Source organism: Bifidobacterium sp. ESL0745, from assembly GCF_029433335.1.
Classification (GTDB): domain Bacteria; phylum Actinomycetota; class Actinomycetes; order Actinomycetales; family Bifidobacteriaceae; genus Bifidobacterium.
The window spans coordinates 115,344-173,014 of record NZ_JAQTHX010000002.1 but is presented as its reverse complement, the minus strand read 5'-3'; the positions used below and the strand labels follow the sequence as shown (position 1 = coordinate 173,014).

Below are 57,671 nucleotides of genomic sequence, written 5' to 3'. Positions count from 1 at the left end.
TTTGACCAGTGAATTGACCACGGAGGTCACTGCGGCGCCCATAACCACGCCGACGGCCATGTCGATCATGTTGCCGCGCGAGATGAATTTCTTGAACCCTTTGAACATGGCGCCTCTCTTCGTGTCGTATTACTTCTATTTTACCGGTTTCAGGCCATAACACCATACACAAAGCGGCCTGTTTCGCCCAGTGAAGGCCTTGTGCCCGCTTTGCCATTACGTTAGAGATCGTTCTATCAGTATCGACATATTCGAGAAATCCGAGATCTTTTCCATATGTTGCGGAACCGATTGCTGAAACTCGCTATCTTGGAACAAAAATACTACGTCGTTCTGCTACCATCATGCGCCATTATTTATGTTTCCGTTTCGTTAACGACACGAAAAAATATCCGCTTTTTTTGAACCAGCCCTTTCACCAAACCGTACAGATTCTTACAATAAAAACCGCAATATTCACTCAACAATGGAGTATCAATGCTGACCAATGACTATGTCAAGCGCGTCTATGCGCAGGTCGAAAAGCGCGACGGCGACCAGCCGGAGTTCCTGCAGGCCGTACGCGAGGTCTTTGAGACTTTGGAGCCGGTTGTCGAAAAACATCCGGAATACGAGAAGAACGGCATCCTTGAGCGCTTGGTCGAGCCTGAGCGCGCCATCAAGTTCCGCGTCGCCTGGGTCGACGATGAGGGCAAGGTGCAGGTCAACCGCGGCTACCGCATCCAGTTCAACTCCGCCATCGGACCTTACAAGGGCGGCCTTCGCCTGCATCCCACCGTCACCGAATCCGTCATCAAGTTCCTTGGCTTCGAGCAGACCCTGAAAAACTCCCTGACCGGCCTGCCGATGGGCGGCGCCAAGGGCGGTTCCGACTTTGACCCGCGCGGCCGCAGCGACGGCGAAGTCATGCGCTTCTGTCAGGCCTTCATGACCGAGCTGCAGCGCCACATCGGCCAGTTCACTGACGTTCCCGCCGGCGACATCAACGTGGGCGCGCGCGAGATCGGCTACATGTTCGGCCAGTACAAGCGCATCCGCAACGAGTATTCCGGCGTTTTGACCGGCAAGGGCCTTGAGTTCGGTGGCTCGCTCGCCCGCACCGAAGCCACCGGTTACGGCCTCTGCTACTACACGCAAGCTGCGCTACGCACGCTTAAAAACGATTCGTTCGAAGGCAAGACCGTCGTCATCTCCGGCTCCGGCAACGTCGCCATTTTCGCCATCGAAAAGGCGCAGGAACTCGGCGCGAAGGTCGTCACCTGCTCCGATTCCAACGGCTATGTCTACGACCCCAACGGCATCAAGCTCGACGTGGTCAAGGACATCAAGCTCGGCCACCGCGGCCGCATCAAGGAATACGCCGAGCGCGTGCCGAGCGCCGAATACCATGAAGGCAGCAAGGGCGTCTGGACGGTTCCTTGCGACATCGCGCTGCCCTGCGCCACCCAGAACGAGGTCGACGGCGAATCCGCGGCCACACTCGTGAAGAACGGCTGCAAGGTCGTCTGCGAAGGCGCGAATATGCCTTCCACTCCTGAAGCGATTTCGACGTACCAGAAGGCCGGTCTGCTCTACGGACCCGCCAAGGCTTCCAACGCCGGCGGTGTCGCCGTTTCCGGCCTCGAAATGAGCCAGAATTCGTATCGTCTTTCCTGGACCTTCGAGGAAGTCGACAACAAGCTCAAGGACATCATGGAGAACATCGTCGCCAACTCCCTGGCCGCCGCCAAGGAATACGGCCACGAGGGCGATCTGATGCTCGGCGCCAACGCCGCCGGCTTCGTCAAGGTCGCCAACGCCATGGTCGCCCAAGGCGTTTGCTGAGTTTGTCACTTATCAGTCTGACCTGATAATAAAAAGCCCGTTGCTGAATGTTGTTCTGAACTGCACCCGTTTTGTTGGACGTTGTTTATTACGGCATGGGGTCAGGCCGCGAGGGATTGGTCCCGGTATTCCGCCGGGGTCAGTCCCTCGAGTCGTTTCTGGTGGCGTTTGGTATTCCAGCAACGGGCTTTCCTGTACCTCATGTCAACTGGGATAATTGATGTAGCTGCCGCCGCCACGATGGTTACCGTGATTGCCGGTTTGCGGCGCGTATGTCGGATATACCTTGGTGGCATCATCGCCATAACCTGCAGGATTATTAGCATCGCCGTAACCGTTACCATAACCACCGGCGTTGGAACCGTTGGCACCACCAAAGCCGTCACCATCATCGCCATGCTCGCCACGGCCATCGCCATACCCGGAACCACCATCGCCATAGTAACCGGCATCCCAATCACGCCCCGGGATCAAGTCGTAGGGCATCTGATGGGCGAACAGCCAGAAAATGACAAGCGCGACCAGAACGATGATGCCAAGTTGACGGGTAGGCTGGGCGAACAGCGTGGTGCAAAGCATGAGTACCAGCAAACGCACCAAGTAAAACAGCACACGAGCGCCGCCATGCCGCTCCTTGGTCTCGCAGCTCATGTGCGTGAACATGCCGCCGAGGGTCTGCCCGCGATGCGTCACGGGTATCAGCACCTCGAAAATGGCGAATGAAACCACGGTGAAGAACTGCGCCATCCCATCCGATACGCCGGTTCCGAAAGTATGGCCAAGAAATACATAGGTGCCGTTGGAAAGATACTTTGAGGACTTTTGGAACAGATAGATCGATCCCAAGGTCAGCGAACCGTTAAGAACGGCGATGAACACCAAATCGATCATTAGCGCAACGGCGCGATGCACAAGCCCTGGCTTTTCGATGACCTCGCTGGCGTCCTCGATTTTGCGCACCGGCACCAGCGCGCCGTATATCCATGCGATAAAACAGCCTATGATCGCCCCCAGCGTATTGGTCAGCAAGTCATCGACATCGAACTGCCGGTAAGCGCAGGGGTAGATACCCCAAACGCCCGTAAGCTGCGAGGTCTCGATAAGCAATGACACCAGAAATCCAGTAGGAATCACCGCGTAGAACTTCCAGCGGGCCCAGCGCGAAAGCGCGAAGCCGAGAGGAATGAAGAAAACGACATTGAGCAGCAGCTGGAGCATTGCATCCTTGCCGCCTGTGGCAAGGTCCGTCATAAATTGCATTACATGAAGCTGGGGGTGGTGCGTGTGCGTCAGGCAGTATTTCGCCGGATCGTCAGGCATCGGATAGAGCGTGAAGGTGACCAGGCCAAGTGCATAAAGCACGCACAGGTACGCCGCAAGCACCGCACTGGAACGCAGACGGTGGTAGCGGTGGTACATTCCCGCCAGAATCGGCAGGGTCAGCAGGGCCGAAAGGAACGGCCAAATCGTCATCGCAAGAATGAACGAGGTGCTGAAAGTCTTGACATACGCAATCACAACGGACACTCTAGCGGACGAGGTTTACGAAATGCCGTACAGTCACAACGCAAAAATCACCCCGGCCAAACAATAAAGCCGGTCTCAAAACGGTATTGGCAGACGTGGCCGACGGAATATGTACCGATAAATTTCACCACAAATAACTTACAATACGCCTGTTCGGCGCACCATAATCCATCTGATTTCTACAGATCACCCGGCCTATATATGCGGGATGCCGCCTACCTTGGCGAACACGTCGTGATGCGCGTGAATCACGCCGAACCGACTGGTGGGCATGTACGTCAGCATAGCGACACCCTTGATTCGATCAAGCGGGACGAGGCCATAATTGCCGTCGTTGGGATGGTAGCGAGAATCCGCGGAATTGGCACGGTTGTCGCCCAGTACGAACACATTGCCCTCGGTCACCTTGACTTTGAAGGCGAACTTGCTTGGCGTAACGCCGGCTTTCAAATAAGAGGACTCGTCGATCGCGACGCCGTTGACGGTAACCGGCGAACCGTCACCCTTGCAGGCCACCACGTCACCAGGCAGGCCGATCAGCCTTTTGACCAGATCATTGGAAGCGAAGGCATTTTCGGATTTCAACCAGTTCGAAGGATCCTTGAACACGATCACATCGCCGCGTTTCAATTTCAACACAGGTTTGGCCAGGCGGTTGGTGATGATATGATCGCCGACAGTCAGCGAGTTCTCCATCGATCTGGAAGGGACGACATAAAGGCCGAGGACGAAAATACGCAGAAGACTGACGATGACGACGGCAATCAGGCAATAAAAAAGAACGGAAATGACGTCCTGGGAACCTACACGACCGGAAGCTTTTTTTGCGTGAGTTGGACCGCGACCGGAAGTATTCTTCGAAGCGTTCTTTGCGTGAGTTGGACCGTGCCGGTTTTTACGCTTTCTTCTAGACGAAACACTGCCAGAAGCATGTTTATCTAACCGACCGGTTGAACGTCTATTTGTCATTGGATGCGTCCCATAATCACTGATTCAACAACATTTCATCATTTTATCAGTCATCACCGAGGGTAACGTGCACACCTCCCACAAGCTGGCTGATTACATTATAAAGAGCCGCGATGATAACGGCGAACAACGTGGCGACAACCACTTCCACAATCGAGAGAATGGTGACGGCGCTCAAAACCGTACCCAACGAGAAAATGCTGGCTAAATTGAAGCCGCCAGTATCGAGGCCGGTCGACGAGACGATCTGCGTGACCTGGTCGAAAACGCCAACCACGTTCAAAAGCGCCCAGATAAGCGCAACCGCCACGATCTGGATGATGCCGGCCGCCACGGAAAGCAGAAGCGTGACTTTGGCGACCGACCACGCATCGACGCGGGTGAGCGAAAGGCTCATCCGACGTGCGCGGGGGGTGCGCTTACGCTGACTTTTGCCGGCCGACTTGTTGCCGTTGACCGGCCAAGCGTTGGATTCGGACTTCGAAACTGAACTTTCGCCAAGGACGGAACGGGCAACGCGCGGGGAGCGTTCGGATTCGGACGCACCACCACTTGTACTTCTTGTTTGACGAGACTGCTTGTCGTCAACGTTTTCGCTCATCATTTCTCCTTGACACACCACACAAACTGCGGAAAATCGCCTATTTTCACGCAAAACAACCTTGTACGAGGCTATCAGTCTTCGGGGACGAAAGGATTGCTCCCATTGATCGGATTTTTGCAGCAGATAATCCTGATAAATCGTTTAATCAACGGTCGGCATATGCTCCGGCTTGGCGTTGCGCATTCGTTCTTCGGTCCAATAGTCCGAATTCCGGTTCGGATCCGAGCTTTCGTTGCGACGCACGCTCGAGCTGCCAGATGATGACGAATCGGAATCGCTTGATGAAACCGGATTCAGATACACTGCAAGACCGGCACCTGCCAAAACCAGACAAGCGATAACGCCAGACACTACGATTTGTATCTTTTTCATCGCCCACCTCGCCAACATCATCGTTCAACATTGTTCATACAATCATCTCATAAGAACGCTGCGGCCGCCAGTACCTTATTGGTATCAGCGGCCGCAGCATTGTCGTGCCGTTGAGCGATTCGGTTATCTATCCTGTTTCGCTCAGTTATTCTGCGTCACTCGGTCGCTTCGTCACCTTCGTCAGAAGATGAAGCCGAATCATCGCTTGTTTGGGCAGCGGCGTCGGAATTAGAGGAATCGGCATTGCCGGACTTATCGTCAGCATCTGCGTCATCGGCATTTTCGTCGTCATCATCGTCCGTATCGGTGTTACGCGCGATGGAGAGGATCTCATCGCCCTTGTCGGGCTTGGCGAGCGTCACACCTTGCGTATTACGACCGGTGCGCTTGACCTCGGAGACGTCGGAGCGGATGACCTTGCCGGACTTCATGATGGCGAGGATCTGGTCGGAGTCGGCCACGATGACCGCGCCCACCAGTTCGCCGCGGCCTTCGTTCATCTGCAGCGCCTTGACGCCGAAGCCGTTGCGGCCCTGGAGGCGGTACTGGCTGATGGAGGTGCGCTTGGCGAAGCCCTCGTTGGTGACCACCAAGAGGCTCAAGTCGTCTTCCATGTCGGCACGGATCACGTCCATCGCCAGCAGCTCGTCGCCGTCGCGGAACTTCATGCCCTGCACGCCGGCGGTCTGACGGCCCATCGGGCGCAGCTGCTCGTCGTCGGCCTTGAATTTGAGGCTCATGCCGTGTTTGGAGACGAGGATGATGTCGTCATCCGCGTTGCACAGCGTCGCGCCGATCAGCTCGTCGGCCGGCTCGCCGGTCTCCGGGTCCTCCATCAGGCGCACGGCGATGAGGCCGCCCTGACGGGTGGAATCGTACTGTGCCAGCGGGGTCTTCTTGACCTTGCCGGAACGGGTGGCGAGCACCAGGTACTTGGCGATTTCGTAATCGGGGATCGAAAGCACGGCCTGGATGGTCTCGTCGGGGGAGAGCTGCAGCAGGTTGGCCACGTGCTGGCCCTTGGAATCGCGGGAGCCTTCCGGCAGCTCGTAGGCCTTGAGCCTGAAGACGCGGCCGCGGTTGGTGAAGAAGAGAATCCAGTTATGCGTGGAGGTCAAGAAGAAGTGGTCGACCACGTCGTCCTGACGCAGCTTGGCACCCTTGATGCCCTTGCCGCCGCGGTGCTGGGCGCGATATTCGTCGGCCTTGGTGCGCTTGACGAAGCCGGAATGCGTCACGGTGACGACCACGTTTTCGTCGGCGATGAGGTCTTCGTCGCTCATTTCGCCGGAGAACGGCAGGATCTTGGTGCGGCGGTCGTCGCCGTACTTGGCCACGATCTCGTCGAGCTCGTCGCCCACGATCTTGCGTTCGCGTTCGGGGCTGGCGAGGATGTCGTTGTAATCGGCGATCTTCTTCATCAGCTCGTTGTGTTCGTCGACGATCTTCTGACGTTCCAGAGCGGCGAGACGACGCAGCTGCATCGCGAGAATCGCGTCGGCCTGCACATCGTCCACGCCGAGTAGGTCTTCGAGGCCGGTGCGAGCGGTTTCGACGTCCTTGGAGGCGCGGATCAGGGCGATGACTTCCTCGATCATGTCGAGGGCCTTCAGGTAGCCCTGCAGGATGTGGTCGCGGTCTTCGGCCTCACGCTTCAAATAGCGGGTACGCCGGTCGATGACTTCGAGCTGGTGGTTGACCCAGTGGCTTACGAAGGCATCAAGCGAAAGGGTGCGCGGCACGTTGTCGACCAGCGCAAGCATGTTCGCGCCGAACGTCTCCTGCAGCTGGGTGTGCTTGTAAAGGTTGTTCAGCACGACCTTCGGCACGGCGTCGCGCTTCAGAATGAGCACAAGGCGCTGGCCTGTACGGCCGGAAGTCTCATCGCGCATGTCGGCGATGCCCTGGATCTTGCCGTCGCGCACGGCGTCGCGGATCGAGGCGGCGAGGCGGTCGGGGTTGACCTGGTACGGCAGCTCGGTGACCACGAGGCACATGCGGCCCTTGATTTCCTCGGTGTTGACCACCGCGCGCATGGTAATAAGGCCACGGCCGGTACGGTAGGCCTTCTCAATGCCCTTGTGGCCGAGAATCGTGGCGCCAGTGGGGAAGTCCGGGCCCTTAATGCGCTGCAGCAGCGCCTCGAGCAGCTCTTCCTTGGTGGCTTCCGGGTGATCGAGAGCCCAGTGCACGCCGTCGGCGACCTCGCGCATGTTGTGCGGCGGGATATTGGTGGCCATGCCCACGGCGATGCCAGAGGAACCGTTGACCAGAAGGTTCGGGAAGCGGGCGGGGAGCACGGTCGGCTCCTGCGTCTTGCCGTCGTAGTTCGGCACGAAATCGACGGTGTCCTTGTCGATGTCACGCACCATTTCCATCGCGAGCGGTGCCATGCGGCACTCGGTGTAACGCATGGCGGCCGCGGGGTCGTCGCCCGGGGAGCCAAAGTTGCCCTGTCCATCGACCAGCATGTAGCGCATCGACCACGACTGGGCCATACGCACCAACGTGTCGTAAATGGCGGAATCGCCGTGCGGGTGGTACTTGCCCATCACGTCGCCGACGACGCGGGAGCACTTGTTGTAGCCGCGATCGGGGCGATAGCCGCCGTCATACATCGCGTAGATCACGCGGCGGTGCACCGGCTTCATGCCGTCGCGCACGTCGGGGAGCGCGCGCTCGACGATCACGGAAAGGGAATAGGCGAGATAGGAATCGCGCATCTCCTTGCCGACGTCGATCTGTTGGATGCGTTCGCCTTTCATCAGGCCGTAATCGGTGTTATCGGCCTCCTGTGGGCTCAGCGGCTCAAGGGAGCCGTCGGGCAAAGGCTGTGCGTCTTCGCTGTCATCATTGTCGTTGTTTTCGTCTGCCACTGTAAATCCTTGGTTGGTATTGATTCACTAAGTTTGTTGTTCCGTCGGTATCGTCGTATCGAATGTGGTTATGATTCATTCTTTGGTATCAATGGCCACATTCGAATCCGATTAATTCCTAACGATCTTGACGTACAGGTTCATCTCCGCCTAGGCGTCGATGGCTGTATCGTCCGTTCATTTCCGCCTAGGCGTCAATGCTGTATTGTTTTGTTCACCTCCGCTACGCGTCGATGAACTTCGCACTCGGAGCATTACGCTGGATGAACTCGCGGCGCGGTTCAACCTCGTCGCCCATCAGCATGGAGAAAGTCTCGTCGGCTTGGGCCGCGTCATCGATCGTCACCTGCTTCAAGATGCGGTGCTCAGGGTCCATGGTGGTTCCCCACAACTCCTGATAGCTCATCTCGCCCAGGCCCTTGTAGCGCTGGATGCCCTCGCCCTTCGGCAGCTGGCGTCCGGCCTCTTTGCCCTCTTTCAGGACACGGTCGCGCTCGGCGTCGGTGTAGACGAAGCTGTGCGGGCCCTTGGTCCATTTGATGCGATACAGCGGCGGCATGGCGACGTAAATATAGCCGGCGTAGATCATCGGCCGCATGTAGCGGAAGAAGAGCGTCAGGTTGAGCGTCGCGATATGCGCGCCGTCGACATCTGCATCGGCCATGATGATGACTTTGTGATAGCGCACTTTGTTCAAGTCGAAGTCCTCGCCGTATCCGCCGCCGACGGCCGTAATCAAGGCCTCGATGGTGTCGGATTTCATGATGCGGTCGATGGAGGCACGTTCAGTGTTGAGGATCTTGCCGCGAAGCGGCAGAATAGCCTGCGTAATCGGGTTGCGGCCCTGAATGGCGGAACCGCCTGCGGAATCGCCCTCGACGATGAACAGCTCACATTCTTCAGGGTTATTGGACTGGCAGTCCTTCAACTTGTCAGGCATGCCAGCAGTCTCGAAAACAGACTTGCGGCGCGTGTTCTCGCGGGCCTTCTTGGCGGCGATACGCGCGTGTGAGGCCTCAAGCGCCTTCTGAATGATGTTCTTGGCATCACTGGGATGAGAATCGAACCAATCACCGAGGCGGTCGGTCATCACGCGCTGCACGAAGGTCTTGGCTTCGGAATTGCCGAGCTTGGTCTTGGTCTGGCCTTCGAACTGCGGGTTGGTGAGTTTGACGGACACGACGGCGGTGAGGCCTTCGCGGACGTCATCACCGGAAAGGTTGTCATCCTTTTCCTTGAGCAGGTTCTTCTCGCGCGCATAGCGGTTGACCAAGCTGGTCAACGCCGCGCGGAAGCCTTCTTCGTGGGTGCCGCCTTCTGTGGTGGAAATCGTGTTGGCGAAGGTGTGCACGGCCTCGGAATAGGCGGTGGTCCATTGCAGCGCGATTTCGGCGGAAATGCCAAGGTTCAGATCTTCGGCCTCAAGGTCGATGACCTCGTCCTCGATCGGTGTGGCCTTGCGGGACTTGACCAGATAGGCGACGTAATCCTTGATGCCGTTCTGGTAGCAATAGGAGACGGTTTCCGGTTTCTCTTCAGTGGCATCATCCTCACCGGCGACCTCATCGCCAGCGACGTTGTGCTTGCGTTCGTCAGTCAGCGTAATACGAAGTCCCTTGTTGAGGAACGCCATTTGCTGGAAGCGGGAACGCAACGTCTCGAAGTCGTATTCGGTGGTCTCGAAGATCTTGGGATCGGCCCAGAACGTCACCGAGGTGCCGGTGGATTCGCCTTCGGCCATGGGCGCACCCTGCTTCAGCGGAGCCGTTGCCCTCTGGTCCTTGAAGTTTTGCGTCCAGTGATAGCCTTGGCGGCGCACTTCAACGTCGATTTCAGTGGAAAGTGCGTTGACCACGGAGATGCCGACACCGTGCAGGCCTCCGGAGACCGCATAACCGCCGCCGCCGAACTTGCCGCCTGCGTGCAGTTTGGTCATCACCGTCTCGACGCCGGAGACGCCCTCGCCAGGCACTTCGTCGACGGGGATGCCGCGGCCGTTGTCGACCACGCGCACGCCGTTGTCAGGCAGAATGGTCACTTCGATATGCGTGGCATAGCCGGCGAGCGCTTCGTCGACGGAGTTGTCGACAATCTCGTAGACCAAATGGTGCAAACCGCGCGGGCCAGTGGAGCCGATGTACATACCCGGGCGGATACGCACGGCCTCGAGGCCTTCAAGCACCCTCAAATCACTGGCGTCATAATGTTCGGGAGCGAGTGAATCATCGAGTTGCGCGTCTTCCAGATCATCGGTTTCCGCTGCAATCTGCGCTTCGGTTTTGGGTTCGTTGTCACCACCATCGGCGGCATTGGTGTTCTCAGCATTTACTTCAGAGTCTGCCACAAGGTTCCTTCCTGCATTTTCCCTCGCACGAAAGGCTTCTTGCGCGGGCGATACACTCTAGAAAGCAAATAATGGGGCCTTCCAGAGGTTTAACCATATAGTAGTCATTTTACTCGGATAAGGGGACATTCCATGCATTACCCCCAAAAGATGAAATTCCTTTATTGTCTAATTACATCAGAAAATAACAATGCTTGATTCAGCCAAATTTTAATGCAGGAAAAATGCATATACATCTCACCGACATGCCGTTTACCAGCAATAACCTGCAGTTTTCCAGCACTAACGCACGTTGCTGCTGATAAACAGCACATAAACATGGCTATCATGTCGTTTACCAGCATTAGTAAGCAAGCAACGATGGAACTCACGAAAACCATCGGCGAAAGTCCGGCTTTCAACCACCACATTCATCGTCGGCAGCAAAACCAGTAAACCGACTTGAATTACCGCCGCATGTAGCGATTCGGATAGCGTCGAGCACCAGGTCCGCGTCTGAAGTTGTGCGATTGCGGGCCGGTAACGCGAATTTCACGGATTTCAAGGCCTTTGAGCCGCTGGCGGATAGTCGTAGTGAGCTGCGGAATGAGATAGGTCAGCTGGGTGGCCCAGGCGTTGGATTCGGTATTGATGGTGAGTACGCCGTCGCGAAAATCAGTGACCACGGAATGGCTCGCGATGGCCGGACCGACCACTTGGTCCCAGTGGTTGCGTAGTTGGGCAAGCTTCAAATGCGGGGTCCAGTCGCCGTCTTTGGCGATGACGGACATTATCCCGCCGAGTTTTCCCGGGTCCCGCCCTGGCTTGCCGAAATTGTTCCACGCACTTTCCTCGCGCGCTTCCCAGTCTTTGCGCGCACCGGCGCGGGACGCGAGCCTGTTGAACACTTCGGCGGGCAGTTTACGCTCGTCAAGATGCAGCTGTTCGGCGATTGGCGGCTTCATGATTGCACCTTCTCGCTGTCATCGCAAAAACCTTCATCTTCATCATCCTCATTCGACAATATATTACTTTTATTATTATCAGAGATAGTACTTCGCCGACTGTTGATAACATTCCTATCTTCTATGGCACCGGCGGCCTTTAGATTAATGTCAGCGCCATTCAATTTGCCGGATTTTCGGCCATCCGTAGCATTGCCATCAGCAACGCCAGCCATTTTATCCTCCCGTACAGCTTGCAATTGCGCCACCAGATCGGCGTTCTCATCCTGCGCGTCGGCCTTGAGTTCGGCGACGTCGATGATAGCGGCCTTGCCGGCTATAGCGGCATCCATGGGAATATCGCCGGCCGCTGCCACGGTAATAAGCACCTGATCCTGTTGCATTGCGAAATCGAAGATCTGCCGACGACGAGTCTCATCGAGCTGCGCGAAAACATCATCCAAAATAACAATAGGCTTGACTTGCTGGGCCTCCGCAATCTCGTTGAACAGTGCCATTTTCAGGGCAAGCGCCATGGTCCACATCTCGCCGTTGGAAGCGAACTCACGGGCCGGCATTCCGTCGAGCGTCAAGGTCATATCATCGCGGTGCGGGCCGATCAGATTACGTCCACGCGCTATCTCGCCGGCATAAAGACGTTGATAATGCTTGCTGATTTCCGGTTCGGGCTGGTCAAAGTCAAGCACTTCCTCAAACGAAGGCGCGTAGGAAAGTCCCGCATGCTGCGGTTTACCTGCCAATTCATCGTAAATTTGCGAGAATGGATCAGCCAGTCGTTCAATGAGACCGGCGCGGGCACGGGTCAGGGCGACACCGACCGCAATGAACTGCCCCGTCCATATTTCCAGGCCGTTCAGTGCTGCATTCTGCGCATCCACCGGTTCACTGCGTTGCCCAAGTTGCTTCAACAGTGCGGCACGCTGCTTGGCTATTTTATTGGCATTGGAAAGGTTTGTCGCATAGCCGGGAACCAGCAACGATCCGGCCTGGTCAAGGAACCCGCGTCTTCCAGACGGGTCACCCGCCACCAGCCGCTGATCGTCAGGCGTAAACGAAACGCTCGGCACTTTGCCGACAATATCGCGCATATAAAGGGAACTACCACCATTGATACGCCCGCGGTTGGCTCCCCGTGCTGCAATGGTCACTTCATACGTGGTCTCACGAACGTCGTTATCTGTAGAACGATTGCTATTTTCAACACTTTCCTGAGATATGGCACCACCAGCCGACGCCGCACTTTCCGAATTCTCACCGCCCGATTCCGCGACGTTTTCAGTATCCTTATTGATTGGCAAATTGGCAGCACTTGCAACGTTTTGAATGCCGTCGTTTTCCGGCGTTATATCGGTAATTTCGGCATTATCGTCGTTGCCGCCTTCATTGACATTGGCACGAATCGTGGCTTTGACTTCGCCGCGTTCGATCAGCGGCAGCGAGCTGGAGGTGCGGTGGCTGGAACCGGTGGAAAGCACTTCGATGGCTTCAACGATGTTGGTCTTCCCAAGCCCATTCGCACCTTTGAGAATGGTCACCCCAGGCGTGAAATCCACGACAAGATGCGGCCACGACCGAAAATGGTCAAGCGCCAGCCGTGAGATATACACGCGAACCCCTTACTTTGTCATCGTTGTTATTCATCATTTTCAGGCCGATACCGAACCCGCGGAACAGTACAAAACGAAAAATATCTTACGATGTAAATTAAAAATAATAAACACCGTAAGATAAATTCCATACGCTTGAAAATCAGTTAAACCGCATCGGCACCAACAGATAACGATAATCCATCGATTCGTCCGAATCGGCTTCCTGCTGGCCGTTGAATTCGACCGGCTTGACAGCGGTGGTCATCTTCATACGTACGAACGGCTCGGTAATCGCGCTCAATCCTTCAATCAGATACGACGGATTGAAAGCAACAGTGATGTTTTCGCCATCCATATCGATATCGAGCACTTCCTTGGCCTGGGATTCATCGGCGGTTCCGGCTGAAAGTGTCAGACCCTGGCCTTCGAATACCATACGAATCGGTGCATTACGTTCCGCGACCAAAGCCACACGCTTGATGGCGCCGAGCAGCGCTTCCTTGGAGATAACGGCCTCGATCGGGTATTCGTCGGCGAAAAGACGATCGACCGCCGGGAATTCGCCGTCAATCAATTGCGAGGTCGAGACGCGTCCGGCATTCTCAAAACCAAGCAACGACGGACTTTCCGGGTTGAAATCGATGACCACGTTCTGATGTTCGTCGACGGCACGGGCTACATCGCGTAGCAGCGAGCCACGAACCAACGTTTCGGTTTCAAGGTTGCTGTCCTGCGGAGTCCAGGTGAAGCTGGAACGGGAAAGGCGGAAGCGATCGGTCGAAGTCATTACGACTTTCTCGCCGTTGAACTGGATACGCACGCCAGTCAGAACCGGGCGATTTTCCTCGTGCGAAACGGCGACCGAAGCCTGCGAAACCGCCTGAACGAAAGTCGGCGCGTCGACCTGACCCAGCATCGCCGGGGCTTCGGGCAAATCCGGATATTCCGATTCAGGCATGAGCTGCAAATTGAACGTTGACTTGCCGGAAGTGATGGTCAACGTGGTGTCCGTGGTGGAAAGATAGGTTTTTTCCTGGGGCAATGCCTTGGTGATATCGGCCAGTAGCTTGCCCTGGACCAGCACTTTTCCGGCTTCGTCGACACCTGCCTCGATATGGTGGCGAGCGGAAATCTCGTAGTTGAATGCGGAAAGTTGCAAGATTCCATCGGCGGCTTCGAGCTTGATGCCGGCGAGAATCGGGTTGGCTGGCCGTGCATCGATGACGCGGGTAGTCCAGGCAACTGCGTCCGCAAGTGCGGTGGAGTTGATTTCGACTTTCATAACGCTCCTACTTTGGTTGATAACTGAGTTCTATTCTAGTTGCTTCTTTTGTTCACAAGATACAGATTCAACTTGTTCGCTTTGCTTACCATGATGAGACGTAAGTTTGCTTTAGTAATCAGGATAATAAGCATGGTGAATATGTGGATAACCTTCAAAATGGCTTACGAACAGCGTTATCCACAGCATGAGGCTATGTGGATAACTAAGCGAAGAATTGTGGATAAAGCGCCAAGTTATCCACCATCGTAGCTTCGTCATTTTTTTGTCCACACGATTTTGAAAGTCATCCACGACTTTTCCACTGTGTTTTCTGGGGGTATCCACGACTTATTCGCCGAGTTTACCCCCATTTGTGAATAACTATGTGGATAAATTTTCAAAAAATTCTTTCCACAACCGGTGTGTCGTGTAGTGGATAAGACGAAAAATGTGCAAATTCGTCGCTTGGATGAGATTTCAGCCTTCCGGATGCTGCTTCAACCGCACCGTCAGCTCCATAACATAGTTGTAAATCTCCTGCTTTTCCTGCATCTCATTAGAGATGCGGGTATAGGCGTGCATTACAGTGGTGTGATCACGCCCGCCGAAGACCTCGCCGATGTCCACCAGGCTCATGCTGGTCATCTCGCGGGCCAGATACATGGCGATCTGCCGTGCCAACGCAACGTTTTTGGTGCGCGCGCGGCCCACGAGGTCGTCAAACGTGAGGTGGAAGTACTTGGCCACCTGGCCGATGATGTCGGTCGGCTTGATCTCGACGTCCGTGGTGAAGAAGTCCTGCAGGGTCTGCTCGGCCAAAGCACGCGAAACCGGCTGGTTGCTGAGTGATGCCACCGCGGTCACGCGCGTCAAAGCCCCTTCGAGCTCGCGGATGTTCTCCGTGAAGCGCTCGGCGATGAGGTCGAGCACGTCGTTGGGAATGTTGGAGTGGTTCATCGAGGCCATCATGCGCAGGATGGCGATGCGGGTCTCGAGATCCGGCGGCTTGACGTCGACGGTAAGGCCCGATTCGAAGCGTGAGATCAGACGCGCTTCGAAGCCTTTGAGATTCTTGGGTGCGACATCCGAGGCGATCACGATGCGCTTGCCGGCCTGATAGAGCGCATTAAACGTGTGGAAGAACTGCTCGAGCGTAGCTTCCTTGCCGCCCAGGAACTGGATGTCGTCGATCAGCAACACATCGACCTCACGGTAGCGGCGATTGAACGCGGCGATCTGCCCCTGGCTCTGGTTCGGGGTCTGCAGCGCCTCGATGAACTCGTTGGTGAATTCCTCGCTGGTCACGTAGCGCACCTTCAGGGTGCTGTCCTTGACGAGCGCGTAATTGCCGATGGCGTTCAGGAGGTGGGTTTTGCCCAGCCCCGAGCCGCCATAGATACACAGCGGGTTGAAGTCTTTGCCGCTGCCCTCGGCCACCGCCAGCGCTACGGTTCGCGCGAAACGGTTGGAGTCTCCGGGAACGAAGGTATCGAAGGTCGCGTTTTTGTTGAGGTGTGTTTCAGGGTCGCGCGCGGTCTTCTGATCATCCACTTCAAAGGGCGGGACAGACTGGGGAAGCGGTTGCGAAGATGCCTGTCCAGATGCTGTGGATTGTGGTTTCTGCGAGACCGGGGTCGTTGTACGTTGCCGGTTGCCGACGCCGCCTTCGAAATTCGGATTATTCCGGCGCTTTTGCGGTTGCGAGGAAGATCGCGAATCAGCGAAAGCGGTTTCCTCCTGATAAGCCGTTGCATTCGGGAACGTCGCCGTCTGCGGGAATGTCCTTGCGCTTGTAAAGTCCTGACCACGCAATCCGTCGTTGCGCTCGCCACCATTACCGGGTTGCGCCTTGAAATCGGTGTCGCGGTACTGACGTTCGTATTGAGATTGCGTGTATGGCTGTGAGGCGCTTTGATTCAGCGGTTGCCCCGTTTGGTCCCCGAATGTTTTTCCATGTCCGTTTGTATTACTGAAAGTCTCTTGCGATTCCGGATAATCCGATTCGTCGAACGAAAGCTGCGATGCCTGCGCGCTCTTGGTATTGTTCGGATATTCCGGGTAGCCATTGTAAGAAGGATTGCGTTGGCTGGAATCGGCCTGCGCGTTTGCCTGTGCCTGATTCATTTCCCCCGTGTATTCCGCCGTATCAGGGCGTCCTTGCATGTAGGGGTAGTGCTGGTTTGCGGCGCCGCCGAACTGTTGTCTGTTGCCGTTCTTGTCCGTTTCGTCGGCATTGGAACCGGTTACGTTCATTTGAGCGGGATTCATGGACCGGCTTTGGAAGCCTTCGGACGCTTGGGAAGGGGTGTTCTGGTTGGTCGTCATGGGACTGTTGTCGGAGTTTTCGTCCGGTGTCATCGAATCGTTTGAACCTGGCTCCGCGATTTTAAAGGCGGGGAACATATCGTGGCCGGTCGCCAGCTTCAGCGCGCCGAGCAGGGCATGGTTGAGTTCGCCCTGCAGCGCCTGCTGGGTGGCGGTGTTGGCCACGCATAATACGATGGTCGGTCCGAACACGCCTTCGGGCTTCACGCCTTCAAGCCAGCCTTTGCTGCGCGGGGTGATTGAAGTGTCCTGACGCAATACCGCAAGGGCATCGTCCCAAATCCGTATGGCTTGGGTTATCGGGTCATTCGACTCATCTGCCATGGTGGCTCTTTCCTAGGTTCTTACGTATGTTTCCGGCAACGATGCCTTACCATCGCGCCAGTCTCAATTCAATGTGGCACCACACTGCTGACTTCCGCGATGCAATAACCTATATGTACTCCGACCTGTAGAAAAGTTATCCACCGTCTTGCGTGTTGGAAACATTGAATTGTGAATAACACAAATGTAATTTGTGGATAACTTACGCGTGATAAACGGTGCAATGCCAAGCGTTATCGGCATTTATAAAGGCTGTAGCGAAATGTGAAAATCCCCGAAAAGTTATCCACATTTTAACCGGTGAAATCCGTTTGGTTTGACTTGGGACTAGGGGTGAGAGTAATTTGGTAGAGCTTGACTCATGAGGAGCCATGTCTTTGCATGGCTAAAAACTACCGGGAGCATATTATGAAGAGGACATTCCAACCGAATAACCGCCGTCGCCACATGAAGCACGGATTCCGCGCTCGCATGCGTACCCGCGCCGGCCGCGCGGTGCTTAACCGTCGCCGTTCCAAGGGCCGCAAGAACCTCGCTGTCTGATCAATCGGCGAAAGGGCATGGATCGGCTGAAAAGCCATCGTGATTTTGTCCAGGTGCTGAAGCGTCGCAGAAAAGTAACTGAAAAGGATATCGTCGTGCATTTCTTGGTGTGCGACGATTCTTGTTGCAGCAACGTTGATGGCCGGCATGCCGTCAAGGCACAGGCAGAATCGACAGGCGAGGCTATGGGAGCTACGGGTGTTTCCGTATCCGCAGAAGCCGTTCGGCAGCATATGTCGGGTCGGCGTCTAGGGCTTGCCGTGTCAAAAAACGTCGGCAACGCGGTGATGCGCAACCATGTGAAACGTCGTTTCCGTGTTCTGGCCAGGGCTTACGAAGACCGTCTGCCGCAACATTGCGATATCGTAATGCGTGCCAAGCCGAGTGCGGCCCGCGCCGATTTTTCCTCGCTTGACAAGCAGGTTGCAGCGTTGTTTACGGCGGTGAATCGCAAGGCGGCACAAAACGGCAAGCTGCGGCCGGGACAAGATGGCGTAAAACCAATGCCGAATCGGCCTGATAGCGAAGGCGGCCAATCATGACTGCCGTAACCGTATCAAAAGCTCGGCCGATACTGGATGCCTCTCGTGCTTTCAAGAAATTCGACCGGGTGGTAACAGTCAAGGAAACGAGTGAGGCCGATCAGATGGATTTGAAGGATGAGACTTGCAAACCCATGGCGCTGAACGACGATGCTGACCAAGCGGCTTCTTCTCAGGTGGCAAGTACGGTTGTCGTCGCCGGAACAAGGATGCCGACCTTTGAAAGTGGTAAATCCCGTTCGGTTATCGCTCGTGCGATGCTTGCCGCGGTGCACTGGTATCAGGTCCATATTTCCGCTGGAAACCCGCCGTGCTGCAAGTACTATCCGTCCTGCTCCAACTACGCGATTCAAGCGGTCACTCGTTACGGCGCCGTCCGCGGCGGGTTGCTTGCCATCCTGCGGCTTCTGCGCTGCCGCCCGTGGAGCAACGGCGGTATCGACGACGTGCCCCAGCACTATTCGATTTTCTATAGATTTTCCTGGTCCAAGGCTCACGAAGAGCCACGACTGACCCCATTGGTCTCAGACGTTAAGGAGACGGCCTAATGCACTTCATTACTAATCCGGACTACAACCACTTCCTTCTCGATCAAGGGATCTTCGGCTGGGTTTACAAGATTCTGACCCCTGTCGAATGGGTGATGACCGAGATCATGTACTGGTTCCACAAGTTCATGACCATCCTCGGCATGTCCTCAAAGGGCACTTCGTGGATCCTCGCCATTGTCTTCCTCGTGCTCGTCGTGCACGCCATCATCCTGCCGATGTACATCAAGCAGATGCGCGGCATGGCGAAAATGCAAGCCTTGCAGCCAAAGCTGATGCATATCCAGAAGAAGTACAAGGGCCATAACGACCAGGCCAGCAAAGAGGCCATGGCCCGCGAGACCCAGAAGCTTTACTCGGACAACAAGGTCAACCCGATGGGTTCCTGCCTGCCAATGGTCATCCAGGGCCCGGTCTTCATGTGCATGTTCTACATGCTTTCGGCTATTCCATACATCGCCCACGGTTCGCGCGGCAAGCTTGGCGCTTTCGACAAGGCGACCGCGGCGGAATTCGCTGATACGCATCTCTTCGGCCTGAAGATTTCCAACACGTTCGGCATGGCCGATACCTCTGGCAAGATCATCATCGGCATCTTCACCTTCCTGATGTGCGCGGCGATGTGGTACATGCAGTTCAACAACATGCGCAAGAACCTGCCCGCCGCCTCCATGGAAGGCCAGCAGTACAGGATGCAGCAGATCATGACCTGGGTCTTCCCGCTGATGTACATCTTCTCCGCAATCTCCATGCCGTTTGCCGTGCTTGTCTACTGGCTGACGAACAACATCTGCAACATGCTGCGTTCCATCTGGCAGGTGCACGAGTTTCCAACTCCAGGTTCCCCGGCCGAGACCGAAAAAATCAAGCGCGACCATACCAAAGAGAACAGACGTCGCGAAAAAGCGGGCGAAATGTCGCTTGAGGAAGAAGCCCTGCACAATGCCCAGGAAGAAGCCAAGCGTCGTGAGGAGCACGGCTTCCAGCGCGAGCAGCCAAAGCGCAAGCGCAAGAAGAAAAAGTAAGTGGTGAAGGACCGGCTTCGGATCGTATGTGACTTGTGTATTACATGTGCGATCCGGGGTCGGGTATGGTTTAGACTTAAGGACAGTAAGTCGGGTAAAGGAGTTGAATATGTCGCGTGATGAAGAAAAGACGGTCGAACAGCTCAATGACGAAGCTGACATCGCCGCTGACTATCTTGAGGGGTTGCTTGATATTGCAGACTACGAAGGTGATATCGAGATGGGTGTACGCAATGGCCGTCCCACCGTTCAGATTGTGGCCGATGACGACGAAGACATCAAGCACCTCATCGGTCATAAGGGTGAAGTTGTAGATGCATTACAATTGCTGACCCGTTTGGCCGTCCAAGAGAAGACCGGTGAACGGTCGCGCTTGATTCTTGACGTCGATGGCTATCTGAAGAAACGTCGCCAGCACCTCCGCGATTTGGCGCTTGATGTCATTGATGAGGTTCGTGAAACTGGTGAACCCGCCAACCTTGATCCGATGAACTCTTTTGAGCGCAAGGTAGTCCACGATTTGGTTCGTGAAGAGGGGCTTAAGTCTCGTTCGCATGGGGAAGAGCCGCATCGTTATGTCACCATTTATCTCAAGCCGAATTCTTCCAGCGACGATCTGGATGAGGATGAAGATGACGATATCGAAGACACTGAACGTGAAAATGTTTCACGTGAAACAATCGTCGATGTGGTTGAGGTCGACGAGGATGCTCCGGATTCCGAAGACGATGACGGCGAACCTGCCGATGATCGTGATGATTCAGATGATGTAGAAGAGGTCGACGAAGAAGAGGATGAAGAAGAAGAGGATGATATCGACGAAGATCGATGATTCTGAGGATTTGCGAGTTCTGGAATTAACGTTCAACTAGATCCGTTGCTTAAGGGGTTATGGCCATTAGATTGGCCGTAACCCCTTCGTTATATTTATATGTGCATTGCCTCTGATAAATTTAGTAATTGATTTCTGATGAGGCAAGGGATGAGATGGACGTACAGATACATACCGATGAAGAACTGGAACAATCATTGCTGCTGAGCGATTTGTTCGGCGATGTCTTTCCTAAGATGAAAGTGTTTAAGGACAAGCTCGCCAATGAGGGTGAGGAACGTGGAATTATCGGTCCACGCGATGTTGACATTATCTGGGAACGACATATCCTCAACTCAGCTGCGATCGTTCCGTTTATCGAATCCTCTACCGATGGCGATCGATTTAAGACGGTCGCTGACCTGGGTAGTGGCGGTGGATTTCCCGGTATCGTAGTGGCTGCTTGCCTACCTGACCATGAGGTAACTCTTATTGAACCAATGGAGCGGAGAGCCGAATGGCTTCATGAATGTGTGGATGAGTTGGAACTGAATAATGTCATCGTATTGCGTGCAAGGGCTGAGGAATGTATTCAACAACTGAAACATGATAAGGGTGCTCATCCGTTTGCCGTCGTTACTTGCCGAGCAGTAGCACCTATGACCAAACTCAGTGGTTGGACTTTGCCATTGCTGAAGCACGGTGGTCAGCTTATTGCGCTCAAAGGTCGTTCGGCTCCTGCTGAAGTGCGCAAAGCTGCCAAAGAGATTCAGAAGCATGGTGGTCGTAACCCGCAGGTTCTTGAGGCTCCAATAGCTGAAGGCTTTGAACCTACGCATGTGGTTATTGTCGATAAAAAATAAACTCTAACGTTCATTCTGGGGAATGTTTCACGTGAAACATTCCCTTTTTTGATAAATTGATAGTGCTAAAGTCTTTTGTAGTTGACGTGCACATTTTCAATTATTTTATCCTTATGATTTAACTTGCCTTCACTACTCAAATTAGAAACCGATTAAAAACTTAAACGTTCAGTCGAAAGTCTTTCAAGCTTTTAAGAATTAATATTTTCCTTATTTTTTAAACTTTCCTTTCCTATTGTCATAATCGTCGCTCAAAGTTGGATATTTGCTTCCCTGGTTTCAGACTCTCAATGACCCCGGCTTTTTTCTATTCAGCTGTGGTCTTTTGGCAGATCAGGTTGTAGCCTACTTTTGTTAAATTGTTCAAGATGATGCCTGCTTTCAAAATCAAACCCTGATTTTTAATATCATATTCTTGTTTATAGCAATGGGATTGAATAGCTAAATCGCAGACAAGCTGCAGGCTCGGGATTGCGGCCAAAATGTGTGTCGAACATAGGTTTCAAGGCGTTCTGGCATTCATATGGCATAAAAGCTGTTTAAGATAGGGGCGCAGCGATTCGAACCCGTTTTTCGCTACTCCCTCAATGCCTTAGAGCTAATTTTGGACACACATTTTGGCCGATACCCCGCAGGCTGACTATCCATGAATAATTGCTCGTGGTGTCTTCAAGGATGAAAGTTAGTTAGTTTTTCATCATTTTCTTTCTATTGAAAGATCATCAAATCATGTGATGATGCTTTTGATTGTTTCACGTGAAACAATTTTGATTAAAACGGACACATAAAGTTTTCATAGTTCTGTTTTATGAAATTGAAACTGTGTCCAGGTGATTCTGTGAAATTATGAATCGATGAATCAATGTGAAATTGTTTCACGTGAAACAACCGATGGGACCAGACTTATCCACATTTTCAATGGCCTCCAAAAGTTATCCACAATTTATATGTTTTTAGCAGAGACTTCACATTTATTGAAATTCCAACGATTATACGAACAAATTTTCGAGCGTAACGAGTTGTCCACAAAAGTTACGCACATTTATACACATAGTTGTGGATAAGTTTGTAGAGGATAAATCTGTCCATACGAATGACGAAACTAGAAGAACTGGAACAAGAATTTGCTGTGTCGATCCCACAGTCTGTGATTCACGGCGGAGAGTCGTAGGGAGTTGATGGATATGGAATCTGCCTCTGAAACAATCAGACGTATTTTTGGAAACAAGGGCAATTCTTTAGGTTCCGAAATGGCTGAAGTTTCCTCTCGGTATGACGCTCTTAATAGTGTGCGTTTCCCCAAGCCAAAAGAAACTCGATACATCGCTGTTGCCAACCAAAAAGGTGGTGTTGGGAAAACCACGACTACTGTGAATTTGGCTGCAGCATTAGCGCTGGCAAAACAGCGAGTCTTAGTTATTGACATGGATCCCCAGGGCAATGCATCTACGGCTCTTGGAGTGAAACATAATAGTGGAGAGTTGTCTGTCTATGATGTGCTCGAAGGCAGGAAAAGCATAGAAGAAGTGAAACGAGTTTCATCCTCATTCAAAACAATGGATGTGGTCCCATCGTCGATTGACCTAAGTGGCGCTGAACTAGAAGTGGCGGATTTGGGCAATAGAAATGATTTGCTCCGGGAAGCTTTGGAAAAGTTCGTAGGATCGTCGAAACTGCATTATGACTATGTCATCATCGATTGTCCACCTAGTTTGGGGCTTTTGGTGATTAATGCGATGTGCGCAGTCAATGAAGTGTTGATTCCAATACAGGCCGAATATTATGCGCTCGAAGGCTTGGGGCAGCTTATTCAGACCATTGGATTGGTTCAGGAGCACTATAATCCCGCGTTGCTTGTTTCCACAATGCTGGTAACCATGTTCGATAAACGTACGTTGTTGAGCAAAGAGGTATTTGATCAGGTAAGTGAGCACTATCCCGATATCGTGCTGCAGACAACAATTCCAAGGTCGGTAAAGATTTCTGAAGCGCCCAGTTTCGGGAAAACAGTTATCGAATATGACCCACGAGGCATGGGCGCGGTTTCATACCGTGAGGCTGCGCTGGAAATTGCGAGAAGATCACCTCAGGTGTTGAAGACTATACAAGACAGAAAGCAGAGGAGTAAGTGATATGGCATCGAAGTCGCGTTTAGGAAAAGGCCTTGGTGCATTATTCCCTGCTTTGCCAGGCGAGGCCGAAAAAGCAACTCCTTCAACGAGCTCAAAGTCTAAGCCTATAACACCGAAGGCAACTGCAAGTTCTTCAAAGAATGTTTCACGTGAAACATTGGCATCAAAGAGAAAACCTGATGATGCTTCCTCAAAATCGTCAGACGACAATCGATATAAGAATGTTTCACGTGAAACATCCAAAAAGGTGGCCTCTGCAACCATAAAGGATTCCAAGCAGACTCCTAAAGTAGTTTCTGTAAAAAACAAGGCTCAGAAAAAGGATGCCGCTCAGAAAAAAGATGTTTCACGTGAAACATCGCCCAAAGAGTCCAGGAGGCGCCTGACTATGCCTTCACTGAAAGAAGGAATGGCGCATCCTAGTGATCTGTTCTTTGGCAGTACGGTGGAGGACGAGAAAAGTTCTGATGGTACTGGCCTTAAGAATAGTTCGAAACTTTCTGCCGATATAAGTGGCAACAGCGGCAATTCAGTTGAACCGTCGGTTAAAAAAAATGTCGAAGAAAGCGAACCTAAACGATTTGGCGCCGATGCGTTGAAGCCCGTCGAAGGCGGATATTTGGTTGAGCTGGACCTTGATAAGATAGGTCCGAACGCAAACCAGCCAAGAACCATTTTTGATGAAGACGAGCTCAAAGAGCTTGCAGCCTCCTTAAAGGAAGTCGGAGTACTGCAACCAGTGGTTGTTCGCAAGCGTCCAGCAAATCAGAAGGCTGTCCACCGAGTCGAGGCTACTGATACAGGCGTCGTCAGCAAACATGCCCAGCAAAACATGGACAGCGAATACGAACTGATTATGGGGGAGCGGCGTTGGCGTGCAGCGCATCTGGCCGGATTGAAATCGATTCCTGCCATTGTGAAAACAACCTCCGACAATCAGATGCTTCGTGATGCCTTGCTGGAAAATCTGCATCGTGTCGCCCTGAATCCTCTTGAGGAATCAGCAGCCTACCAGCAGATGATGGAGGATTTCGGACTTACTCAGGAGCAGCTTTCGAAGTCCGTTTCCAAGTCTCGTTCGCAGATTGCCAATACGTTGCGCCTGCTCAATCTACCGCCATCGGTACAAAAGAAGGTTGCTGCCGGCGTGCTTTCAGCGGGCCATGCAAGGGCTTTGCTTGGTCTTCCCAATGAGGAAGAGATGGAGAAGCTGGCCAACCGCATCATTGCAGAAGGTCTTTCGGTACGCAGCACCGAAGAAATCGTGGCAATGAAAACCAATGGGACTGACGGTGGCAAAAAGCAAAAAGCCAAGAAAAACAATCCTTGGGAACAGTCGCCGATTCAGCACACGCTTGAGAATCGATTCGATACCAAGGTTGCCATCAAGGGCAGCAAACAACACGGCCGTATCGAAATTGTCTTTTCCTCTCCGGAAGATATGGATCGTATCGTCAACTTGTTGGTACCTGAACAGGAAAATAAAAAGCAAAACGGCTGGGTATAAATGGAGTAGGGTGCAAAAGCTTCAAACAATAGGCGAATATGGTCATTGTTTAAAGTAATACAGCATTTTAAGTTGAGTGTTCCTGTCAAAAGTTCAAGTATGAAGATGCGCAGCTTTCCACTTGAACTTCTAGATACCTTGAACATTGGGTAGAAACGTCACTGAAGTGCGGGGGGATAACGGTTAAAATGTGCCTTTGAAATAGTCTTCAACGTATTTTGTCATATAGAATAAAAGCCGTTAAAATCTGGATGAGGAGATTCTGATCCCTTGTTCTGATGCCCTGCAATGTCCTAGCGTTGATTTTGGACACACATTTCGGCCTGTATTCTAAAGTGGGCGTCTGCTTTCTCTGCTGAGTATGTGCCTCATGTGCTGATTCCTAGCAGACTCTATTGATGTTTATATTCCGGTTCCTCGGGTTTTATGTGTATATCTCAACGTATTTCACTCATCGACAATGATATCCAAATGGCCTTTATATATTTACAGACGTGGTAAATCGCAGAGCAGTGCAATCAGGAAAATAAACAGTCTGACTAATCTATTTGTTAAGAGAATAAATACAAGTCGACAATGAGCTGATTCAATATATAAAATAACCGGTCGGTTTAAGACCTGCAAATATATTTGCATTCGAACCGACCGGTCGATTAGGCTTTGCGGCCTGGATTACTTGATATCGTCCAAGTAATCCTGCGCATCAAGCGCGGCGCGGCAGCCCATGCCGGCTGCGGAAACAGCCTGACGATAAACGCTGTCAACCACGTCACCGGCGGCGAAAACTCCCGGTAGGGAAGTGCGGGTGGAAGCGCCGTCCACTTCGATATAGCCCTTCTCGTCAAGCTTCAAAGCCCCGCCTAAGAACTCGGTGGCGGGAGTGTTGCCGATGGCCACAAACACGCCAGCAGCTGGTACCTCGGTGGTTTCGCCGGTTTTGACGTTACGAACGGTGACGGATTTGGCGCTGCCGTCTTCGCCGTTGATCTTATCGACCACAGAATTGACCATGAACGACATCTTGTCATTGGCTTTGGCCCGGTCGACCATGATCTTGGCCGCACGGAATTCATCACGACGATGGATCAAGGTAACCGATGAGCCGAACCGGGTCAGGAACTCGGCGTCCGTAAAGGCGCTGTCTCCGCCGCCGACCACGACGATGGGCTTGCCACGGAAGAAGAAACCGTCGCAGGTGGCGCAGTATGAGACGCCCTTGCCGGAATATTCCTTCTCGCCGGGTACACCGAGCTTGCGCACGTTGGAACCCGTCGTGACCACGATGGCCGGAGCCTTATAGACGTCGCCCTGATCGCAGGTAACGCTTTTCAATGCGGCTTTATCGGAGCCATCACCGAAATCGACGGACACCACGTCGTCGAAAACGATTTCCGCACCGAATTTTTCGGCCTGCTTTTGCATGCTGTCCATCAGGTCAGGGCCCATCACACCGTCCGGAAAGCCGGGGTAGTTCTCGACCTCGGTGGTGTTGACAAGCTGGCCGCCGGGGGTCAGGGCCCCAGCGATGACAAGGGGCTTGTAGCCGGCGCGTCCCAGATAAATCGCCGCGGTATAGCCTGCGGGGCCGGAGCCGACGATGATGACGTCGCGCACCTTGGTATCGACATTGTTTTGTTGTGTATTCTCTTGAGTCATGAAATCACTCTAACATCGCGTCGTGCTTATGGGAACCTTGAGGCGTTGGCATTGATTTGAGGGCGGAAAATCGTACTATCAGCCGCAATTGATGTATCACCAAATGCAAAATGTCTTTGGGCAAAATGTCTTGTGCAAAGCAGCAGAAATAAAACGTAATACATTCACGTTTAGATTTACGGCTCAACCGACCAAGCCCATCAAGCACAATTCAGCAAGCTGCCAGAATCACCCCTCAGTTCGTCACCGCAACATAGTTCGACATCTGATGGAGAATCGGAATGTTGGCCGCGGCCCACGGGCATGCCCATTGCATGATGGACAATGCCACTGCGAAGAGCAGCAATAGCAGCAGCAATATTCGTATCGGTTTGATTCCTGGCTGGAGCCTTGTCAATCCGCCGTAAATGCTTAGATCCGGCTTCTTGACGCTGCCTTCTTTGATGGCACGGCGAAGCGGCCAGCGCCAGGCGATTGCCGCAGCGATGAACAGCACGAGGTAAACAATCAATGTTGCGATAATGATAGGAACCAGCGACGGAAGTTTGGCGAAAACGGACTCCTGCTTGTTGTTGATGAACTGGACTTTCCCGTTTTGCCCGGTGTGCGTGAGTTCCTGCGGAACACCGTCGGAGACCTTCGCCCAGTACTTGAACTCGCCATAACTGATCCAGCGATGCGTCGGCGTGGCGTATTTCGGCGTGCAGGTGGTCAGGGTGATCATGCGCTTGGTCGGCGACGCCGTCGGGTTTTCGGGGTTCGGCGCGACCACTTCCACGTGGTCAGGCGTTACGACTTTATAGCTGGTAAACGTAAAGACGTACCAATAATCCTGCGTGCGCAAGATGATCGGGTCGCCGGGCTGCAGCTTATCGATGTCGCCCAAGGGTTGCCCGTAACCGTCGCGATGTCCGGCCACCGCGAAATTGCCCATCTCCCCGGGCATCTGGGACGCTGTATAGTGGCCCATGCCGCGGGTGTTGAGCTGCGGCGTATCGGTGCCTTGTACAATGTTGCGCTGCCATTGGTCGCCGAAACGGGGGATATAGATCTGCGCGACCATGTCGCCGGTATTCGCGGTTTTGGGCTGGATTGGAGGGGTGCCGTCTTGGGCTTTCGCGATATTGACGCCGTTGGTTGAGTTCCCGGATTTGCTCGGGTCGCTCCACGCCACTGATTGGCTCTGTTCGTATTGCGTGTGTTCCGATTGCACGCCGGTCCACCACAGTTGCCATACGATGTATAGCGCGCAAACGGCCGCGATGGTGAAAAGGATTTCGGCGAGGATGCCGAGTGCTGTCCACACGCCGTGTGATTGCGTCGTCCCATTGCCGTCGCTGTTGTAATTGCCGTCTGCCTTGTGGTTGGCGTGCCGACCACGTCCGCCCCCGCTACGGCCTCTGTCGCCCGTGCTTCCGTTTCCGTTTTCCGGGCCGGTGATGCCCTCGTAATTGATGCCGGCGTTCGCAGCAGCACTGAACCCGTTCTGATTACTTTGGTTCTGGACGTTCTGGAGGTTCTGTATGTTCCGTACGCTTTGGCCGTCCTGTCCATACGCGTTTTGGCCTACCTGTGCGGTTTGCCCGGCTTGCGCATAGGTATTCTGCCCGAGTCGCCTGGGCTGCGCGGCTTGCCCGCCTTGTCTATAAGCGCTTTGGCCGAATCCATTTTGCCAAGAAAAGCCGTTTTGTGCCGAACCTTGCCCCGTAACCTGCGCCGTCGTCCCTGTAGCCTGCGACGCCGTCCCGATAGGCTGAAAAACCTGCGTCTGGTCATCTGCAGAATAACGATTGACAGCTGGCTGACCAGTGCCAGATTGATTGGCGAAAGGCTGGGTTACGCCGACCTGGATAACGTGCGGCTGGTCATCCGCAGCAGGCGGGTCAGGAACGCCGAAATCGTCGAAGGCCTCGTCCAGGTCGGTCGGCTCAATGGCATCTTTGCGTCGGCTACCGCCCCTGTATTCGCCGTTATCACCCATGTAAGTCATCTCGCGTTTCGTATCGAATCCACCATTTACCGCCGTGATGGTTCAAAGCTTTTAAGCTACAGCATCACTTTACTGGCCGCTAACTGCCAATTGTATCCGGCTCTGTAGCCCTTTTGCTTTCAGTCCTTATTACTATTACTTCCACTTTGTTATTCCGTTTATTCTTTATTGCCGCTTTCCTTGCCTTCGGCATCTTTATTATCGGTTTTCATCACCGTTGCGTAACGCAGGGTCTGCAGCACCGGCGCTTCGGGGAACCGCAACGTGTCCTTGTCCTCGACCTTCCAACCCAGGCCGAACGCGCTGACGTATTCCTGATAGGTCTGGATGGCTTTCGAATCGTTCAAGGCATCGCGCATTTTTGCGCTGGGGCCGATGGCGGAAATGGTGTAAGGCGGCGAATACTGCTTGCCCTGCAGCATCAGGATATTGCCTTTGCAGATGATCGCGGAGTTGTAGAGCACGCGCTGGTCTTGGATCATCATCGCCTCCGCGCCGCCGTGCCACAGCGCGTTGACCACGGACTCGATGTCTTGCTGGTGGATGACGTAATCGTTGATATTCGAGGCCGAGCCGGAGTCCGAGACCATATGCTGCCAAAGTGGCGAATCGTTGAGTGTCACCGAAATGCCGGGGCCGGTCACCGCCGGAAGCATGGTGCCGGAGCCGGGGTCCTCACTCGAAGTGCCGGCCTTCTGCGTGTCTTTGCCTGCGTATTTGTTGAGGGTATTGATCTGCGAACCAAGTGATTTGACCTGCTTCTGCAGCTTGTCGACCTGGGCGACGCGCTGCTCGACCAGTTGCGCAGTGTCGGAAGAGACCACGCTGGTCTTGTTCACGCGAATATTAGTCATCAGAAGAAAGCCGGAAAGGGCGACCACAAGGAAGACGGCAACCCCGCCAAGCCGCGATCGTTTCGCCTTGTGCCTGCCCGGAGTTTCCTTCATTATTCCAATTTCCTCGACTCACTCATTCTCTTGTTTCGAGTGTACACTAATATGGCGTTTAGGCTATTGAATGGAGACTACGCTTATGGCTGACGAAGAGCTGGATAAGGGCACCGATGCCGCCGCGACGCAGGATGAGGCGCAGAAGGCATGGGACAAGCCCGATACGCAGGCGGATGACGACGCTACCGAGACCACGGAGAGTGACGATACGGCAGCGGATCAGAAGGATGCCGATGAGGCCGGCCAGAAGGAAAGCGATGACGAGGATCTCGACCTGCCGATGGACAAAATCGAGGCTTTGCTGAGCGCCGACAATACCGACAAGAAGTCGATGAGCCCGCAGCTGCGTCGCGTCGCCCAGCGTCAGGCCGAGAACAGCAAGCGCGTTGAGGAGACCATTAAGGGCACCAAGGCGAACCCGAGCTGGTTTGTGCCGCTCTTCTGCTTCCTTATGATTCTTGGGCTTGCGTGGGCGGTTGTGTACTACCTCACCAGCAAGTATCCAATTCCGGGCATCGGCGCTTGGAATCTGCTGATCGCGTTCTGCATCGTGATGGTCGGTTTCATCATGACGATGTGGTGGCGCTAAGCGCTGTCGCTTTTGCGAATTTAGGAGATTGACGAGTGTCGTAAGACGGTTCTGCGATCGCTTGGTTTCCTGGTACTGGCGATATCAAAAGGTGCGTTTCCCGAAGGATTTCGGGGCGCGCTTTTTTGTGTGAGGAATAGTACCCTCAAAAGTGTGAATATTTTGTGTCTAATTCGTATGGGCTTTTTGGGTTCGGATAAGGGCTAAATTTGTGTATTGCGTTAAGAATATTTATTTTTAGGCGTTTTTGAATTTTCATGGTTCCGGGAAAGTGAAGATTGCTGATTTGGTTTATTGACCGTTGTTTGGTTCACCCACGCTTGAAGATTGTTCAAAAAGCGGCGACGATGCTGTCTGCAGTCAGATTATCCACCGTACGGGGTTTAGGCCTGTGGATAAGTGTGGATAAATAGCAAGTTGTCCACACGGTTGTGGATAAGGTTTGCCGTCTGTGTGCAGTTGGTTATCCACATTATGCACATCCTGAAATCGTTGAAAATAAAGGGCTTTCGAAACTATTGTCGATAAGTGCGTAACTTTTCCCCAAGTAATCCACGAGTTGTGCTCAAGTTATCCACAAACTTTTCCACCTTAGTGGAAAACTACATCTGCGTAGTTTAAGGCATATTGAAATCTGATGAATTTTATTCTTTAAAACTTAGCGTTTGCATGGATCCTTCGACATTGTTCTAAGTATCAAAAATTGAAGCGATGGAATAAGAAGACATAGAGTTGATGATCATCAAATATGACTCAGAAATTTGTCATAAAAACAAGTCACGGATTATGTTATTGTTGATTATGACGAAATACATTGGTGGGATTGGGCGCCAAGCCAAGGTAACACGGTGACGCGCGCGATGGTTGCGAACGTCACCAGGAGAGGGATTATGGCTGTACACAAGTCATTGTTCAATGCTGTAGCCGCTGCATTTAGTGCAGCGGCGTTATTGGCTTGCGGAATTGTAGGTGTGGGCGCGGCAAATGCCGGTCCGGTCACTGTTGGCAACAATGGCAAAATCACCATCAATGATGCTGGCGCTGGTCATAAGTTCAAGGCCGTGCAAATCGGCAAGTACAAGAATGTCGAAGAAAACCGGAACGCGGTTTCGAATCTTGATATTGAGGGGATGCCGTCTTCGTCTCCTGTCGCCACTGCGGTTAACAGAGCCGCAAGCACTGCTGGGGCTGGAAAGCCTGCAGATAGCAAGTGTGGTAATGATAAGGTTTGTTGGATTTCCAAGCATTGGCTTGGATCCAAAAGTAATAATGACAATACGCCGAATTATGACGAGAGTTCATCCTCTGTTCCGTACACCGGTAACCTGCGTGATTTCGTGACCATCCTTCAGAATAATGGCAATTTCAAAGCTGCGATTGCTGGCGCCAATTCCGTTACCGAATCGGGAGGCAAAGCGGTATTCGAGGGCATACCCGAAGGGCTTTACGTCATCGAGGACGTGACCGGTCAGAATGCAGACGGTAAGTCAAACTCGATCCCGATGCTGACCGGTACGACAGTTGGGCCGGACAAGCTCGATACGATTGACAGCAGCAACGTTTTGCTTCCTAAGCTTGGGCAGATTACCGCGAAAGCGAGCACCCCGTCAGTGACTCAAAAATGGGTATCGACCAAGGACGCAAACAAGAAGCCGGTCGATCGTGATGGTATTCCGCTTGATGGCGACGTCATGCATTTTGAGCTCAGAACCAACGTGCCGATGACCACGGCGTTTAGTAGTTACTTCTTTAAGATCACGGATAAGCTGACCGCTGGCTTGAAGTATGTAGATGGCTCTGCCAAGGCGATGGTTGATGGCGTGGATGTTCCTGTTGCCTCTACTTTTTCCCCAGCCCCCTTGTCGATGACTAATGAGGTTTATTTCGACCATGGCAATGTCGTGGGCGGTACACCATATATTGGGTTTACGTTCCCGGATGTGATGGACTATGCCTATAACGCACCTATCGTCATCAGCTTTGATGCAAAGATTATCGATGCCGGACTACAAAAGAACGTTGTTGGCGTTGATTGGTCCAGCGATATTGGCAATCAGCCTGGACCATCCTGTCTGGCCAATCCTGCGACGGGTTGTGGTGCCACTCAGCATGCGGATACCGAAATGATTCAGTTTGCCACATATTACTTGCAGTTCCAGAGCGTTGACGGTTCGAAGAACAATGCACCGGCTGGCGGCGCGGTCTTTGAAGTCTATAAGAAGGGGAGCAAGACACCCCTGAAATTCAGGAAACTTGCCGACGGTTCGTACGTGTACCATCCGGCTGAAGATGAGGCTTCGCATACCACGTCGGATCTTGTCAGCTCAAGTGGCAAGCATACCGGTGACGGAGGCTTGGATCTTGGCGCGCTTAAGATCGACGGATTGCCGCCGGGGATTTACACCATCAAAGAAATCGAACCTCCTTCAGGTGTGTCGAAGACTGAACTGGTGGATTTCGACGTGAAGCTCACCGTTGACCATAGCAACAATGACGGCGTCTATGTCAAGGTGGTTCGCAATGACGCTCACGACCTGGCTGGCAAGCCGGTCAGTGCTGATAACAATCTTGGTGCGATTATCACGTTGAACGTCACGAAGCCCAAGAAAGGCATCATTGACACGATTATCCACAACGTGATTAAGCCGATATTTAAGCCAGTCCATAACGTGAATGGTGGTGACAACGGCGGTCAGGGTAATGCCAATGGCAATGGTTCTGAAAGCAACGGAACCGCGGCCAATGGATCGACTGCCAACGGTTCTGTGAACAATGGCGCCACAAACAACGCAAACGAGGGCAAAATCTCTGGGCCGTTGGGTGCTCTCGCCACTACCGGTATTTCGCTGATCGCACTGCTGGTGCTGATATGCGTCTCGGTGATTGTAGGCACGGCCTTGATGAGAAGACGCCATCGAATACAACGGTAACGACTTGGCTGGCGGCCATCAAGGTTGGTGGTGGCCGCTTGGCTGAAACTGGAAAAAGAGAAGAGAAACGGAACGAGGTTCAAAAGTGATGAGTTATTGGATTTTAAGTGGCTAATGAAAATATTGGCAAATAACTAAAAAATTAATCAAATCTTGCAGTATAATGAATTACATTATGCGGCTTTTGTTGTGGGGTGCATCAACGGTGCGCATGCGATTTCTCGAAGGGGATTGAACATGACGAATTGAGCCACTGATGGTGTTCCTGATGTGCCGAGGTCGGACACAACGAAAACTTAAAAAACAATTGTATTGACGGAGAATACAAGGAGAAATTATGAAGTTTGGAAAAGGCTTACGCAGTGCGGCGGCCATGGTTCTTTCCGCGGCGACCTTGCTTGCCATGGGTGCCATCGGTGTTGGCACTGCGAATGCAGCGGATGATACGACATATAATGAGACTGAACTCGCTAGCAAGACAGGCAAGATTACGATTTCCGACGTTCCTACTGGGCATACGCTCAAGTACGTCAAGCTTGCTCACTATACCTATGCAACAGGCGATTCCACATCTCATAAGTTGAGTGGTGTTTCGCTGTCTACTGAATCTAGTGTCTTAAATCAGGTTAAGAAGGCTGCTGAAACAGCGGGTGCATCAGGTGCTACGTATGATGCATCTAATCCGATGGCATGGGTGGCACAGCTTGCTAGCAGCGGCACCGCCCCATATTCCGGAACTTTGCGTGATTTCGTAACAGCCCTCGCTAAGGGTGATCTGCCTTCTATAACCGCTCCTCTTAATTTTAATGGTGGAACTGCTTTGACGCCAGCAGGAAATACTGCTACAGCCACTGTCCCGGTTGGCATTTATGCAATCGGTGATGTGACAGATGTGTCAACAGGGGACATTTCCGAAGGTAAATCAGATTCTATCCCCATGATTGTAAGCACACCCATTGGCGATTTCAATAAGATTGGCACCAGCGATACTGCATTGGGCGAAGCTACCATGAAGAATCAGCAACCAACTCTTACCCAGAAGGCTACTGCAATTAATGGTGAGGCAATATCTGGTGGTGCTAACCAACTTGACAACGTTAGGGTCGGTGACAAAGTTGAGTTTACTTTGACGACGGCTGTCCCCAATACCGTAGGCTTTGACGATTTCGTTTTCGATATCACGGATACGTTGCCAGATGGTCTTTCTTATAACAATGATGCTGTTATGAAGTTGGGTGGTATACAATCCACGCTCTTTAATGATTCGTCAACGGGTAGTGAGCTTAAATTCTCCATTGGCGATTCAGATCATGGAGTAGCGAGCAGCAGTTTTGTCAAGGATAAGGCTATTACTATTACGTACAGCGCAACGCTTCAGAAAACTGGAGCCAGCTGGAAGATGAAGAGCAATACGGCTGAATTAGACTACTCTAACGATGCGCTGAATCCCGGAGGGACTGGACCTCTTTCGCTTAACCCCTCACTTGGAAAAGTGAAGGCCACTAGTGTAGACATAGCCACGTATTCGATCACGCTCACCAATACGAAGCACGACGGTACTAGTCCATTGGATAATGGTTCATTTACCGTTTGGAATGGAAATACTCAGCTGAAATTCACACGTGATGGTGATGGTCGCTATATCTATGATAAGGATAGTACAAGCACTGATGCTATGGCCACCATTCATTCCGGTACTACCCCCAACGATAAATACACAATTGTGTTCGATGGTCTGCCTACCGGCACGTATGAGATTAAGCAAGCAACTTCACACTCTAATTACACGAGGGCGGACTTCAAAGTCACGATTGGCAGTGATGTCGATGGGACTGGCAGCAATCCATTCTCTATTACCAAGGCAGATACAGTTAATGGCATAGAAAGTACGGGTGCAAACTCAATTACCCGTGATACTGGTAATGCTTGGAACGGTCTGATTATTGTGAAGAACATCGATTCGATTACCCAGCTGCCGATTACTGGTGGCGTTGGTGTCGCGTTGGTTTTGCTGCTGGCTTTGATCAGCGCTGGTGTTGTGGTGGTCACCTCGAAGATGCGTCGCAACAACTTGGTCAATGCGCGCAAGTGAGGTCTGATCGCTGAAATGGTGAGGTCCAAGGCCAAGCCATTGAAGTGAAAACAAAAGGTGGTTCGATCTGGAACCTTGATTCTGGATCGGACCACCTTTTCATATATCGGGTTTGAACGAGATCTTTCACATCGCGGTCAACGAAGGTGGAACAGTCCAAGGTTTGCGGGGTGTTTGCATGTTGGGATTGAATGGTGACCTCCGATTGTGGCTGAAACGACTTTTATGCATCGCAGTTGAGATAATGCGTAATGTTCGGCTTCTTATGGGCATAGGCAGTGAACAAATCGGCGAAGAAGCATCGAACGGACTTGTTTTGTATTTCAACGTCACTGATTAAACATCTGGCAGCTATCTGTTCCATGTATCACAGTAAAATATAAAGAACCGATAGCAAATGAACACACCGATGGAACGGATGAATGAAGCGTAAGAAAAAGATTGAGGAACGTGCGCTGCATGAGGCGTCGTTCAATGACGTCCTCAAGCCGGTGAAAAAGCGGGGACAATATGCTTACCGCATCTTCATTGAACTCGTGCATGATTTCTTTGTCATCCTTACCGTGGTCCTCATCATGTGGGTGCCGGTCCATTGGGTCGTCAATGCCAGGCAGGAAACGCTTGCCGCTATCCAGGCCGAACGGGACGTGTTGAAATGGCCGCGGGGCGACGTAGCCAAGCAACTGCATGCCGCGCAGGACTACAACGCGAAAATCGCCGCTTCCGGCCAGACCACGTTAGGTGAGGTCAAGGATCCGTTCAACTACAAATCCGATGAAGACACCGAATCGCAAAAGGACGAGACCTACCAGTCAGTGCTGAAAAGCTCGACAGGCGTTATGGGAACCATCCGTATTCCCAAGGTGTCGATTCATCTGCCGATCTATCACGGCACCTCGCAAGCGGTGCTAAGCATCGGCTCTGGCCACCTTTACGGCACCAGTCTGCCGGTGGGTGGCAAGTCGACCAATTCCGTGCTCACAGGCCACCGAGGCCTTCCCAATGCCCTGCTGTTCACCCGGCTCGATGAACTCAACAAGGGTGACATCATCTATATCAACACATTGAACCACACCATAGGTTACCGTGTCACTGACATCAACGTGGTTAGTCCGAGCGATGTCCATCTCTACAAGGTGGTGCCTGGCAAGGATCTGCTTACCCTGATGACCTGCACGCCGTATGGCGTCAACACCGAGCGGCTCGTCATCACCGCCGAGCGCGGCAACATTCCGCAGAACATCCCGCCGCTGGTCGATGCCGCTGCCGACGCGCAGCTGTATGGTCTGCTTGCGGCGCTGATAGTGCTTATTCTCGGCTTCCTGCTTGCCATGCGCAAGAACTACCGTGAGCTGGTGCCGCCGCCGTGGCACTATGACGGCACCCCGATTCCGAAGACGTTGCTGCGCCCGCGCTTCGTTGACAAGCGCGGCCTGCCCCCGATGGGCATCATCTCTCATCGTCGTCCGCCAAGCCACCGAAAGAAGAAGCCATAATTCCCTTGCGAGTTCATAGATAAACTGCAGGTGGGCACCTCATTGTTGCTTATCTGCGGTTTTAAGATTCAGATGTCCGCCAGTATCACTGTTGCTCTCAGTTAAGATGGTTTGCACATCGCTGTTGCCAATGAGCTCAAGTCTGGTCTGGCATCTTGATGACTTTGGACAGTATCCTCTGGCTGTCCTAGCAAGGGTGATGACGCATAAAGGAAAAAAGATTCATGTGGGCTTGTTGCATCAGCAGTCAGAAATGTTTGTGTACAAGACGCAGATAATCGAAAAGATCGAGCGACTGAATCCCATATAAAGTACGAGCCACAAATGGTATTCGCGGATTTGAAGGTGATGGTTTAATGGTCATTTTCTCTAGAGTGATGATGCCGCCACCATGCTCCTTCGCATGTGCAATAACCCATGGATCGGCTTCGTTTTTGGTATCCCTGACCCAGTCTTTATAAGCATTACCAATTTCAGCGACAGTTGCGAATTCGCTTAAAGTCCGTTGTGTATTGCTGGCGCACGATGAATGCTCCGTAATGAAATGGACGAGTCGCTTATCTTCTCTGCTGTCTTGCCGATTCAACTCCTCCAACACATTCGGACACACACATAGTTCCCCGTGATGCAACTGCGTGGCAAGCCACTTCCAGATCGTCGGGAACACGTCAGGTGGTTGATTGCGTTGCAGAAAAATGAGAATATTGGAGTCGATTGTAAACGTCATCAATATCCACCTTCATCGTAGCCAAGGTGCGTTTGGAGTTTTTCGAGACTTGGCACTCTCGTATCGAGCATATAGCTAGCGTCAAGTTCATCTATGCGTCCTGACTGCAAGGCATCCAAAACGGTTGAAGTATAGCGGCGTCCAAGATGGGAAAGTGTTTGCCGCCACTGCGGCACGGGCCTGTCGCTAGTCTTTTGTTGCTTTTGTCTGCGAGCCCAAGCGTCCTTTGAGCGTTGCTCAGCTTTTGCTACATCGCTTCTAGAGGCATACCCCAAATCATTGAGTCTGATGGCTGCAGCATGTTCACTGACGCCGAGCTTATCGGAGATTTTCAAAATCCATGCGTCAACATTGTCTTCTTTGCAGCCCATTACCGAAGACTCAGGCATCAGAACCAAAGCGGCAAATTGGTTGCACATAGGTTCGGTATTGGTCGAGATCGAGCACAAACCGGAAGTGTGATTCATCAAATGTGCAAGTTCGTGGAGCAGGGTGAACTTTCTGCCGTTTTCCGAGTCTTTATTATTGATAACGATAATAGGGGCAACATCAAAATATGCTGAATAGCCTCGAAAGTCGCTGGTTGGTACGCCGTGCACTCTGAAAATAAGAATCCCATATCGTTCAACTGCGTCAGATAATTCGGTAAGAGATAGCTTGATCTTATTCCCGAAAAGTAGAGCTCGGGTTTCTGCCGCCCGTTGGCTGAGTTCACGATGGTGGAATTGCCTCAACAACGCCGATGATGAGTCCTCATGATTATTCAATGACAGATAATTATCGCGAGCCTTCAGAAATTGCTTCAATTGCTTATTGGACTCATATGATAATGGCTCGTTTTTGTTGCGGCGGAAATCAACGTGCTCAGGCAATGAGGGATTTCTTGGAGGAGGTATCAGCAACGATGCAGTCGTAGTCAGCAATTTGGAAGCAATATTATTGAGTTGCCTAAATGACACACCAGGATCATTGTTCCCGTGCAAAATCTTGTCGAGGTGGGAGACGCTGATACCGGCCTTCTTTGCTAAGGAATCGGGTGAGAGGCCGATATCGTTCATATACCATGTCAAGGAGCTGGGATTGACCGGAATACCTGTTGAGGTCATATCAGCTCCTTTCAGCAATGAATAAACGTAATATCTAAATATTAGCAGTTGAATAAGCATTAATGAACTATTTCGTGTAATGCAAAGAATAAGGGCAATTAAAAAATTACTGTGTTAAGGAATTGCATTTTTTCAAATGCGCATGATTCCAAATGATTGCGGGCTTCGAATCACAGGAAAATCTAGATTCGGAGCCCACATTTAGCAGCCTAAACAATCGCAGCCAATCAGTTGCCGGTACCGCCGGTTCCGTTGGTATGGTTGGCGGTGTTGCCACTGTTTCCAGCGTTGCCGGTGTTGGTACCGTTGGTGTCGGTCGAACCGTTGCCGGTACCAGTACCGTTCGTGCTGGTGGAACCGCCCGTGCCGGTGCTGCCGTTATTGGTCGTCGGCTGCTGGGCAGGAGCCTTGGTGCTCAGGGTGATGGTGCCGCCCTTTTCGATCTGTTGGCCTGGTGATGGCGACATTCCAGTGACGATGGCGGTCCCGTCCTGCGGGTTGCCTGGGGTCACCTGGATGCTGAAGCCCTGCAGGATACTCTGTGCCTGGCTCAACGTAGTGGTGCCGAAGGAGATGCCATTGGGCACGCTTACCTTTTCCTTGCCAGTGGAAACGTAGACCGTGACGTTGCTCTTCTGCGCGATGCTCGCGCCACTGCCCGGGTCGGTGCGGGTGACCAGACCTTGAGCCACGCTGTCGGAGCTCTCCTGCTGGACGACCACGGTGAATGCCTTGAGCTGGTTCAGCGCCTGATCCTGCTGTTGACCGGTGACGTCAGGCACCTTGGCCATGCCGGAGGAGACGTAGAGCATCAGCGAAGTGCCCTTGTCTGCAGGCTGGCCTGCTGCCGGGTCGGTGCGTGTGACCATGCCTTGTGCCACATCCGGGCTATCCTCGGTCTGTGTGGTAGGCGCGACCTTGAAGCCGGCCTTCTTCAACACGGCTTTGGCCTCATCCACCGACTTGCCCTTCACGTTCGGTATCTGACCGGATTGTGGACCGGTGGAGAACCAGACCTTGACCGTGGAGCCTTTGGCGGCCTTCGCGCCACCCGACGGGTTCTGCTTGGTGAAGGTGCCCTTTGGCTCAGTGGAATCCGTGTCCTGCTCGACCTGCATCTTCAGACCGACTTCCTGGAGCTGCTCTTCCGCGCGCGCTTGGGTGGTAGTGGAGTTGAAAGTCGGGACGGTGACGGTTTCCGCCTTTTTCATGTGGGTGACGCCGTAAGCGATGCCCGCGATGGCCAGTATCGCCACGATGGCACCGATGATGGAGCCGATGATGACTTTCTTTTTGTGTGTCTTGTCTTCTGAGGCCTTTTCGGCGCGCGACTTGAGTGCGGTGTTGCCGCCAGGGGCAAGTTGCGTGGCTGCAGTGTTGCCATAGGTGCCGGTAAGCGGGTTGAAGGCCTGTGTAGCAGTGGTCTCGATGGGGTTCATCGCTTCGGTCGCCGCGGTCTGCTCGGCCTGCTTGCGTTCCTTCATGTTGGCGAGGTCCGTAAGCGGGTTGAACGCCGCCGCCACCGGGACGCCGCCATTCATATAAGTCAGGATATCGTTGCGGAACTCGGCGGCCGTCGTGTAACGGTTCTGCCGGTCCTTTGCCATTGCCTTCGCGCAGATCTGGTCCCACATCTTGGGCAGACCCGGCACGATGGCGCTGGGCGGGGTGGCGACTTCCGAAACGTGCTGATAGGCGATGGCTACGGCCGAATCGCCAGTGAATGGGGCACGGCCGGTGAGCATTTCATAGAGGACGCAACCGGCCGAATACAGGTCGGAACGCATGTCGACGGTCTCGCCGCGGGCCTGTTCGGGTGAGAGGTATTGCGCGGTGCCGACCACACCTTGCGATTGGGTCATCGTGGCCACGGAATCGTCGAGCGCACGGGCGATGCCAAAGTCCATGACCTTGACCATGCCCTGCTCGCTGATCATGATGTTGCCAGGCTTGATATCTCGGTGGATGATTCCCATCCGGTGCGAATAGTCAAGCGCGTTCAAGACGCCCAGCATCACCTGTTCGGTGTCGCGCTGGCTGAGCGGGCCGTTCGCCTTGATGATGTCGCGCAGGGTCTGGCCCTTGACGTACTCCATGACGATATAGGGCACGCGCTCGGTGTTGCCGTCTTCGGTGGTGATGGCCTCTTCGCCGGAATCGTAGATGTTGACGATGTTGACATTGTTCATCTGCGCGACGGAGTGCGCCTCGCGGGCGAAGCGCTTGAGGAAGATATCGTCGTTGGCCAGATCGGAGCGCATGATCTTGATCGCCACAACGCGCCCCAGACGGGTATCCTGCGCGATATGGACCTCGGCCATACCGCCTCTGCCGATGAGTTGCCCCAGCTGGTAACGGCCATTTGCCAAGGATGTTGGCATATTGGTGCTCATTGCTGCTCCTTCTGGTTTTCGGTATTCGCTGCCTGGTCTTTCGTTTCAGTAACCGGAACATTCGTTTGGGTAGCGTCAGAAGTGGACTCTGGCCAATCGGGGTGAGCCGGTTGTTTGGCGAAATCGCCGCTAGGGTTCGTTTCTTGAGTGTGTGAAATTGTTGGTGCGGGAGGCGATTTCAGACCGGCGCTCGCGGCGTCGTCATTCAGCGGTGTCTGCGGGGATTTGCTGTTGACACCCTGTCCGGTACCGGTTTTCGCTGGCGGAATCCGGTAATCGGTAATCGCCTGCAGAGTCTGCGTCATCGTCTGTATGGCCGCTTGGGCCGCTGGTGAAAATTCGCCGTACGGCGACGATTCGGTTTCGTCGATTTGACCAACTTGGCTCGCCTGATTGGCGCTGTTGTTGTTGGAAGTATTGGCAGAGCCATTAGCGGAGCCGTCGGAAGCTGCAGAGGCGGCAACAGCAGCGGTGACGTTGGTGTCTTTGGTCCTTCCGCCCAACGTGATGTCGTCGGCCTCGTCGTCCTCGCGGTTGTCGCCGATACGATGACTTTGATCATCATTGCGCGAGTTTGCCACTTTGGGCTTTGGCGTAGTACTGTGGCTTGCCGATACGGACCCGTCAGAAGAATACGGGGCGCTGACCACGCGGCGTGCGATGCGTCCGTCGCGTGAAACCATCGTGGTCTCGCTCAGGGATGCCTCCTGATCGAAAAGCCGGCGCTCGATATGTGAAAGCGTACGTGAGACGACCAACGCGTCTTTCGGCCGGTCGCGGGGATCTTTGGCGAGCATCGACATCACGAACTGCGAAAGCTGGAGGTCGACGCTGTCAGGAAGGGGAGGGACGGCGTCATTGACGTGCGCGGCGGCGATATCCACCGGCGTCGCACCGGTGAACGGACGGTGTCCGCACAGGCCTTCGTAGGCCACCACGCCCAGCGAATAGATATCGGACTGGGGCGTGGCCTTCTTGCCTTGCGCCTGCTCCGGAGAAATGTATTGCGCAGTGCCGACCACCATGCCGTCCTGCGTGATCTGGGCCTGGTTGGTGGAATAGGAGACGCCGAAATCGGTGATCTTGACCTCGCCGTCCTTGGAAACCATGATATTGGCGGGCTTCACGTCGCGGTGGATCACGCCGTGGGAATGCGCGACGTACAGGCCGCGCGCGACCTGCACCAGAATCGGCAGCAGCTCAAGCGGATCCATGGCGCCTTTTTCGCGGTACAGATCAGCCAGCGAATCACTGTCGACGTACTCCATGATCAAGAAACCGATGCCGTCATGCTCGTAATAATCGAAGAGTGCGGCGATGTTTGGATGGGCCAAATCGGCGGAATTGTGCGCTTCGATGCGCAGCCTACGCCGTTTCGCCTCCACATCCGTCAGGTCTCCGCGCAACGCTTTGATGGCAACGACACGACCGAGCTGGATGTCGTAGCCTTTCCAGACTTCGCCCATCCCGCCTTGTGCAAGTCGGCGATCGAGGCGGTACCGGTTGTGAATCAGTTGACCTTCAACGAGCTTCATTTGCCCAGTGCCTCCTTCATCATTGCCCTCATTATCGGTCCGGCCGCGAGACTACCTGCCTTATCTGTATTATGAACGACCACGGCGACCGCGATTTTCGGGTCATCGGCGGGTGCGAAACCCATGATCCAAGCGTCGATACTCTGGTTGTTCGTGCCGATTTGCGCGGTGCCGGTTTTCGCGGCGACCGATACGCCGGGAATCGCCAGATTCGGGTTTTCCTTGGTGATGACCGCTTTCATCATTTCGGTGAGTTTACTGGCCGTGTCCTTGCTCATCGGCTGGCTCATTACGCTCGGGTTGGTCTGAGAGATTACGGATAGGTCGCTGGAACGTACGCGGTCGACCAGCGTCGGGCGCATCAGTGTCCCGCCATTGGCGATGGCTGCGGCGATCATGGCGTTCTGCAACGGCGTCTCCTGGGTGTCGCCTTGGCCGATTGAAGCCAATCCAAGACGATCCGGGGACGGATTGTCGGGGAACTTCGAGGCGATGGCCTGCATGGGGGCGCCGGTGGAATTCGAGCCGTCGATCTGGATTGAGGAACCAAAGCCGAATTTCTTGGCGGTGTCCTGAATGGTCTGCGCTCCCAAAGCTCCGCCGAGCTGGGCGAAAGCGGTGTTGGACGAGTAGGCCAGGGCATCCTCGAACGAGATCTTGCCGTCTTCGCCGCCGTTCGCAGCGCTGGTCGTATTGGTCAGCTTCGTGTTGGTGTTCGGCAACGTATAGCTCGCACCTGCAGGAATGCGTGTATCCAGCTGGTATTTGCCGCTTTCCAACGCTGCCGTGGCCACAACGGTCTTGAAGCTCGACCCCGGCGGATACAGCTCGGAAATCGCGCGGTTGAGCATCGGGTTCGATTCGTCGCTGGTCAAGTGCTGGTAATCTCGGTTGACCTTTGTCGTGTCATGACTTGCCAGCACGTTGGGATCGTAACTCGGTGTCGAAACCATGGCCAGAATGCGGTTGGTCTTGGGGTCAAGCGCCACGACCGAGCCGTTTTTGCCGGCCATCTGGCTGAAGGCCACCTGTTGCAGCTTCGGGTCGATGGAGGTCTCGATGGATGCGCCCTTGTTCGCCGATCCGGTGAACAGCGACTTGAATTGTTGCCAGAAAAGCTGGTTGGATTCACCGGTCAGCAGCTTGTTGCGCGAATCTTCGATACCACGATCCGCGCGCTGGCTGATGGAGAAGTAACCGGTTACGGGCGCGTATAACGGGCCGTTCGAATACGAGCGTTGGTAGGCGAACGGGTCGTTGACCGGATCGGACTTGGCCATCACCGTGCCGTCGGAGGCGAGGATCGAGCCGCGCGGGGCGTTGAACTCATGGTAGAGGCCTCGTTGGTTGCGCGGGTCGTTGTTGAGTTTGTTGGCTCTGATCGCGGTGATCATGGTGCTGGAAAGGCCGAGAATCGTGAACAGGACGATGACGGCAGTGAACAGTTGACGGAGGTATTTGTTCATTGCGTGCCTCCCATCAGATCGTCAAAGTTTAGGTCCTGGATGTCGGTGTCCACAGATGACACTTCCTGGGTAGGGGCTTCAGCGGGAGCGTTCGCGGATACCGGGAAGCTCGAAGTCGTGGGCTTTGCGTCATCCGAGCGGCGACGCGAGTGGGAATGACGGTCCTCATCGCGCTTTTTCTTGGCGTTGCGTTCGTTGAGCGCTGCAATCGCTTCGTATTGCATCGTCGTGGAAAGTTCGCCTTCGGGTTCGGGCTTGTTGGCCTCATTGGAAATGACGATCAACAGCGCCGCAAGGATATAGTTCGCCACCAGCGACGAACCGCCGGCCGCCATATATGGCATCGTCAGACCGGTCATGGGGATGACCAGCGTAATGCCGCCCACCACCGTAAAGACCTGGAACGCCATGGTAAAGACGAGGCCGCTGGCCAGAAGCTTGCCGAATCCGTCCTTGATTTTCATGGCCGTCAGAAGGCCGGAAGTAATGATGATCAGGTACAGCAACAGGATTGCCATCAGCCCGGTCAACCCGAGCTCTTCGCCGAGTGACGAATAGATGAAATCGGAATTGCCCAATGGGGTGAGTCCGGGATGCCCCTGACCGATGCCAGTGCCGAACAGGCCGCCGGAAGCGAGGCCGAAAAGGCCGGTGACCAGCTGATAAGAGCTTCCGTATTTGCGGTTGTAAATGACCGGATCGAAGGGATGGAGCCAGCCGTCGACGCGATAGCCGACATGCGCGAAGAACTTGACCGAAAATACCGCTGCGATGACGAAGGCGATTCCTCCAATGATCAACCAACTGCCGCGGCCGGTAGCGACGTAAAGCATCGAGACGAACATGGCGAAGAACATCAGTGACGTGCCGAGATCGTGCTGCACCACCAGCACGCCGATGGCCGCGAACCAGATGATGATCAGCGGACCCATGTCACGCACACGCGGCAACTGCAGGCCAGCCACCTTTTTGCCGCCGACGGCCAACTGATCGCGGTGGTTGAAGAGGTAGGCGGCGAAGAAGAATGCGAGGAAAAGCTTGGCGAATTCGCCCGGCTGGAGTGTGTGCGAACCGAAGCCGATCCAGATGCGCGCGCCTTGGATCTCCTTGCCAAGGCCCGGAATCATAGGGGAAAGCAGCAGCGCAAGACCCACTACCATGCTCACATACGAGAAGCGGCGTAATACGCGATAATCGCGCAGGGCAACGATGAAGATACAGGTCAGCACCAAGGCGACGCACACCCAGATCAGCTGGCGATAGGCTATGGACGTGTTTTTGGCGTAATCGATGCGGGCGATCATCATGGTGCCGATCGCCGTCAACAGCATCACACACGGCAGGATTTCCTGGCTTGCGTAGGGCTGGAATTTCAGCAACAGCGCCCAGAGCACAATGAACAGCACGGCTACCACTACAAGCGCCGTGACGAGGTTGGCCGGGAAGCCCTGGTAGACGCGGGCAAAGAGCTGGAAAAAGGCAATGCCGCTGATCGCAATGGCGAACAGCAGCAGACCGATCTGACGGAAGCGGGTTGCGATCATGCGATCGCCGCCTTTTGATGGCCGGATGTTGCCGCTACGAAAGTTGCCGCGGGTGCTGCCGGTGCTGCTGGTGCTGTGCCTGGGGCGGAGCCTTGGGTGCCGACGCTGGGACTACCGGTCTCGGAACTGCCTGCGTTGGAACCTTGGGTGCTCGGGGTGTTGGAATCAGCACTGTTCGAGCCGCTGGTACCTGTAGTCCCGCTGGTACTGCTTGACCCGCCTGCCCCACTGCTTCCGCTGGAATCCGAACTTTCGGAGTCTTGGTCTGCCCACGGCCACGGGGTGTTCTTCGTGGACTTCGATTTGTCGAGGGTTTTGGCCTCTTTTTTGATCATTGCGACGTGACTTTTGGCCTGCTCGAACGAATCCACGGAGATGCCCTGATTGAGCTCGTCCGTCCAGGATTGTGGCAGATCCGTCAGCGCGATATCGGTGGACTCGACCTTGTGCGAAAGAGCGGCGCCGAAAAGATTGGTGTTGACGCCTTGGTAAATGGCCACGGATCCGTCGCTGGTACCAATGTAATACTTCGACTGGCTCCAATGGTATGCGCCGAAACCGACTCCAAGCACGGCGGCCAGAGCCACAATGAAAGCGACGATGACTGCTATACGTCCACGGTTGCGTTTGCGACGTTCGTGCTTGCGTTCGCGCAGATGCTCGCGGCGGATGGCCCGTGCCACATCAGGATCGTTGGGATCGGCGGAAACGCGACCGTCCTTTTTCTGGACGACGGGAATCTCGCCGGTGTCCATATTGGCGTTGTCGTCATTCTCGTCGCGCACGGCCGAGGGCTGGGCGACATGGACGACATTGCCGTTGTCCGTATCGTTCTCGTCCTGATCGGTATCGTCGGAATGGGCGCCCCGGTGATGATGACGCGTTTCGGACGCGTTGTTAGAAGGTAGGAGTTCGTCATCAGTGTCGGACGCGCCGGCCGTACCCTGATCTTGGTCCTCGACACTGTCGTATTCGTCGTTTTCGGAGATATCGTCATATCCGCCGTGGCTTAACGCGGCTGCCCGTTGCGCCGGGGACTGCTTGCCCAGCCTCAAAACCGGCGAAGACGCGACCGGTTCCTTGATGATGTCGGCGATGGCCTCGAGGTTCGAGCTTGCGGCACCGCCGATCAGCGGGGTCTGGTGGGGCAGGTCGAAGGAATCGGCGTCGAGCGCGAGCGTGGCATCGGCGATAACGGCCGTGACATTATCCGTGCTCCCGGCCTTGAGGGCCATTGCCACCAGCTGTTGGGCGCATTCTTCCTCATCGGGAACCGTCGCGAGCATCTGTTCAAGTGTGTCATCTTCCAGCACTCCGGAAAGGCCGTCGGAACAAAGCAGCCATCGGTCGGTCGGTTTTGCGTGCAATATGGCGATGTCGGGATGCGGATCGATATCGAAATCGCCAAGCACACGCATCACGACATTGCGTTGCGGATGGTTGCGGGCCTCGGCCTCGGTGATGCGACCGGTGTCGATCAGGTGCTGAACGTAGCTGTGGTCCTGCGTCATGCGGCGGATCTTGCCGTCGCGCAGCAGGTAGGCGCGCGAGTCACCGATGTGGGTGATGACCCAGTGGCCCGAAACAAGCGCGACTGCTGTGACCGTGGTACCCATTCCGGCCAGGCTGCGTTCGCGCTTGGCCTTGCCGACGATGGCGTCGTGCGCGGCCATGACGCTGGTTTCCATCATCGAGGCGATGGAGGCCACGTTGCTTTTGACGTCACTCTGCTCGATATGCGCCAGTGAACGGATGGCGATTGTCGAGGCGGTGTCGCCGCCCGCATGCCCGCCCATGCCGTCGCATATCGCAATAAGGTGCTCGCCGGCGAACGACGAATCCTGGTTGTTGCTACGCACGGTGCCGACGTCAGAAACCGTTGTGGAATAAAGGAAAAGCTGGTGATTCTTTGATCTGTCGGAACCATTGTCGGCCGAGTTTGAAGCGTTACCCGCCTCGACGGCCATGCTTTCGGGGTCGATGGAGATCCGTTGTGTGTTCGGCGCACTTTCTGTGGTGTCTGTTACGTTTGTCGCGCTTGTTGTGTTTGCGGTGTCCGGTGCGTGTGCTGAATCGGTTGCGTTCGCTGGATCCGGTACCGGAATCGAAGGCGGCATGATGGAATCGGAACTATCCTGCGCGACTGAAAATGAATTCGGGACTGCGGGATTTGAATTTGATGGATTCGAGGTGTCGGGCATGTGCGTCACCTCAATTCAAACGTCGTGGCGCCGATGCGCACGGGGACGCGTGCGGGCAGAACCACCGGCGAGGTGATGCGACGGTGGTTGACGATGGTGCCGTTGGTGCTGCCGAGGTCTTCGATGGCCCACGAACCGGAGGCGGGATCGGCGTAGACGCGCGCATGCTGCGAAGAGACGAATTCATCGTCGAGCACGACGGTATTGGAGCTGGAACGGCCGAGGGTGATGGTGCCGTTGCTTAAGGGTACGGAGGAGCCGGCGAGTGGCCCGTCGATGATGGTCAAAAGAGTCGGCTTGGCGTTGGCTGCCGCGCCGCCGGCACTGCCCATCTGCATGCCGGGATTGCCGCGGTATGATGTGGCGACGGGCGCGTTCGCCCTGGCCGGCATTGGGTTCGACTCCGCTGCCTTGCGTGCGCGGCGGGCGCTTTTGCGGTGCGACCACGATTTGTGCGGGCTCAGCGTATCGACGTCTCGTTTCAGCGAACGGACGGCTAGCCATACGAAAACCCAAAGCAGGGCGAGGAAGCCATACTTGAGAATCGCAAAGGTAAGTTCGGTTATCATAAAGGATGTACCTGGCGTCTGGCCGTTATTCCTGATCCTGCGATGAAGCCCAGTAGAGGATGCGGGTGCGGCCGATGGTGATGGTGTTGCCGTCGAGAAGGGTCGCTGCCGGCACTTGGTGCCCTTCTACGTACGTTCCGTTGGTGGAGCCCAAATCGCGGGCGATGGTGCCGTTCGGGGTGATGTCGATTTCGAGATGATTGCGCGAGATTCCCGGATCGTCGATGACGATATCGCAGCCGGAGCCGCGGCCGACAATGGTTTTCTCTTTGGTCAAAAGGTATTGGTTGCCGTTGATTTCGAGCATTGGACTGCCCTGCGTCTGATTTTCGGTGGTCACCGGAACGGCATTACCTTGCACGGATTCGCTGGTGAGCTTGAAATTACCCTTGCTGAAATCAAGGTCTTCCTCGAAGATGACGACTACGGGACCGACGAACGCATAATGCTGGCTTTTGGCGTATTGCGTAAGATTGTCGGCGAGCTCATTGGCCAGCGTCTCGCTGCCCCACTGCTCAATACGGTCGAAATCAGGCGTGCTCAGCTTGAAGCGGTATTCGTTCGGGGCAACGGTACGGTCGCGCCCGACTGGCATGGCCTCGTTGTCGATCTCACGTTCGAGTGCGCTGGAGAGGTCAACCGGCTGAAGGTCCTTCGGGCCGATCTTCGAGAAGACACCGTTGACGGCTCCTTCGACGCTTTTCTCAAAACGGTCAAAAACGCTCATCCTAGCCCCTTTCTATCAGGCACTATCCTACGCGAGGCCTCAAACCAGTTACAATTTTTACCCTAATCCGTGCAATTTCTTCATTGTGGGCGTCTAAAAATGCAAGAATCCCATTCCTCGTCAAACCAAGGCTTCTGACAGGTTCCGTCCGGTGTAATTACTGGTTTTAAGGAATCAAGGGTACCAACAGCGTTAATTATACACGGAAGTCAAGGGTAATGGATGGGCCATTCGTACACGGAAGTCAAGGGTATCGGACAGACCGGGCATACCTGGGAATCGGGGGTATCTGACGGGCCACTCATACGCAGGGATCAAGGGGATCTGACGGGATCTGCTCATACGTGGAATTGAAAGGTGTCGGACGAGCCGCCCATACGCGGGGTCAAGCGCACTCTTCAAGCGTGGTAACGCGTTCAGGAAAGCTGAACCGACTATACGCGGAATTAGGGTAACGAATCGGCCGATAAATATATGTAAACGCGAATGCGAAATACGCGAAGTTGATAAAAGTGAGCTCAATCGCATATCTAGAGAGCTGCAATGTGCATGTTTTGATGGTGGCATTGGAAGGCTCGCTCACACTAACCCATGGTTACCAATACTGTACGTATTTCCATGGTTTCTTTTGGTAACCATGGGTTAGTATGAGCGTGGTTTCCCTATAATCAAAAATATGACTTTGAATAAGACTGAAAATATTGATGATTCGCAAGCGCAGGCGATTGCGGAGTTTCCGGGGCGCAAGGCGCGGACGTTGCGGTTTACAGGCGGGGCCCCGCGGGCGGCGAATGCGATCGGCGATGGGTCACGGGTGCTGTTTCTGCGTTCGGACGGACCGGAGGATCTGGTCACGTCGCTTTGGATGAGTGTGATTGACAGTGACGGGTCGCATCGTGAGGTGCTTTTGGCCGACCCGCGTGAACTGCTCGCTGACGCTGATAATGAGGACGTGCCGGCTGAGGAAAAAGCGCGGCGCGAGCGTGCCCGCGAAGGAGGGCAGGGCGTCGTTTCGTATTCCGTTGACAGTGCGGGAAAACGCGTGGCTTTTACCATCAATGGCCAGTTATTTATCAGCGAAATCGACGAAGATGGCGATGGCGCTCACACACGACAGATCATGATTGGCGACCGAGAAAATGATGATGACAAAGTTTCATCAGATCGATTGGATGGTGCGCATTCCGCCGGCTCGGTTATCTGTACTGACGATGCTGATGCTGGCGGTAAAGGTGGGTTTTATAAGAATGGGCGTGAATCTTCTGGTGTCAACGACTCATCGTCCAGCAGCAAATGGCTACCTGTGCTGAATCCGCGGATTTCTCCGGATGGAAGGCATATTGCCTATACGACCGGTACGCGGCTGGTAATGGTGGATATTGCCGAATGGGATGACGGTGCTGAATTTGTTGCAGCGACTTTAGACCCGGATGTGAACGAAGCCGGCTCGGACGCTGGAAATGGTGCTGACAGCGACGTCACGCGAGCCGTCAGTGGGAATTCGGCGAGCGACCGAAATAATGGTGGTGTTGCAGCGCGGCATTTGCGCAGCCATGGGCCGCATCCGCACACCTGCGCGGCTGAAGCGCAGGAAGCTTACGGAGCTGGAGGCGTCAATGATACCAACGTTTCCGGCGACAGATTCAGTACGGTGTGGAGCGTGGGCAACGACACGAGCGGGACGCTCAAAATCGGACTGGCTGAGTTTGTGGCAGGCGAGGAGATGGACCGCTATGACGGCTTCTGGTGGGCTCCCGATTCACGCGGTCTGCTCTTCGAAATGTATGATAGTTCGCCCGAACCGATGTGGTATATCAGCGATCCGGCGCATCCGGACAAACCCGCGGCCGGACGGCGTTACGCGCGTGCGCTCACCAAGAACGCCATCGTGCGGCTGATGCTGGCGCATCTTGAGTTTGGGAAACCAAATGACGCTGCGGACGACGGGATTGCAGATGGCAATGACAGGTATAACGATGTCTACGACAATGGTGTGAATAACGGGAATGGTTATGACGACCAAGGCGTCGGTGAACAAGCCGAAAGCGGCGAAGGGACTGGCGCAACGCATTACATCGGTTGTGATGTGCAGAACGTGTCATGGGACCGTGAGGCTTACGAATACGTGGCGGCAGTGAGCTGGGAGGCCAGCCACGAGCCGCTGGTGTTGGTGCAGAACCGTCGGCAGACGCGCGATCAGGTGCTGGAAGTCCGGTCTGACGGCCGGACCCGCGTTCTGGAAGAGCATGCCAACGATCAATGGATTGACCTTGTTCCTGGCACCCCGGACTTCACACCGGACGGGCGTCTAGTCTGCGCTTTAAACGATATGGACACCGATACGAACCGTCTCGCGGTCGATGGGAAACCGTTTACGCCGGTCGACTGGCAGGTGCGAACGGTTCTTGACATCAGCGATGAGAACGTGCTTGTAGTGGTGCAGCGTACGCCGCATGAGGCCGTGAAGCCTGTGAATGGGGATGTCTCTGGTTTGTCGGCTGTGTCAAGGGCTGCGAAGATGGGGGTTGGCGTCGCTGAATCCGCGGTTGCTGCCACGTCCGAATCAGCATGCGCTTCTAGTGGCATTAATTCCGGCATTGGCCGTGAAGCTATGGAAATCGCTTCGGAACGTGGTTCGCTTCCGGCCGTTCCTCTGGCTTGGCGGGGTGATGAGGCGTTGCATGATGCCCGCAGTTATGACGTGGTCGCCATCGATTTCGATGGGAATATTACGCCGGTCACCGCGGTTCCGGGTGTGTGGAGTGCAAGCCGTGCAGGCAATGGCATCGTCGTATCCGGCCACGATATGGCTCATTCGGGTTCGATGATGGTGCATGCGTTGGCGGCTGATGGCGGTTCTTCGGCTGGCACTGGGATTGATGAAGCCGGTCGTGGTATCGGTGATCGTGGTGAAAGTGAAGACGGGACCGCCGATAATTGTAGCGAAAATAACGATGAGCAATGTGCGGATAGAGAAAATCAGGTCAATGGGAACAATGCTGTCAATCCCAATGATTCCAGCAATAGATATGCCGACAGTATGCTGACGAATGACTCTGGTTACGCAATCGAGGCGTCTATCGCCAGTCATGCCGAGGCTCCTGGTTTTACCCCGAATACCGAGTTCGTGCGGCTGGGTGAGCACCGCCTGTTCACTGCGATTACGCGGCCGAGCGCTTCCAGCAAGTTCGCCGGCGTGGCCAAGCTGCCGGTGCTGCTGAAGCCTTACGGCGGGCCCGGTTTCCAGCAGGTCACCTTCTCGCAGGCCGGTTACAGCGAGTCGCAGTGGTGGGCGGATCAGGGCTTCATCGTGGTCACCGCAGACGGGCGCGGCACCACCGGCCGTGGGCCGAAGTGGGATCGCGAGATTTTCGAGAATATGAAGGACGTGACGCTGGCCGACCAGGTCGAAGCGGTACGAGCCCTGCCAAACGTCGCGCCCGACGCCGACATCGATCACGTCGCGATGATCGGCTGGTCGTATGGCGGGTTCCTTTCGGCGCTCGCGGTTCTCGACGCCCCCGACGTCATCCACGCGGCTTGCGCCGGTGCGCCGCCGACGGAATGGACGCTTTACGATACGCATTACACCGAACGTTACCTCGGCCTCGATCCGGCGGTCTACGAGCGCAATTCCATCGTTGCCGACGCCCCGAAGCTTACGCGCCCGCTGATGCTGATCCACGGATTCGCGGACGACAACGTAACGATCGCGAACTCCTTGCGGCTTTCACAAGCCCTGATGGAGGCCGGCCGCCCGCACACCTACCTGCCGCTCACCGGCATCACCCACATGACCAACGATCCGAAGGTCGCCGAAAATCTGCTCATCCTCCAGCGCGACTTCCTTTATGATGCGCTGGGGATAGGGAATTGAAATTATCGCCGAACGTGCCAGCGGGTGCGGATAAACTGACGGTATGCATATGCCGTTGATTGACGAGAACCATTACGCCGATGTGATGCGCGACACTGTGCTGCCGGCGCTTGCGAAATGCCGTGAGGAAGGCTGGATGTCGCCTGCCGGCGTACCGGACACCACTACGGTTTCAGCGCAAAGTGGCGTGTCGAATGGTGTCGCAAGCGATGTCGGGAATTCCGGTGCGAACGACAGCGCAATTGTTGCGTCGTCAAACGGTGACGTTGTGAATAGCAGTGATGGTGATAATCCTGATTCCCAAGTAGGTAACGCTGTTTCTGCCGATATTCCTGATATTCCCGGTGGTGCAGTGCCAGGCGATGTGTCTCAGCGGCCGCCTGATTCCGGCGCAGATTCCGTGGCTGCCGGGAGCAGCGCCACCCACGTTGGGATGGGCGACGCCGGGATTGGAGTCAGCGGGGCCGGCATCGACACCGGGCCGGATGAGGAGGAAGAACAATGGATTCTTCATAGCAAGCTTTTTGGGCTTCCGTCGCTCGCAGCGCCGCCGACGCCTGGCAAGTTGCATTACGTTTGTTTCGACGCACATAAGTTCGACGTTTTGAATGTTCCGGGTGCCAGCGCCAAGTTCCGCGGGTCGATCGTCTTTTCGTTTGGCTTCTCGGAATTCGCCGCCAAGCACGCCGAGATGACGTGGTATTTCCTGCTTGCGGGCTATTCCGTCTGTATTTTGGAGCACCGCGGCCATGGCTATTCGGTACGCGACGTTTCGAACCCATCGCTGGTCTGGATCGACGATTGGCGGCGCTATGTCGCGGATCTGGCCAAGTTCTCGCAGACCGTCGGGCGGCAGTATGCGGGCGACCAGCCGATGCATCTGTATTCGCACTCGATGGGCGGCGGCATTGCGGCGGCGGCGCTCGAAAGTTTCCCGATGCTCTTCGATCGCGCCGTGCTTTCCTCGCCGATGATCGAGCCGGTGACGGGTATGCCCAATTTCATCGCAGGCCCCGCTTCCTCAATCGCCAGCGCCATCGGACTTTCACGTCGCCGCGCCCCCGGTCAGACCGATTTCTCGCCGACCGTGAAGCTCAAGGGTTACGAGGGTGCGGAGCAATCGCGCGTGCAATGGTATTTCGAACAGCGCAAGAACGATCGGCATTACCAGACCAACGCGGCCACCCTCGGCTGGGTCCACCAGGCGCTCAAAATGTCACACGCGATTCTCTCACGCGAGGCCTGCTCCCGCATTGAGACGCCGATCCTGCTTTTCCAGGCCGGGCGCGACACCTGGGTGCACAACGCCGCTCAGAACCGTTTCGTCGAACGCGTCCGCGTCGAAAGCGGCGACGTGGTTCTGGAGCGCGTCGAGCCCGCGGTCCACGAGATCTTCAGCATGCCCAACGCCATCCTCGGTCCTTACATCGAGCGCATCATCGACTTCTATGGCGAATCCGTCGAAGACATGGTCGCCGAGGAGGAGTAGGGCGGGGAGGATTTCTTGCGCTTCGCTTTCGTGAAATGCAAGCTGTGTATGAAATGAGATAAATCGTTGCCGGAGCTAGAAAGCTGTTATGGTGACATTGATAATCGGGGTACCTGTGGTGCCGAGAAATGCACTGCGGCTGCGGTGAAAAGCAGTGAAAGCGGTTACGATTTGGTCGCTGAACAGCGGGTGCATCGTCGGGGTGCTTGTAGATGACGGCGTATCGTTGGTCCTGGGACTGTGTGCCATGCCGAGGAAGAGGCGCGCGCCCACATGGGACGGTGCGGCCCATGTTTGATTTAAAGTTTTCAACGGAATTTGATGCGGATTTGGCGGCGGGAGCGTATGCCTTTGCTGGTCGACGAATTGGCGGTGCAAGGTTGCGTGCTTGAAGGCTTATCATCTTCATCCGCTGAACAATCCCGGCGGTGTATATACCGGTTGTATGGAATTTTATCTGCGCGATGATGTGCTGGTGTATAGCCCTTTAAACCCGAAAAATATCGTATATGCTCGAAGAATTTGCACGCATGAGGAATCGGCGACAGGGCATTTTGGGAATAGCTGGCTGAATTAGCGTGCCTCTTTTCGTAAAGCGAAGCGGCCTTATTAAGTGTTCAGCCTATATGTGATTATGGTGCATTTTTATGGTGCATTTTGCGACGGTAGATCCTGCTTGCTTTACCGTAAATGCAACTTTTCCCGCACTAAGTGGGGTATATGTGCGGGAAACAACCCATTTAGCGTTTCTATTTGCGACTTTTCCTGCATAAATGTGTGTGGAGTGCGGGGAAAGTTGCATTTTAGCGGGTTTGGTGAGACGAATCCTGCTGCTAGTGCGGGGAAAGTTGCATTTGCACGGGTCGGGAAAGATGGTCTGGCTGTTGGTGCTAGAACAGCAACAAACCCGATTTGTCCACAACACGCCGAGACCCCGGACGTTCGACCACATAACCCGTTTTGGCTGGACTTTCGGCGAAAAGCGGTTTTGACTGGATGGATGGGAACTTATCGAGATGTCATCAGGGTGATTGCCCAGGCTGAAGCCGCGGAATGTTGCGCAGTCCCGACCGGCCGTGCCCAGCGCGATGCCATGCGTCGGCGTCAAGTTTCTGGCGAGTTGGTGAGTCCGTATCACCGTATCTACGCGCGAGCCGAGTGTTGGCGCGCGCTCAATCCCGAGCAGCAATCGCTGTATGTGATTAGGGCTTTGGCGCGTGTCCAGCCCACTTGGACTTTCGCCGGCGTGAGCGCGGCGGCGGTTTTGGGGCTCGACCATCCATGGAACCTGCATCGCGACGGACTGGTTTGGATTGCAACTTCAGGATCTGTTGACATCACGGGCGATTCACATCTGCGGCGAATATTCGTCGCCCGCTTGGAAACGCGTGCCGTGCAGGGTGTGAAAGTGACCAGCGTCGCGAGGACGTTGGTCGATTGTGCCCTGCGATATTCGTTCCGTGATGTTTTGCCCATGTTTGACGCGGCTTTTCGCAAGTATTCGATCAGCGAGGATTCCGTGCTGAAGGTTTGCGACACGGTGCGTGCCGATATCGGACCGGTGCTCAGGCTTATGTATTACGCCAATGCTGCCAGCGAGAACGGCGGTGAGTCGCTTTGCAGGGCCGTGATCATTGAGCATGGATTTGCGATTCCGCAATTGCAGCGGGTTTTCATCGATCCGGCGAATCGGCAGAATGAATATAGGGCGGATTTTACATGGCGATTTGCTGATGGGCGCGTGATCGTTCTTGAATTCGATGGCAACGAGAAGTACATTAATCCCGCTATGACGCGGATGCAGAGCACCGAACAGGTTGTGTATGAGGAACGGCTGCGCGAATCGGCCTTGCGCCGGGCCGGTGTTACGGATTTGATCCGCACGAACTATCGCGAGGTGCTCGGGCAAGCGGTCTTGGTGCATAAGCTTCTGGCTGCGGGTATACCGCTTGCGGATAGTGGATCTCGGCTGCTTGAATCGTGATTGCCGATAGGTAACTGGATGGTGACGCATGTTCTGAATGGCCTTCCTATTATTACCGCCATGCGTGGCCCGTTTAACGTGACAGCGAGAACCGCACTTCCTATTCGATTCAAGTACCTGCCATGCGTGGTCCGTTCAAGGTGACAGCGGGGGAATCCCGCGCTTCGGCTCTGTATGCCGTCGCGTGCACTGCTTACTTGAATTTGCTCGCTACCATGTACTGCCTGCTGGACTTGGGCGCCACTGCGTACTGCTTGCTGGGCTCGGAGCGCTGCCGTTCATTTTCCGCTCGCTTCGGAGCGCCACCGTGCGTGGCCTTTTTTCAGGTTCATGCTCAAAGAGTCGGGAGGCCGTTAATGGCATTCCAGCGGTGCCTAGGCGTGATGTGCTGGAAAAGTCGCATTTAGGAATGCCGGATGCGTCTTTCCCCGCAGTAAGTGGGGTATAGGTGCTGGAAAAGTCGCATTTAAAATTGCAGAATGCGCTTTTACCAGCACAACAACCCCACTTGCTGCTGGGAATGTCGCATTTTGCTCATCCAGTTAGTGGGGAATGGGCTGATTAAGGCTGGCAAGTGATTCCACGTTTTGGGAATTTACCGAACAGGCTGCCGAAAATATCACGAGTGATCCATTATCCGTCTCATGGACACGGGATTGTGGCATTTCATGGCAATTGGCAGTTGTAGAGTGACATCATACGGACGCAATAGCGCATGTACGATAGCGGGGCGCTGTATATAAAGGAGCAGAAATGAAATACGATTTCACCTCGATTATGGACCGGCACGGCAAAGACGCGATCGCCGTCGATGGGCTGGGTGCGGCGCCCGGATTTGCGCCGGATCCGCCAAAGGACGGGTTCGACGTGATCCCGATGTGGGTGGCCGATATGAATTTCCCCACCGTTCCGACGATTCAGGACGAGATCATCAAGCGCGTGAAGCACCCTGCGTTCGGCTATTTCAGCCCCACCGACGAGTATTACAATTCGATTATCGACTGGCAAAAGACGCGTAACGGCGTCACCGATCTGAAGCCTGAGGATATCGGTTATGAAAACGGCGTTTTGGGCGGGGTCATCTCTACCGTCACTTCGTTCGCGGCACCCGGCGATTCCGTGCTGCTGCATAGCCCGACCTACGTCGGCTTTACCAACGCCATCGAATCCAACGGCTACCACATCGTCCATTCGCCGCTCAAGCGCGACGAAAACGGCGTGTGGCGCATGGACTTCGAGGATATGGATAAAAAGCTCAAGGAAAACGACATCCACGTCGCCGTCTTCTGCAGCCCGCACAACCCTTGTGGCCGCGTCTGGGAGCGGTGGGAGATCGAAAAGGCGATGGAAGTCTATCGCGAAAACGATTGCGTGGTTATTTCCGATGAGATCTGGTCCGATATAATCCTCGGCGACC

The 57,671-nt window shown here is 54.3% G+C and carries 36 protein-coding genes and 5 pseudogenes (2 of these 41 cut by a window edge); 17 read left to right on the top strand and 24 right to left on the bottom strand.

What is annotated here, in order from left to right:
* Nucleotides 1-108, bottom strand: partial view of a large conductance mechanosensitive channel protein MscL gene (gene mscL, locus PT275_RS07630; protein WP_277153790.1) — the 5' end (the start) only. It extends 351 nt beyond the left edge of the window; the window shows 108 of its 459 coding nt (coding positions 1-108); it begins with the start codon at nucleotides 106-108; its stop codon lies off the left edge, out of view.
* Between the two features lie 369 nt (nucleotides 109-477).
* Here mscL and gdhA point away from each other — a divergent pair, with 369 nt between their 5' ends.
* The gene (gene gdhA, locus PT275_RS07625; protein WP_277153789.1) at nucleotides 478-1,824 is read left to right on the top strand and encodes an NADP-specific glutamate dehydrogenase; all 1,347 of its coding nucleotides are present in this window, start codon (nucleotides 478-480) and stop codon (nucleotides 1,822-1,824) included.
* Between the two features lie 204 nt (nucleotides 1,825-2,028).
* Here the strand turns inward: gdhA and PT275_RS07620 are convergent, their stop codons facing one another.
* From PT275_RS07620 to dnaA, 10 genes and pseudogenes are all read right to left on the bottom strand, one after another.
* Nucleotides 2,029-3,342, bottom strand: a complete 1,314-nt coding sequence (locus PT275_RS07620; RefSeq protein WP_277153788.1) for a VanZ family protein — start codon at nucleotides 3,340-3,342, stop codon at nucleotides 2,029-2,031.
* 204 nt (nucleotides 3,343-3,546) lie between these two features.
* Complete coding sequence (gene lepB / locus PT275_RS07615) at nucleotides 3,547-4,140, bottom strand: signal peptidase I (RefSeq protein ID WP_277153886.1); 594 nt, start codon at nucleotides 4,138-4,140, stop codon at nucleotides 3,547-3,549.
* A gap of 226 nt (nucleotides 4,141-4,366) precedes the next feature.
* Nucleotides 4,367-4,921: a DUF3566 domain-containing protein gene (locus tag PT275_RS07610; protein WP_277153787.1), complete on the bottom strand. Its 555-nt coding sequence runs from the start codon at nucleotides 4,919-4,921 to the stop codon at nucleotides 4,367-4,369.
* A gap of 144 nt (nucleotides 4,922-5,065) precedes the next feature.
* Complete coding sequence (locus tag PT275_RS07605; RefSeq protein WP_277153786.1) at nucleotides 5,066-5,296, bottom strand: hypothetical protein; 231 nt, start codon at nucleotides 5,294-5,296, stop codon at nucleotides 5,066-5,068.
* Between the two features lie 155 nt (nucleotides 5,297-5,451).
* The gene (gene gyrA / locus PT275_RS07600; protein WP_277153785.1) at nucleotides 5,452-8,172 is read right to left on the bottom strand and encodes a DNA gyrase subunit A; all 2,721 of its coding nucleotides are present in this window, start codon (nucleotides 8,170-8,172) and stop codon (nucleotides 5,452-5,454) included.
* A 223-nt stretch (nucleotides 8,173-8,395) separates the two neighbouring features.
* Complete coding sequence (gene gyrB, locus PT275_RS07595; RefSeq protein ID WP_277153885.1) at nucleotides 8,396-10,438, bottom strand: DNA topoisomerase (ATP-hydrolyzing) subunit B; 2,043 nt, start codon at nucleotides 10,436-10,438, stop codon at nucleotides 8,396-8,398.
* A gap of 524 nt (nucleotides 10,439-10,962) precedes the next feature.
* Nucleotides 10,963-11,460, bottom strand: a complete 498-nt coding sequence (locus PT275_RS07590; RefSeq protein ID WP_277153784.1) for a DUF721 domain-containing protein — start codon at nucleotides 11,458-11,460, stop codon at nucleotides 10,963-10,965.
* Nucleotides 11,461-11,792: 332 nt separating this feature from the next.
* A pseudogene (gene recF / locus PT275_RS07585) lies at nucleotides 11,793-13,067 on the bottom strand (DNA replication and repair protein RecF); the annotation flags it as partial.
* Nucleotides 13,068-13,209: 142 nt separating this feature from the next.
* The gene (dnaN, locus tag PT275_RS07580; RefSeq protein ID WP_277153783.1) at nucleotides 13,210-14,331 is read right to left on the bottom strand and encodes a DNA polymerase III subunit beta; all 1,122 of its coding nucleotides are present in this window, start codon (nucleotides 14,329-14,331) and stop codon (nucleotides 13,210-13,212) included.
* A 459-nt stretch (nucleotides 14,332-14,790) separates the two neighbouring features.
* Entirely contained in the window at nucleotides 14,791-16,962 is a 2,172-nt protein-coding gene (dnaA, locus tag PT275_RS07575) for a chromosomal replication initiator protein DnaA (protein ID WP_277153782.1), read from the bottom strand.
* 408 nt (nucleotides 16,963-17,370) lie between these two features.
* Here dnaA and rpmH point away from each other — a divergent pair, with 408 nt between their 5' ends.
* The 8 genes and pseudogenes from rpmH (at nucleotide 17,371) to PT275_RS07535 (ending at nucleotide 24,933) form a co-directional block, all read left to right on the top strand.
* Complete coding sequence (rpmH, locus tag PT275_RS07570; protein ID WP_277153781.1) at nucleotides 17,371-17,505, top strand: 50S ribosomal protein L34; 135 nt, start codon at nucleotides 17,371-17,373, stop codon at nucleotides 17,503-17,505.
* A 17-nt stretch (nucleotides 17,506-17,522) separates the two neighbouring features.
* A pseudogene (gene rnpA / locus PT275_RS07565) lies at nucleotides 17,523-17,966 on the top strand (ribonuclease P protein component); the annotation flags it as partial.
* 338 nt (nucleotides 17,967-18,304) lie between these two features.
* Nucleotides 18,305-18,595 (top strand): membrane protein insertion efficiency factor YidD, encoded by a 291-nt coding sequence (yidD, locus tag PT275_RS07560; RefSeq protein WP_277153884.1) that lies wholly within the window; start codon nucleotides 18,305-18,307, stop codon nucleotides 18,593-18,595.
* Entirely contained in the window at nucleotides 18,595-19,620 is a 1,026-nt protein-coding gene (gene yidC / locus PT275_RS07555) for a membrane protein insertase YidC (RefSeq protein ID WP_277153780.1), read from the top strand. Before yidD ends, yidC begins: the two co-directional genes overlap by 1 nt.
* A gap of 109 nt (nucleotides 19,621-19,729) precedes the next feature.
* Nucleotides 19,730-20,266, top strand: a pseudogene (locus tag PT275_RS07550) (R3H domain-containing nucleic acid-binding protein); the annotation flags it as partial.
* Between the two features lie 341 nt (nucleotides 20,267-20,607).
* Nucleotides 20,608-21,294: a 16S rRNA (guanine(527)-N(7))-methyltransferase RsmG gene (gene rsmG / locus PT275_RS07545; protein ID WP_277153883.1), complete on the top strand. Its 687-nt coding sequence runs from the start codon at nucleotides 20,608-20,610 to the stop codon at nucleotides 21,292-21,294.
* A gap of 1,184 nt (nucleotides 21,295-22,478) precedes the next feature.
* Nucleotides 22,479-23,426, top strand: coding sequence for a ParA family protein (locus tag PT275_RS07540; RefSeq protein ID WP_277153882.1), 948 nt, complete (start codon nucleotides 22,479-22,481; stop codon nucleotides 23,424-23,426).
* Between the two features lies 1 nt (nucleotide 23,427).
* Nucleotides 23,428-24,933 carry a ParB/RepB/Spo0J family partition protein gene (locus tag PT275_RS07535; protein WP_277153778.1) on the top strand — a complete coding sequence of 502 codons (1,506 nt, stop codon included), beginning with the start codon at nucleotides 23,428-23,430 and terminating at the stop codon, nucleotides 24,931-24,933.
* Nucleotides 24,934-25,605: 672 nt separating this feature from the next.
* On the opposite strand, the gene trxB is transcribed toward PT275_RS07535, so the two are convergent.
* The 3 genes from trxB to PT275_RS07520 form a co-directional block, all read right to left on the bottom strand.
* Nucleotides 25,606-26,589: a thioredoxin-disulfide reductase gene (trxB, locus tag PT275_RS07530; RefSeq protein WP_277153777.1), complete on the bottom strand. Its 984-nt coding sequence runs from the start codon at nucleotides 26,587-26,589 to the stop codon at nucleotides 25,606-25,608.
* A gap of 235 nt (nucleotides 26,590-26,824) precedes the next feature.
* Nucleotides 26,825-27,895, bottom strand: coding sequence for a class E sortase (locus tag PT275_RS07525; RefSeq protein ID WP_277153881.1), 1,071 nt, complete (start codon nucleotides 27,893-27,895; stop codon nucleotides 26,825-26,827).
* A gap of 842 nt (nucleotides 27,896-28,737) precedes the next feature.
* Nucleotides 28,738-29,526: a DUF881 domain-containing protein gene (locus tag PT275_RS07520; RefSeq protein ID WP_277153776.1), complete on the bottom strand. Its 789-nt coding sequence runs from the start codon at nucleotides 29,524-29,526 to the stop codon at nucleotides 28,738-28,740.
* A gap of 85 nt (nucleotides 29,527-29,611) precedes the next feature.
* On the opposite strand from PT275_RS07520, the gene crgA reads away from it, so the two are divergent.
* From crgA to PT275_RS07500, 4 genes are all read left to right on the top strand, one after another.
* Nucleotides 29,612-30,118 (top strand): cell division protein CrgA, encoded by a 507-nt coding sequence (crgA, locus tag PT275_RS07515; protein ID WP_277153775.1) that lies wholly within the window; start codon nucleotides 29,612-29,614, stop codon nucleotides 30,116-30,118.
* Nucleotides 30,119-31,008: 890 nt separating this feature from the next.
* Nucleotides 31,009-33,048: a SpaA isopeptide-forming pilin-related protein gene (locus PT275_RS07510; RefSeq protein ID WP_277153774.1), complete on the top strand. Its 2,040-nt coding sequence runs from the start codon at nucleotides 31,009-31,011 to the stop codon at nucleotides 33,046-33,048.
* 337 nt (nucleotides 33,049-33,385) lie between these two features.
* Nucleotides 33,386-35,140, top strand: coding sequence for an isopeptide-forming domain-containing fimbrial protein (locus PT275_RS07505; protein WP_277153773.1), 1,755 nt, complete (start codon nucleotides 33,386-33,388; stop codon nucleotides 35,138-35,140).
* 422 nt (nucleotides 35,141-35,562) lie between these two features.
* Nucleotides 35,563-36,636, top strand: a complete 1,074-nt coding sequence (locus PT275_RS07500) for a class C sortase (RefSeq protein ID WP_277153772.1) — start codon at nucleotides 35,563-35,565, stop codon at nucleotides 36,634-36,636.
* Nucleotides 36,637-36,883: 247 nt separating this feature from the next.
* Here PT275_RS07500 and PT275_RS07495 read toward each other — a convergent pair whose 3' ends face one another.
* The 9 genes and pseudogenes from PT275_RS07495 to PT275_RS07455 form a co-directional block, all read right to left on the bottom strand.
* Nucleotides 36,884-37,363, bottom strand: a complete 480-nt coding sequence (locus tag PT275_RS07495; RefSeq protein WP_277153771.1) for a DUF4411 family protein — start codon at nucleotides 37,361-37,363, stop codon at nucleotides 36,884-36,886.
* Nucleotides 37,363-38,469, bottom strand: coding sequence for an XRE family transcriptional regulator (locus PT275_RS07490; RefSeq protein ID WP_277153770.1), 1,107 nt, complete (start codon nucleotides 38,467-38,469; stop codon nucleotides 37,363-37,365). Before PT275_RS07490 ends, PT275_RS07495 begins: the two co-directional genes overlap by 1 nt.
* A 227-nt stretch (nucleotides 38,470-38,696) precedes the next feature.
* On the bottom strand, nucleotides 38,697-40,862 hold the full coding sequence (gene pknB / locus PT275_RS07485) for a Stk1 family PASTA domain-containing Ser/Thr kinase (RefSeq protein ID WP_277153769.1): 2,166 nt from the start codon (nucleotides 40,860-40,862) through the stop codon (nucleotides 38,697-38,699).
* Between the two features lie 635 nt (nucleotides 40,863-41,497).
* A pseudogene (locus PT275_RS07480) lies at nucleotides 41,498-42,397 on the bottom strand (serine/threonine-protein kinase); the annotation flags it as partial.
* Nucleotides 42,394-43,863: a penicillin-binding transpeptidase domain-containing protein gene (locus PT275_RS07475; protein ID WP_277153768.1), complete on the bottom strand. Its 1,470-nt coding sequence runs from the start codon at nucleotides 43,861-43,863 to the stop codon at nucleotides 42,394-42,396. The gene PT275_RS07475 and the pseudogene PT275_RS07480, both read right to left, overlap by 4 nt.
* Entirely contained in the window at nucleotides 43,860-45,407 is a 1,548-nt protein-coding gene (locus PT275_RS07470; RefSeq protein WP_277153767.1) for an FtsW/RodA/SpoVE family cell cycle protein, read from the bottom strand. The genes PT275_RS07475 and PT275_RS07470 overlap by 4 nt, the downstream gene beginning before the upstream one ends.
* A 1,010-nt stretch (nucleotides 45,408-46,417) precedes the next feature.
* Nucleotides 46,418-47,608: pseudogene (locus PT275_RS07465) on the bottom strand (Stp1/IreP family PP2C-type Ser/Thr phosphatase); the annotation flags it as partial.
* Between the two features lie 5 nt (nucleotides 47,609-47,613).
* Nucleotides 47,614-48,177, bottom strand: coding sequence for an FHA domain-containing protein (locus tag PT275_RS07460; protein ID WP_277153766.1), 564 nt, complete (start codon nucleotides 48,175-48,177; stop codon nucleotides 47,614-47,616).
* A 25-nt stretch (nucleotides 48,178-48,202) separates the two neighbouring features.
* Nucleotides 48,203-48,904, bottom strand: coding sequence for a DUF3662 and FHA domain-containing protein (locus PT275_RS07455; RefSeq protein WP_277153765.1), 702 nt, complete (start codon nucleotides 48,902-48,904; stop codon nucleotides 48,203-48,205).
* Nucleotides 48,905-49,769: 865 nt separating this feature from the next.
* On the opposite strand from PT275_RS07455, the gene PT275_RS07450 reads away from it, so the two are divergent.
* Entirely contained in the window at nucleotides 49,770-52,781 is a 3,012-nt protein-coding gene (locus tag PT275_RS07450) for a prolyl oligopeptidase family serine peptidase (RefSeq protein WP_348519521.1), read from the top strand.
* 43 nt (nucleotides 52,782-52,824) lie between these two features.
* The gene (locus tag PT275_RS07445; protein ID WP_277153764.1) at nucleotides 52,825-54,270 is read left to right on the top strand and encodes an alpha/beta hydrolase; all 1,446 of its coding nucleotides are present in this window, start codon (nucleotides 52,825-52,827) and stop codon (nucleotides 54,268-54,270) included.
* A gap of 75 nt (nucleotides 54,271-54,345) precedes the next feature.
* On the opposite strand, the gene PT275_RS07440 is transcribed toward PT275_RS07445, so the two are convergent.
* Complete coding sequence (locus PT275_RS07440) at nucleotides 54,346-54,582, bottom strand: hypothetical protein (RefSeq protein WP_277153763.1); 237 nt, start codon at nucleotides 54,580-54,582, stop codon at nucleotides 54,346-54,348.
* 688 nt (nucleotides 54,583-55,270) lie between these two features.
* On the opposite strand from PT275_RS07440, the gene PT275_RS07435 reads away from it, so the two are divergent.
* Nucleotides 55,271-56,254, top strand: a complete 984-nt coding sequence (locus PT275_RS07435) for a hypothetical protein (RefSeq protein WP_277153762.1) — start codon at nucleotides 55,271-55,273, stop codon at nucleotides 56,252-56,254.
* A gap of 753 nt (nucleotides 56,255-57,007) precedes the next feature.
* Nucleotides 57,008-57,671: the 5' portion of an aminotransferase class I/II-fold pyridoxal phosphate-dependent enzyme gene (locus PT275_RS07430; RefSeq protein ID WP_277153761.1), read on the top strand. The gene runs 548 nt beyond the window's last position; 664 of the gene's 1,212 nt are visible here — the first part of the coding sequence; the start codon lies at nucleotides 57,008-57,010; the stop codon falls past the right edge of the window.

What these genes read in the sequence shown, in the direction of transcription:
- gdhA (WP_277153789.1), top strand. Translation starts at nt 478, where the DNA reads ATGCTGACCAATGACTATGTCAAGCGCGTCTATGCGCAGGTCGAAAAG.
- PT275_RS07610 (WP_277153787.1), bottom strand. Translation starts at nt 4,921, where the DNA reads ATGAGCGAAAACGTTGACGACAAGCAGTCTCGTCAAACAAGAAGTACA.
- PT275_RS07605 (WP_277153786.1), bottom strand. Translation starts at nt 5,296, where the DNA reads ATGAAAAAGATACAAATCGTAGTGTCTGGCGTTATCGCTTGTCTGGTT.
- PT275_RS07590 (WP_277153784.1), bottom strand. Translation starts at nt 11,460, where the DNA reads ATGAAGCCGCCAATCGCCGAACAGCTGCATCTTGACGAGCGTAAACTG.
- dnaN (WP_277153783.1), bottom strand. Translation starts at nt 14,331, where the DNA reads ATGAAAGTCGAAATCAACTCCACCGCACTTGCGGACGCAGTTGCCTGG.
- dnaA (WP_277153782.1), bottom strand. Translation starts at nt 16,962, where the DNA reads ATGGCAGATGAGTCGAATGACCCGATAACCCAAGCCATACGGATTTGG.
- rpmH (WP_277153781.1), top strand. Translation starts at nt 17,371, where the DNA reads ATGAAGAGGACATTCCAACCGAATAACCGCCGTCGCCACATGAAGCAC.
- yidD (WP_277153884.1), top strand. Translation starts at nt 18,305, where the DNA reads ATGCTTGCCGCGGTGCACTGGTATCAGGTCCATATTTCCGCTGGAAAC.
- yidC (WP_277153780.1), top strand. Translation starts at nt 18,595, where the DNA reads ATGCACTTCATTACTAATCCGGACTACAACCACTTCCTTCTCGATCAA.
- rsmG (WP_277153883.1), top strand. Translation starts at nt 20,608, where the DNA reads ATGGACGTACAGATACATACCGATGAAGAACTGGAACAATCATTGCTG.
- PT275_RS07540 (WP_277153882.1), top strand. Translation starts at nt 22,479, where the DNA reads ATGGAATCTGCCTCTGAAACAATCAGACGTATTTTTGGAAACAAGGGC.
- PT275_RS07535 (WP_277153778.1), top strand. Translation starts at nt 23,428, where the DNA reads ATGGCATCGAAGTCGCGTTTAGGAAAAGGCCTTGGTGCATTATTCCCT.
- trxB (WP_277153777.1), bottom strand. Translation starts at nt 26,589, where the DNA reads ATGACTCAAGAGAATACACAACAAAACAATGTCGATACCAAGGTGCGC.
- PT275_RS07520 (WP_277153776.1), bottom strand. Translation starts at nt 29,526, where the DNA reads ATGAAGGAAACTCCGGGCAGGCACAAGGCGAAACGATCGCGGCTTGGC.
- crgA (WP_277153775.1), top strand. Translation starts at nt 29,612, where the DNA reads ATGGCTGACGAAGAGCTGGATAAGGGCACCGATGCCGCCGCGACGCAG.
- PT275_RS07510 (WP_277153774.1), top strand. Translation starts at nt 31,009, where the DNA reads ATGGCTGTACACAAGTCATTGTTCAATGCTGTAGCCGCTGCATTTAGT.
- PT275_RS07505 (WP_277153773.1), top strand. Translation starts at nt 33,386, where the DNA reads ATGAAGTTTGGAAAAGGCTTACGCAGTGCGGCGGCCATGGTTCTTTCC.
- PT275_RS07500 (WP_277153772.1), top strand. Translation starts at nt 35,563, where the DNA reads ATGAAGCGTAAGAAAAAGATTGAGGAACGTGCGCTGCATGAGGCGTCG.
- PT275_RS07495 (WP_277153771.1), bottom strand. Translation starts at nt 37,363, where the DNA reads ATGACGTTTACAATCGACTCCAATATTCTCATTTTTCTGCAACGCAAT.
- PT275_RS07490 (WP_277153770.1), bottom strand. Translation starts at nt 38,469, where the DNA reads ATGACCTCAACAGGTATTCCGGTCAATCCCAGCTCCTTGACATGGTAT.
- pknB (WP_277153769.1), bottom strand. Translation starts at nt 40,862, where the DNA reads ATGAGCACCAATATGCCAACATCCTTGGCAAATGGCCGTTACCAGCTG.
- PT275_RS07475 (WP_277153768.1), bottom strand. Translation starts at nt 43,863, where the DNA reads ATGAACAAATACCTCCGTCAACTGTTCACTGCCGTCATCGTCCTGTTC.
- PT275_RS07470 (WP_277153767.1), bottom strand. Translation starts at nt 45,407, where the DNA reads ATGATCGCAACCCGCTTCCGTCAGATCGGTCTGCTGCTGTTCGCCATT.
- PT275_RS07460 (WP_277153766.1), bottom strand. Translation starts at nt 48,177, where the DNA reads ATGATAACCGAACTTACCTTTGCGATTCTCAAGTATGGCTTCCTCGCC.
- PT275_RS07455 (WP_277153765.1), bottom strand. Translation starts at nt 48,904, where the DNA reads ATGAGCGTTTTTGACCGTTTTGAGAAAAGCGTCGAAGGAGCCGTCAAC.
- PT275_RS07450 (WP_348519521.1), top strand. Translation starts at nt 49,770, where the DNA reads ATGAGTGTGATTGACAGTGACGGGTCGCATCGTGAGGTGCTTTTGGCC.
- PT275_RS07445 (WP_277153764.1), top strand. Translation starts at nt 52,825, where the DNA reads ATGCATATGCCGTTGATTGACGAGAACCATTACGCCGATGTGATGCGC.
- PT275_RS07435 (WP_277153762.1), top strand. Translation starts at nt 55,271, where the DNA reads ATGGGAACTTATCGAGATGTCATCAGGGTGATTGCCCAGGCTGAAGCC.